Origin of the sequence: Micromonospora sp. CPCC 205558 (assembly GCF_036902955.1) — a bacterium.
Taxonomy (GTDB): domain Bacteria; phylum Actinomycetota; class Actinomycetes; order Mycobacteriales; family Micromonosporaceae; genus Micromonospora.
On sequence record NZ_JBAKHR010000018.1, the window covers coordinates 1 to 55524 of the forward strand.

The 55524-nt window shown below is 71.3% G+C and carries 56 protein-coding genes (1 of these 56 only partly in view); 24 read left to right on the forward strand and 32 right to left on the reverse strand.

Translation table 11 applies throughout. The features are described from left to right. The first annotated feature begins 285 nt into the window (after positions 1 to 285). The gene (locus tag V6U86_RS20505) at positions 286 to 495 is read left to right on the forward strand and encodes a PspC domain-containing protein (RefSeq protein ID WP_334505470.1); all 210 of its coding nucleotides are present in this window, start codon (positions 286 to 288) and stop codon (positions 493 to 495) included. Between the two features lie 637 nt (positions 496 to 1132). Here V6U86_RS20505 and V6U86_RS20510 read toward each other — a convergent pair. From V6U86_RS20510 to pdxH, 7 genes are all read right to left on the reverse strand, one after another. After that, positions 1133 to 1966 (reverse strand): DUF4230 domain-containing protein, encoded by an 834-nt coding sequence (locus V6U86_RS20510; protein ID WP_334505471.1) that lies wholly within the window; start codon positions 1964 to 1966, stop codon positions 1133 to 1135. 99 nt (positions 1967 to 2065) lie between these two features. After that, positions 2066 to 3229: an acyl-CoA dehydrogenase family protein gene (locus V6U86_RS20515; protein ID WP_334505472.1), complete on the reverse strand. Its 1164-nt coding sequence runs from the start codon at positions 3227 to 3229 to the stop codon at positions 2066 to 2068. A 44-nt stretch (positions 3230 to 3273) separates the two neighbouring features. After that, positions 3274 to 3579 carry a type II toxin-antitoxin system VapB family antitoxin gene (locus V6U86_RS20520; RefSeq protein ID WP_030329612.1) on the reverse strand — a complete coding sequence of 102 codons (306 nt, stop codon included), beginning with the start codon at positions 3577 to 3579 and terminating at the stop codon, positions 3274 to 3276. Between the two features lie 187 nt (positions 3580 to 3766). After that, positions 3767 to 4369, reverse strand: a complete 603-nt coding sequence (locus V6U86_RS20525) for a nitroreductase family protein (RefSeq protein ID WP_334505473.1) — start codon at positions 4367 to 4369, stop codon at positions 3767 to 3769. Further along, positions 4369 to 5298, reverse strand: coding sequence for an aldose 1-epimerase family protein (locus V6U86_RS20530; protein WP_334505474.1), 930 nt, complete (start codon positions 5296 to 5298; stop codon positions 4369 to 4371). The genes V6U86_RS20525 and V6U86_RS20530 overlap by 1 nt, the downstream gene beginning before the upstream one ends. Before the next feature lie 18 nt (positions 5299 to 5316). Beyond that, positions 5317 to 6615, reverse strand: coding sequence for an MFS transporter (locus V6U86_RS20535; protein ID WP_334505475.1), 1299 nt, complete (start codon positions 6613 to 6615; stop codon positions 5317 to 5319). Beyond that, positions 6612 to 7241, reverse strand: coding sequence for a pyridoxamine 5'-phosphate oxidase (gene pdxH / locus V6U86_RS20540; protein ID WP_334505615.1), 630 nt, complete (start codon positions 7239 to 7241; stop codon positions 6612 to 6614). Before pdxH ends, V6U86_RS20535 begins: the two co-directional genes overlap by 4 nt. Before the next feature lie 278 nt (positions 7242 to 7519). On the opposite strand from pdxH, the gene V6U86_RS20545 reads away from it, so the two are divergent. The 3 genes from V6U86_RS20545 (at position 7520) to sepH (ending at position 11214) form a co-directional block, all read left to right on the forward strand. Next, positions 7520 to 8626: a citrate synthase 2 gene (locus tag V6U86_RS20545; protein WP_210792504.1), complete on the forward strand. Its 1107-nt coding sequence runs from the start codon at positions 7520 to 7522 to the stop codon at positions 8624 to 8626. A 195-nt stretch (positions 8627 to 8821) separates the two neighbouring features. After that, positions 8822 to 9949: a phosphoserine transaminase gene (gene serC, locus V6U86_RS20550; RefSeq protein ID WP_334505476.1), complete on the forward strand. Its 1128-nt coding sequence runs from the start codon at positions 8822 to 8824 to the stop codon at positions 9947 to 9949. Between the two features lie 185 nt (positions 9950 to 10134). Next, positions 10135 to 11214, forward strand: coding sequence for a septation protein SepH (gene sepH, locus V6U86_RS20555; protein WP_334505477.1), 1080 nt, complete (start codon positions 10135 to 10137; stop codon positions 11212 to 11214). Between the two features lie 55 nt (positions 11215 to 11269). Here sepH and V6U86_RS20560 read toward each other — a convergent pair whose 3' ends face one another. Together V6U86_RS20560 and V6U86_RS20565 are read right to left on the reverse strand one after the other, a co-directional pair. Further along, positions 11270 to 12100 (reverse strand): alpha/beta fold hydrolase, encoded by an 831-nt coding sequence (locus tag V6U86_RS20560; protein ID WP_334505478.1) that lies wholly within the window; start codon positions 12098 to 12100, stop codon positions 11270 to 11272. 15 nt (positions 12101 to 12115) lie between these two features. Next, positions 12116 to 12781 (reverse strand): DUF4097 family beta strand repeat-containing protein, encoded by a 666-nt coding sequence (locus V6U86_RS20565; RefSeq protein ID WP_334505479.1) that lies wholly within the window; start codon positions 12779 to 12781, stop codon positions 12116 to 12118. A gap of 241 nt (positions 12782 to 13022) precedes the next feature. Between V6U86_RS20565 and V6U86_RS20570 the strand changes: the two genes are divergently transcribed. Continuing rightward, positions 13023 to 13790, forward strand: a complete 768-nt coding sequence (locus V6U86_RS20570; RefSeq protein ID WP_334505480.1) for a GbsR/MarR family transcriptional regulator — start codon at positions 13023 to 13025, stop codon at positions 13788 to 13790. On the opposite strand, the gene V6U86_RS20575 is transcribed toward V6U86_RS20570, so the two are convergent. The 5 genes from V6U86_RS20575 to V6U86_RS20595 all read right to left on the reverse strand — a co-directional run bounded on the left by V6U86_RS20575 (position 13760) and on the right by V6U86_RS20595 (position 17973). After that, a complete protein-coding gene (locus tag V6U86_RS20575; RefSeq protein WP_442934981.1) occupies positions 13760 to 13954 on the reverse strand; it encodes a 2'-5' RNA ligase family protein in 195 nt (64 codons plus the stop codon). The genes V6U86_RS20570 and V6U86_RS20575 overlap by 31 nt on opposite strands. Positions 13955 to 13967: 13 nt before the next feature. Continuing rightward, the gene (locus V6U86_RS20580; protein ID WP_334505481.1) at positions 13968 to 14477 is read right to left on the reverse strand and encodes a hypothetical protein; all 510 of its coding nucleotides are present in this window, start codon (positions 14475 to 14477) and stop codon (positions 13968 to 13970) included. Between the two features lie 96 nt (positions 14478 to 14573). Then, the gene (locus tag V6U86_RS20585; RefSeq protein WP_334505482.1) at positions 14574 to 15857 is read right to left on the reverse strand and encodes an MFS transporter; all 1284 of its coding nucleotides are present in this window, start codon (positions 15855 to 15857) and stop codon (positions 14574 to 14576) included. A 73-nt stretch (positions 15858 to 15930) separates the two neighbouring features. Beyond that, a complete protein-coding gene (locus tag V6U86_RS20590; protein ID WP_334505483.1) occupies positions 15931 to 16380 on the reverse strand; it encodes a MarR family winged helix-turn-helix transcriptional regulator in 450 nt (149 codons plus the stop codon). A 114-nt stretch (positions 16381 to 16494) separates the two neighbouring features. Further along, positions 16495 to 17973 carry an NCS2 family permease gene (locus tag V6U86_RS20595; protein WP_334505617.1) on the reverse strand — a complete coding sequence of 493 codons (1479 nt, stop codon included), beginning with the start codon at positions 17971 to 17973 and terminating at the stop codon, positions 16495 to 16497. 88 nt (positions 17974 to 18061) lie between these two features. On the opposite strand from V6U86_RS20595, the gene V6U86_RS20600 reads away from it, so the two are divergent. Continuing rightward, positions 18062 to 18307, forward strand: a complete 246-nt coding sequence (locus V6U86_RS20600) for a DUF2530 domain-containing protein (RefSeq protein WP_091395273.1) — start codon at positions 18062 to 18064, stop codon at positions 18305 to 18307. 36 nt (positions 18308 to 18343) lie between these two features. On the opposite strand, the gene V6U86_RS20605 is transcribed toward V6U86_RS20600, so the two are convergent. Beyond that, positions 18344 to 19183 (reverse strand): DUF3027 domain-containing protein, encoded by an 840-nt coding sequence (locus tag V6U86_RS20605; RefSeq protein WP_334505484.1) that lies wholly within the window; start codon positions 19181 to 19183, stop codon positions 18344 to 18346. A gap of 88 nt (positions 19184 to 19271) precedes the next feature. On the opposite strand from V6U86_RS20605, the gene V6U86_RS20610 reads away from it, so the two are divergent. Together V6U86_RS20610 and V6U86_RS20615 are read left to right on the forward strand one after the other, a co-directional pair. Beyond that, positions 19272 to 20873 (forward strand): MFS transporter, encoded by a 1602-nt coding sequence (locus tag V6U86_RS20610; RefSeq protein ID WP_334505485.1) that lies wholly within the window; start codon positions 19272 to 19274, stop codon positions 20871 to 20873. Continuing rightward, the gene (locus tag V6U86_RS20615) at positions 20870 to 21520 is read left to right on the forward strand and encodes a futalosine hydrolase (RefSeq protein ID WP_334505486.1); all 651 of its coding nucleotides are present in this window, start codon (positions 20870 to 20872) and stop codon (positions 21518 to 21520) included. The genes V6U86_RS20610 and V6U86_RS20615 overlap by 4 nt, the downstream gene beginning before the upstream one ends. Before the next feature lie 12 nt (positions 21521 to 21532). Here the strand turns inward: V6U86_RS20615 and V6U86_RS20620 are convergent, their stop codons facing one another. After that, positions 21533 to 22501 carry a helix-turn-helix domain-containing protein gene (locus V6U86_RS20620; protein ID WP_334505487.1) on the reverse strand — a complete coding sequence of 323 codons (969 nt, stop codon included), beginning with the start codon at positions 22499 to 22501 and terminating at the stop codon, positions 21533 to 21535. 522 nt (positions 22502 to 23023) lie between these two features. Between V6U86_RS20620 and V6U86_RS20625 the strand changes: the two genes are divergently transcribed. Then, positions 23024 to 23872, forward strand: a complete 849-nt coding sequence (locus V6U86_RS20625) for a 1,4-dihydroxy-6-naphthoate synthase (protein ID WP_334505488.1) — start codon at positions 23024 to 23026, stop codon at positions 23870 to 23872. Here V6U86_RS20625 and V6U86_RS20630 read toward each other — a convergent pair. Together V6U86_RS20630 and V6U86_RS20635 are read right to left on the reverse strand one after the other, a co-directional pair. Further along, positions 23833 to 24219, reverse strand: coding sequence for a cold-shock protein (locus V6U86_RS20630; protein ID WP_030329652.1), 387 nt, complete (start codon positions 24217 to 24219; stop codon positions 23833 to 23835). The genes V6U86_RS20625 and V6U86_RS20630 overlap by 40 nt on opposite strands. A 27-nt stretch (positions 24220 to 24246) precedes the next feature. Next, positions 24247 to 24870 (reverse strand): HAD family hydrolase, encoded by a 624-nt coding sequence (locus V6U86_RS20635; protein WP_334505489.1) that lies wholly within the window; start codon positions 24868 to 24870, stop codon positions 24247 to 24249. An 84-nt stretch (positions 24871 to 24954) separates the two neighbouring features. Here V6U86_RS20635 and V6U86_RS20640 point away from each other — a divergent pair, with 84 nt between their 5' ends. Beyond that, positions 24955 to 27438 (forward strand): helicase-associated domain-containing protein, encoded by a 2484-nt coding sequence (locus tag V6U86_RS20640; RefSeq protein WP_334505490.1) that lies wholly within the window; start codon positions 24955 to 24957, stop codon positions 27436 to 27438. Positions 27439 to 27468: 30 nt separating this feature from the next. Here V6U86_RS20640 and V6U86_RS20645 read toward each other — a convergent pair whose 3' ends face one another. After that, positions 27469 to 27705: a hypothetical protein gene (locus V6U86_RS20645; RefSeq protein WP_334505491.1), complete on the reverse strand. Its 237-nt coding sequence runs from the start codon at positions 27703 to 27705 to the stop codon at positions 27469 to 27471. A gap of 97 nt (positions 27706 to 27802) precedes the next feature. Continuing rightward, positions 27803 to 28681 (reverse strand): L,D-transpeptidase family protein, encoded by an 879-nt coding sequence (locus tag V6U86_RS20650; RefSeq protein WP_334505492.1) that lies wholly within the window; start codon positions 28679 to 28681, stop codon positions 27803 to 27805. 173 nt (positions 28682 to 28854) lie between these two features. Here V6U86_RS20650 and V6U86_RS20655 point away from each other — a divergent pair, with 173 nt between their 5' ends. After that, positions 28855 to 30534 (forward strand): DNA repair helicase XPB, encoded by a 1680-nt coding sequence (locus V6U86_RS20655; RefSeq protein ID WP_334505493.1) that lies wholly within the window; start codon positions 28855 to 28857, stop codon positions 30532 to 30534. Between the two features lie 513 nt (positions 30535 to 31047). Here the strand turns inward: V6U86_RS20655 and V6U86_RS20660 are convergent. After that, on the reverse strand, positions 31048 to 31620 hold the full coding sequence (locus V6U86_RS20660) for a TetR/AcrR family transcriptional regulator (protein WP_334505494.1): 573 nt from the start codon (positions 31618 to 31620) through the stop codon (positions 31048 to 31050). An 89-nt stretch (positions 31621 to 31709) separates the two neighbouring features. Between V6U86_RS20660 and V6U86_RS20665 the strand changes: the two genes are divergently transcribed. Beyond that, the gene (locus V6U86_RS20665; protein WP_334505495.1) at positions 31710 to 32081 is read left to right on the forward strand and encodes a DUF4267 domain-containing protein; all 372 of its coding nucleotides are present in this window, start codon (positions 31710 to 31712) and stop codon (positions 32079 to 32081) included. 129 nt (positions 32082 to 32210) lie between these two features. On the opposite strand, the gene V6U86_RS20670 is transcribed toward V6U86_RS20665, so the two are convergent. From V6U86_RS20670 to V6U86_RS20680, 3 genes are all read right to left on the reverse strand, one after another. Further along, entirely contained in the window at positions 32211 to 32933 is a 723-nt protein-coding gene (locus V6U86_RS20670; RefSeq protein ID WP_334505496.1) for a hypothetical protein, read from the reverse strand. 156 nt (positions 32934 to 33089) lie between these two features. Continuing rightward, positions 33090 to 34052, reverse strand: coding sequence for a zinc metalloprotease (locus V6U86_RS20675; RefSeq protein ID WP_334505497.1), 963 nt, complete (start codon positions 34050 to 34052; stop codon positions 33090 to 33092). 158 nt (positions 34053 to 34210) lie between these two features. Then, complete coding sequence (locus V6U86_RS20680) at positions 34211 to 34963, reverse strand: TIGR03089 family protein (RefSeq protein WP_334505498.1); 753 nt, start codon at positions 34961 to 34963, stop codon at positions 34211 to 34213. A 144-nt stretch (positions 34964 to 35107) separates the two neighbouring features. On the opposite strand from V6U86_RS20680, the gene V6U86_RS20685 reads away from it, so the two are divergent. Both V6U86_RS20685 and V6U86_RS20690 read left to right on the forward strand, forming a co-directional pair. Further along, entirely contained in the window at positions 35108 to 36172 is a 1065-nt protein-coding gene (locus V6U86_RS20685; RefSeq protein WP_334505499.1) for a hypothetical protein, read from the forward strand. Between the two features lie 54 nt (positions 36173 to 36226). Continuing rightward, positions 36227 to 38533 carry an esterase-like activity of phytase family protein gene (locus V6U86_RS20690; RefSeq protein WP_334505500.1) on the forward strand — a complete coding sequence of 769 codons (2307 nt, stop codon included), beginning with the start codon at positions 36227 to 36229 and terminating at the stop codon, positions 38531 to 38533. Between the two features lie 114 nt (positions 38534 to 38647). Here the strand turns inward: V6U86_RS20690 and V6U86_RS20695 are convergent, their stop codons facing one another. The 4 genes from V6U86_RS20695 to ligD (V6U86_RS20710) form a co-directional block, all read right to left on the reverse strand. Continuing rightward, complete coding sequence (locus V6U86_RS20695; protein WP_334505501.1) at positions 38648 to 39532, reverse strand: hypothetical protein; 885 nt, start codon at positions 39530 to 39532, stop codon at positions 38648 to 38650. Positions 39533 to 39537: 5 nt separating this feature from the next. Then, positions 39538 to 40056: a SigE family RNA polymerase sigma factor gene (locus tag V6U86_RS20700; protein WP_334505502.1), complete on the reverse strand. Its 519-nt coding sequence runs from the start codon at positions 40054 to 40056 to the stop codon at positions 39538 to 39540. Positions 40057 to 40118: 62 nt separating this feature from the next. Further along, complete coding sequence (gene ligD, locus V6U86_RS20705) at positions 40119 to 41033, reverse strand: non-homologous end-joining DNA ligase (protein WP_334505503.1); 915 nt, start codon at positions 41031 to 41033, stop codon at positions 40119 to 40121. After that, on the reverse strand, positions 41023 to 41964 hold the full coding sequence (gene ligD, locus V6U86_RS20710; RefSeq protein ID WP_334505504.1) for a non-homologous end-joining DNA ligase: 942 nt from the start codon (positions 41962 to 41964) through the stop codon (positions 41023 to 41025). The genes ligD (V6U86_RS20705) and ligD (V6U86_RS20710) overlap by 11 nt, the downstream gene beginning before the upstream one ends. Before the next feature lie 85 nt (positions 41965 to 42049). On the opposite strand from ligD (V6U86_RS20710), the gene ku reads away from it, so the two are divergent. The 6 genes from ku to V6U86_RS20740 all read left to right on the forward strand — a co-directional run bounded on the left by ku (position 42050) and on the right by V6U86_RS20740 (position 47358). After that, positions 42050 to 43078: a non-homologous end joining protein Ku gene (gene ku, locus V6U86_RS20715; RefSeq protein ID WP_334505505.1), complete on the forward strand. Its 1029-nt coding sequence runs from the start codon at positions 42050 to 42052 to the stop codon at positions 43076 to 43078. Between the two features lie 74 nt (positions 43079 to 43152). Continuing rightward, a complete protein-coding gene (locus V6U86_RS20720) occupies positions 43153 to 43791 on the forward strand; it encodes a DUF4241 domain-containing protein (protein WP_334505506.1) in 639 nt (212 codons plus the stop codon). 112 nt (positions 43792 to 43903) lie between these two features. Further along, positions 43904 to 44617, forward strand: coding sequence for an FKBP-type peptidyl-prolyl cis-trans isomerase (locus tag V6U86_RS20725; protein ID WP_334505507.1), 714 nt, complete (start codon positions 43904 to 43906; stop codon positions 44615 to 44617). Between the two features lie 188 nt (positions 44618 to 44805). Next, on the forward strand, positions 44806 to 45633 hold the full coding sequence (locus V6U86_RS20730) for an SCO6745 family protein (RefSeq protein WP_334505619.1): 828 nt from the start codon (positions 44806 to 44808) through the stop codon (positions 45631 to 45633). Between the two features lie 32 nt (positions 45634 to 45665). After that, on the forward strand, positions 45666 to 46319 hold the full coding sequence (locus V6U86_RS20735; RefSeq protein ID WP_442934982.1) for an HAD family hydrolase: 654 nt from the start codon (positions 45666 to 45668) through the stop codon (positions 46317 to 46319). Positions 46320 to 46347: 28 nt separating this feature from the next. Further along, a complete protein-coding gene (locus V6U86_RS20740; protein ID WP_334505508.1) occupies positions 46348 to 47358 on the forward strand; it encodes an NADPH:quinone reductase in 1011 nt (336 codons plus the stop codon). Positions 47359 to 47544: 186 nt separating this feature from the next. On the opposite strand, the gene V6U86_RS20745 is transcribed toward V6U86_RS20740, so the two are convergent. Beyond that, complete coding sequence (locus V6U86_RS20745; protein WP_334505622.1) at positions 47545 to 49179, reverse strand: fatty acid--CoA ligase; 1635 nt, start codon at positions 49177 to 49179, stop codon at positions 47545 to 47547. A gap of 71 nt (positions 49180 to 49250) precedes the next feature. Here V6U86_RS20745 and V6U86_RS20750 point away from each other — a divergent pair, with 71 nt between their 5' ends. Next, the gene (locus tag V6U86_RS20750) at positions 49251 to 49742 is read left to right on the forward strand and encodes an NUDIX domain-containing protein (RefSeq protein WP_334505509.1); all 492 of its coding nucleotides are present in this window, start codon (positions 49251 to 49253) and stop codon (positions 49740 to 49742) included. A 37-nt stretch (positions 49743 to 49779) separates the two neighbouring features. On the opposite strand, the gene V6U86_RS20755 is transcribed toward V6U86_RS20750, so the two are convergent. Continuing rightward, on the reverse strand, positions 49780 to 50814 hold the full coding sequence (locus V6U86_RS20755) for an aldo/keto reductase (protein ID WP_334505510.1): 1035 nt from the start codon (positions 50812 to 50814) through the stop codon (positions 49780 to 49782). Between the two features lie 124 nt (positions 50815 to 50938). On the opposite strand from V6U86_RS20755, the gene V6U86_RS20760 reads away from it, so the two are divergent. Continuing rightward, entirely contained in the window at positions 50939 to 51571 is a 633-nt protein-coding gene (locus V6U86_RS20760) for a TetR/AcrR family transcriptional regulator (RefSeq protein ID WP_334505511.1), read from the forward strand. Between the two features lie 4 nt (positions 51572 to 51575). Next, positions 51576 to 51725 (forward strand): hypothetical protein, encoded by a 150-nt coding sequence (locus V6U86_RS20765; RefSeq protein WP_334505512.1) that lies wholly within the window; start codon positions 51576 to 51578, stop codon positions 51723 to 51725. A gap of 45 nt (positions 51726 to 51770) precedes the next feature. On the opposite strand, the gene V6U86_RS20770 is transcribed toward V6U86_RS20765, so the two are convergent. Beyond that, the gene (locus V6U86_RS20770) at positions 51771 to 53447 is read right to left on the reverse strand and encodes an MDR family MFS transporter (protein WP_334505513.1); all 1677 of its coding nucleotides are present in this window, start codon (positions 53445 to 53447) and stop codon (positions 51771 to 51773) included. Positions 53448 to 53654: 207 nt separating this feature from the next. Then, positions 53655 to 54197, reverse strand: coding sequence for a type 1 glutamine amidotransferase domain-containing protein (locus V6U86_RS20775; RefSeq protein ID WP_334505514.1), 543 nt, complete (start codon positions 54195 to 54197; stop codon positions 53655 to 53657). Between the two features lie 179 nt (positions 54198 to 54376). Between V6U86_RS20775 and rfaE2 the strand changes: the two genes are divergently transcribed. Beyond that, a protein-coding gene (gene rfaE2, locus V6U86_RS20780) for a D-glycero-beta-D-manno-heptose 1-phosphate adenylyltransferase (protein ID WP_334505515.1) crosses the window boundary here: on the forward strand, positions 54377 to 55524 show its 5' portion. It continues 697 nt past the right edge of the window; only the first 1148 of its 1845 coding nucleotides appear in the window; its start codon is at positions 54377 to 54379; its stop codon lies beyond the right edge, outside the window.

Below are 55524 nucleotides of genomic sequence, written 5' to 3' on the forward strand. Positions count from 1 at the left end.
GGCAGCGGCGGGGCGGGCAGCGGCGGGGCGGGCAGCGGCGGGGCGGGCAGCGGCGGGGCGGGCAGCGGCGGGGCGGGCAGCGGCGGGGCGGGCAGCGGCGGGGCGGGCAGCGGCGGGGCGGGCAGCGGCGGGGCGGGCGCGGGAGGCGTCAGCGGGGGCTTGCCCGGGTAAAGCACCTACGGGTCCACAGGTTGCCGCTCCTCCTCGGGACCGAGGGCGAGGCGGTCATCCGTTTCTACCGTGGATTGCAGACGCGGCGCACCGCCGCAGAGTGGGAGTACGACGATGAGTCGCAAACTGGTCCGACCCCGCGAGGGGCGCATGATCGCCGGTGTCTGCGCCGGCCTCGGGCGGCGGTTCGGCATGTCGACCGGAATGGTCCGACTGCTGTTCCTGCTGTCGTTGCTGCTGCCCGGCACACAGGTGATCGTCTACCTGATCCTGTGGGTGCTGATGCCGAACGAGGACCGCTACCTCGCCTCCACCGGACACTAATCTCGCCCCGCACGCCCCCGTAAGCAGAGATCTTGGACAGTTTCCGTTAGGCGCTAACGGAAACTGTCCAAGATTGCTTGTATCGCGGCAGCGCCGGCACCTCAAATGCGGCAAATCGGCGGTCGATCTCCGTCGGGGGGCGCTGGGGCCACGGGATCAGCCGCCACGGGACCGGCCGGATGGGACCCAGTCGCGCGGAACCAGCCACGCAGGACCAGCAGCGCGGAACCAGCCACGCAGGACCAGCAGCGCGGGACCAGCCGCCACCGGGACCAGCCGCGCGGACCCAACCCCACGGGAGCAGCCGCGCGGACCCAACCTCACGGGAGCAGCCGCCACCGGGCCCCGCCACGCAGGACCAGCCGCGCGAGATCGGCCGCGCGGGACAGCCGCAGGACCGACTGCCGCCGGGACCGGCCGCGCGGGACAGCCGCAGGACGGGCCGCGCGGGACCAGTCGCACGGAACCAGCCACGCAGGACCAGCCGCAGGACCAGCCGCAGGACGGGCCGCGCGGGACAGCCGCAGGACGGGCCGCGCAGGACCAGCAACGCGGGGCCGGCTGCGGGGGCAGCATGCGGGAGCGCCCGCCCCGATGGGGGCGGGGCGGGCGCTTCGGCGTACGGGGGTGGGGGAGGTCAGGGGGCGGTGTAGGTGATCGGGACCTGGTGGAAGCCGGGGGAGCGGAGCAGCCCCTCCAGCATCTTGCGGGTGTTCTCCTCGGCTCGGGCGGAGAGCCCGCTGTCCCGGGCGGCGGCGGTGATCCGGTCCTCGGCGAGCTGGTAGACCTGCTGCTGCCGGTTGGGGTCGTTGCCGACCAGGTCACCGAGTCGGTTGAGCAGGCCGCGCTGCTCGGCGAAGACGTAGCTCTTCTCCATGTCGAGGTTGGTCTCGCCGAACTGCGGCGCGGGCAGCTTGATCTCGACGGACTTGCCGTCGGCGGACTGGACGACAGCACCCTCACCGATCTTGGTGAAGTCGACGTAGGCCTCGACGCTGCCGGCACCGACGAACAGGGTGCGCTCGTTGAGTAGGAAGTCCGGAACGTTGCGCCGGTCGTTCTGCGTGTCGACCACGACCTGGAAGTTGCCTTCGGCGGCCACGTAGCGGCTGAGGTCCTGGATCGACTTCAGCAGCGGTGGCTGACTGCGGTCGGTCTGCTCCTTGGCGAACGGGTTGCGGAACTCCGGCAGGATGCCGGTCGCCTGGATACCGAGTAGCACGACCACGGCCAGCGCGGCGGCGCCGAGCAGCATGAGCAGACCTCGGGCCGCTCCACCGCCACCGCCGCCGGTGCCGTCGCCACCGGTCGTCGGACCACCGGGACCAGCCGGTCCGGCGGGGTCGTCGGGGCCCTCCGGGGTGTCCGCGGTCCACTCGGGTGTCGCTGTCGACCGCACCTTGAGGTCGTCACCGGTCGGGTAACCGGGGAACTCCCTCGTGGGCTCGTTGCTGCCAGCGTCGCGGGCCATCACGCTCACCGTCCTCGTCAGACACGTCGTCTGTCAATGACGGTACGGCCCCGATACGACAGTCGCGCGGCGAGCGCCAGGAAGTGACGAACGAGCAGGTCAGGCGAACGCGGAGAGCCCGGTGAGCCGCTGCCCGATGACCAGTTGGTGGATCTCCGAGGTGCCCTCGTAGGTCAGCACGCTCTCCAGGTTGTTGGCGTGCCGCATCACCGGATATTCGCCGGAGACGCCGTTGGCGCCGAGGATCGTGCGGCACTGCCTGGCGATGGCCAGTGCCTCCCGCACGTTGTTCAGTTTGCCCACGCTGACCTGCTCGGGCCGCAGCCGCTGAGCGTCGGCGAGCCGACCCAGGTGCAGCGCGAGCAGCTGCCCCTTCACCAGCTCGACGGCCATGTCGGCGAGCTTCGCCTGGGTGAGCTGGAAGCCGGCCAGTGGGCGACCGAACTGGGTGCGGGTGGTCGCGTACGCCAGTGTGGTTTCCAGGCAGTCGCGGGCCGCGCCGACCGCGCCCCAGACGATGCCGTAGCGGGCCTCGGTGAGGCAGCTCAGCGGCGCCTTGAGCCCGACCGCCTCGGGCAGTTGGGCGTCGGCCGGGAGCCGGACGTCGTCGAGCACGATCTCACCGGTCACCGACGCGCGCAGCGACATCTTGCGGCGGATCTCCCGGGCCGTGACGCCGGGCGTGTCCATGGGTACGGCGAAACCCCGTACGCCCTGGTCGGTGCGCGCCCAGATCACCGCGACGTCCGCGATCGGCGCGTTGGTGATCCACATCTTCCCGCCGGTGAGCACCCAGTCGTCGCCGTCGCGGCGGGCCCGGGTGGCCATCGAGGCGGGGTCGGAGCCGTGGTCCGGTTCGGTCAGGCCGAAGCAGCCGATCGCCTCACCGGTGGCCATCGACGGCAGCCAGCGTTGCTTCTGCTCCTCGCTGCCGTAGCGCCAGATGGCGTACATGGCGAGCGATCCCTGCACGGAGACCAGGGAGCGGACGCCGGAGTCGCCGGATTCCAGCTCCTGGCAGGCGAGCCCGTAGGCGACCGCGGAGGTGCCGGCGCAGCCGTAGCCGGTCAGGTGCATGCCGAGCAGGCCGAGTTTGCCGAACTCGCGGGCGAGCTCCCGGGCGGGCACCCGGCCGTCCTCGTACCAGTCGGCGACGTGGGGCCGCACCCGGTCGTCGACGAGTTGGCGGACGACGTCACGGACCTGCCGCTCCTCTTCGCTGAGCGACGGGTCCAGGTCGAGCAGGTCCAGCGGAGCGGTCATGGACGCCACCCTAACGAAGGTTCAGCGCGCGGAAGAAGGGCTCGTCACTCGATGGGCTCGGAGAGCACCAGCACCCGCGCGTGGATCTGGTTGCGCTGCTGGAGGGCGGCGCGCAGCGCCCGGTGCAGCCCGTCCTCCAGGTAGAGCCCGCCGTTCCACTGCACGACGTGCGGGAAGAGGTCACCGTAGAAGGTGGAATCCTCAGCGAGGAGCTTGTCCAGCGCCAGCTCACGCTTGGTGGTGATCATCTGATCCAGGCGCAGTGGCCGCGGCGGGATCTCCGCCCACTGCTTGAGCGTCAGATTGTGCTCCGGATAGGGACGCCCGTCCCGGACCGCTCTGAAGATCACGACGGCACGCTCCCCTCCCCGTGGCCGGGCCGACCGACGGCGCCGAGCCGGGCCGCGGCGGGCACCGCGCGGCGCGGCACCGATGACCGTGCCAGCCTAGCCGCCCAGCGCACGCTGCGTTCTGCTCCCTGATGTCAGTTTCGCTATCGCTCGTCCGATCCTCAACCGGACGAACGGGACGTCCGCCTCAGTTCCACCGGCCGCGCCGTACGACCTCGTCCATCGGGCGACGGCCACGGCGCAACGACGGTGACCGATGGTCAGCCGCCCGGTAACCGATTGTGACGGCACCGATGGGTTGATACTCCGCCGGCACGCCGAACGCGTCCCGGTAGGCGGTGAGCCGCTGCGGCGGAATGCCGAAGAAGCATGCCCCCAGTCCCTCGTCCACGGCGGTGAGCAGCATCAGCAACGCCGCGAAGCCGGCGTCCACGTGCCAGTACGGCACCGGCCACCGGTCCGTGGACTGATCCGTCCAGCCCTTGTCCGGTTCCGCGTACCGCCGCAGGTAGGCCGACTCGTTGGCGTGCGGCACCACGATCAGGGGTGCTCGGCGCATGCCCGCGAGCCAACGCTCCCGCCCACCCCCGTCGGGGGTGGTGGCAGTCCAGAACCGGTCCCGATCGGCCAGCTCCTCCAACACCAGGAAGCCCCAACCCTGGGCGAAGCCGGCCGACGGCGCGCGGACCGCGTGGTCGAGCAACCGGTCCACCACGTCGGGCGGGACCGGACGGTCCGGGTCGTAGTTGCGCACCATCCGCCGACGGCGGACGACCTCGGCGAACTCCATCAGGCGCCGGGGCGGATGCCCCAGGCACCTCGCCAGGTCGTGCCGGGCTTGAGCGTGAGCAGATCCTTGCCCGACCGGAACGCGTCCGGTGGGCAGGTCATCGGCTCGATCGCCACCGAGCGGCGGTGCCGCTCGCCGGTGAGGGCATCCCCGGTGAACACCTGCCACCAACCGAACTCGGCATCCGCCCAGATGCTCACCCCGGTCGAACCGTCCGGCGCGGAGAGGCTCACCGACGAACCGCCGTCGGCGTCCCGGATCACCTCACCGAAGCAGGAGTCCAGCACGGCCGCGCCGATCCGGCGAGGGCTGGTCCAGTCGTACTCGGTGCCGGTTACCGGGGTGACCCCCACCGGCAGCAGCCGACCGTCCACCAGCACCCGACTGCGGGTGGGCAGCCGCAGCACCAGGTCGTCCACCGCCACGCCCGGCAGTTGCAGGTACGGGTGCACGGAGAAGCCGAACGGGGCCAGCTCCGCGCCGATGTTGGTCACCTCGTGCTCGACGCGTAGCCCGTCCGCGTCGACGCTCCACCGGCTGCGCAGCCGCAGCGGCCACGGGTAGCCGAGCTGCGGCGGCAGGTCGTAGCCGACCGTCACCGCGTCCGCCGACTGCTCCAACAACTGCCACGGCACCCAGTTGACCAGCCCGTGGATGGCCACGTGCCGCTCCGGCTCGGTCAGTGCGAGCTGGTGCGCCCGCCCGCCGAACGAGTAGCGACCATCGCGGATCCGGTTCGGCCAGGGCGCCAGCACCTGCCCGGTGCAACCGGGGCAGACCTCGTCGGTCTGGTACCCGTCGACCAGGTCGACACCGTCGTGCCGGTACGTCCGGAGCCCACCGCCGACCTCCACGATGACAGCCTCGTGGCCGGCGGCGGCGATGGTCCACTGGGCGCCGGAGAACGGGCGCTGATCGGGGCTTTCCATGCCGGCGACCCTAACCGGTCAGGCCCTGTCGTCGCTCGACGCCGTCGCCGCCCGGTAGCGCAGCAGCGCCGGGAACGCGACAGCGAGCACCACCACGAGCACCGCGGAGGCGAGCCCACCGGCCACCCAGGCCACCCCGCCACCGAACCCGGCGGCCATGGTGCCGGCGCGCAGGTCGCCCAGGCGTGGGCCACCGGCCACCACGACCGTGTTGACGCCCTGGAGTCGGCCGCGCATCCGGTCCGGTGCGTAGACCAACAACATCGACTGGCGCAGCACCGCGCTGATCAGGTCGGCGGCGCCGGCCACGGCGAGCAGCACGACAATCAGCCAGAGCTGGTGGGCCAACCCCGCCGCCGCGATCGCCAGGCCCCAGCCGACCACCGCGAGCACCAGGCCGAGCCCCTGCCGGCGGATCCGACCGATCCAGCCGGAGGTCAGCCCACCGATCATCGAGCCGATCGCGATGGCGCTGTAGAGCAGGCCGACCGCGCCACCGCCGCCGAACCGCTCGTGGGCGATCTCCGGGAAGAGCGCCCGTGGCATGGCCAGGATCATCGCGATCAGGTCCACCCCGAAGGACAGCAGCAGGACCGGGGTGGTGGCCAGGTAGCGAAATCCGTCGATGACGCTGGCCAGACCGGCCCGCCGGGCCTGGCCGTCGGCGGTGGGCTCGGGCGGGAGCGAGGGCAGCCGTAGCGCGGCCCAGAGCATCGCGGTGAACAGCACCGCGTCCAGCCCGTACGCGATCGGGAGGACCACCGTGGTGTCCGGCGAGGCGGCGAGGATCAGGCCGGCGGCGAGCGGGCCGGCGACCGAGGCGGCGGTGAAGGTCGTGTAGTTCAGTGTGGACGCGGACACCACCAGGTCTTCCGGCACCAGCCGGGGCAGCATGGCGCTGCGGGCCGGCGAGCTGATCGCGAAGGCCACCGACTGCACCGCCATCAACGCCAGCAGCAGCACCGGGCTGCCCACGTTCAACAGCGCCTGGACCAGCAGGCCGAGGGTGGATGCCCAAAGCAACAATGAGCCACCGAGCAGCACCGCACGTCGGTCGCGGGCGTCGGCGACCGCGCCGCCCCAGAGCCCGAAGACCAGCAACGGTACGAAGGCAGCAACCCCCAGCAGGCCCACCCAGAACGAGTCCCGGGTCAGGGCGTACATCTCCACCGGCACCGCGACGGCGGTGAACTGGAAGCCGAACATCGCCACCGTGTTGCCGAGCCAGAGCCGCCGGTACGCCGGAACCCGCAGCGGACGCACGTCGATCGCCCAGCGGCGCGCTGCGCGCGGCCGGGTCTCCTGCACCCCCGTCACGGCGCCAACCGCTCGACGATCCAGCCACCCTCGTCGAGGCGACGGAAGCGGAGCCGGTCGTGCAGCCGGCCGGCCCGACCCTGCCAGAACTCCACCGACTCGGGTTGGACCCGCAGCCCACCCCAGTGCGACGGGGTGGGGATGTCGGCCCGACCGGCGAACCGCTCGGCCGCCTCCCGGTACCGATCCTCCAGCACCGCCCGGCCCGACACGACCTGCGACTGCGGGCTGGCCCAGGCACCCAGTTGGGAGCCACGCGGTCGACTGGCGAAGTACGCCTCGCTCGTCGCGCGGTCGATGTGCGCGACCCGCCCGGCGACCACCACCTGACGCTGCATGGGAAACCACGGAAAGACCAGGCTGGCGTACGGGTTGGCGGTCGCCTCGACGCCCTTGCGCGACAGGTGGTTGGTGTAGAAGACGAAGCCCTCCGGGTCGTACCCCTTCAGCAGCACCGTCCGCCCGCTCGGCCGGCCGGCCGAGTCGGCGGTGCCCACCACCATGGCGTTCGGTTCGGGCAGCCCGAAGGCCACCGCGTCGGCGAACCAGCTGTCGAACTGGGTGTGCCAGTCGACGGCCAGGTCAGCTTCGGTCAGGCCCAGGTCCGCGGCGTACTCGTTACGCATCGCGGCCGGGGCGGGTGTGTCACCCGTCACGTCCCCACTCCTTCTCGGGGGCCCCGCCAGCACCCTCCCGCGCTGGCCAGCGCACCCTGCCCAGTCTCACTGAGCGGAGCGGAGAATGCGCGTCCGGGGATGTCGCGTGCAGCACAGTCGCAGCGGGTCGCGTATCCCTTACTCAGCAGGCAGTATGTTCCGAACACATCCCTGAGGGTTGCCTAAGGCGCTCGGCCGATCGGGCCGGATGAGCGATCGGGCGCACCGACCAGATCCAGGAGAGCGACATGGCCGATTTCAAACCCGGGCTGGAGGGCGTCGTCGCCTTCGAGACCGAGATCGCCGAACCTGACCGTGAGGGCGGCGCGCTGCGCTATCGCGGAGTCGACATCGAGGATCTGATCGGCCAGGTGTCGTTCGGTAACGTCTGGGCGCTGCTGGTCGACGGCCGGTTCGGGCCGGGCCTGCCGCCGGCGGAGCCGTTCCCGGTGCCGGTGCACTCCGGTGACATCCGCGTCGACGTGCAGTCCGCGGTCGCCATGCTGGCCCCGTACTGGGGCCTCGACCAACTGCTGGACATCTCCGACGAGCAGGCCCGTGAGGATCTCGCCCGGGTCTCGGTGACCGCGCTCTCGTTCGTCGCCCAGTCCGCTCGCGGCCTCGGCCTGCCGGCGGTGCCGCAGAAGGAGATCGACAAGGCGCAGACCATCGTCGAGCGGTTCATGAAGCGCTGGCGCGGCGAGCCCGACCCGCGGCACGTCAAGGCCGTCGACGCGTACTTCATCTCGGCCGCCGAGCACGGCCTGAACGCGTCCACCTTCACCGCTCGCATCGTCGCCTCCACCGGGGCGGACGCGGCTGCCTGCATCTCCTCCGGCATCGGCGCCCTCTCCGGCCCGCTGCACGGCGGCGCCCCGTCCCGGGTGCTCAGCATGCTGGAGGCGGTGGAGCGCAGCGGCGACGCGGAGGGCTACGTCAAGGGCGTCCTGGACCGCGGCGAGCGGTTGATGGGCTTCGGCCACCGTGTCTACCGTGCCGAGGACCCGCGCGCCCGGGTGCTCCGGCGCACGGCCAAGGAGCTGGGCGCGCCACGCTTCGAGATCGCCGAGGCGCTGGAGAAGGCCGCCCTCGCCGAGCTTCAGGCCCGCCGCCCGGACCGGGTGCTGGCCACCAACGTCGAGTTCTGGTCGGCCGTGGTGCTGGACTTCGCCGAGGTGCCGGCGCACATGTTCACCTCGATGTTCACCTGTGCCCGGATGGGCGGCTGGAGCGCGCACATCCTGGAGCAGAAGCGCCTCCAGCGGCTGGTCCGCCCGTCCGCCCGCTACGTCGGCCCGGAGACCCGCAAGCCGTCCGACGTCGAGGGCTGGGCGGCCATTCCGCACGGCGTCTGAGCGGTAGGTAAGGGCCCTTCTCCGACGCCGGGCGTCGGGGAGGGGCCCTTTTCTGCGGCTGCCCGTGCCGACTGTGGCGAAGGACTCAGGCCGACCGCCGGGACCCCGCCCATCGGCGTCCGGTCCGGGTGCGAGGATGAGGGCCGGCAGTGTCGCCGGGCCCGCCCTCGCCCTTGCGGAAGGATCTTCAAGACCGTGGCTGACGCACCGATCATCCGGATTCCCGATGAGATCAAGCCCGCCGACGGACGCTTCGGCTGCGGCCCGTCCAAGGTCCGCCCGGCGGCGGTGTCCGCTCTCGCCGAGGTCGCGACCACCTACCTTGGCACTTCGCACCGGCAGAAGACGGTCCGTGACCAGGTGGCCCGGCTGCGCTCCGGCATCGCCGAGTTCTTCTCGCTGCCCGAGGGCTACGAGGTGGTGATCGGCAACGGTGGCACCACCGCGTTCTGGGAGGTCGCCACCTTCGGCCTGATCCGCGACCGGGCCCAGTTCGCCAGCTTCGGCGAGTTCGGCGCCAAGTTCGCCAAGTCGGTCAAGGACGCCCCGTTCCTGGGTGAGCCGACCGTCCGCAAGGCCGACGCGGGCAGCGCCCCGACCCTGGTCGCCGAGTCCGGCGTGGACGCGTACGCGACGCCGCAGAACGAGACCTCGACAGGTGTGGCCGTTCCGATCAGCCGGGTGGCCGGGGCCGACGAGGGCGCCCTGCTGCTGGTCGACGCGACCTCCGGCGCGGGTGGCCTGGAGGTCAACGTCGGCGAGACCGACGTCTACTACTTCGCTCCGCAGAAGTGCTTCGGCTCCGACGGTGGTCTCTGGCTGGCCCTGATGTCCCCGGCCGCACTGGACCGGGCCGCCGAGATCAAGGCGTCCGGGCGCTACATCCCCGCCTTCCTCGACCTGGTCACCGCGATCGACAACTCGCGGCTGGAGCAGACCTACAACACCCCGGCGCTGGCCACCATCTTCCTGGCCGCCGAGCAGACCGACTGGATGAACGTGCAGGGCGGTCTGGCCTGGGCGGCGAAGCGCACCGCCGAGAGCGCGGCCGCGGTCTACGGCTGGGCCGAGCGGTCCAGCGTGGCCACCCCGTTCGTCACCGACCCGGCGCTGCGCTCCAACGTGGTCGCCACCATCGACTTCGCCGACGGGGTGGACGCCACGGCGATCGCCAAGGCGCTGCGCGCCAACGGCATCGTCGACACCGAGCCCTACCGCAAGCTCGGTCGCAACCAGTTGCGGGTGGCGCTGTTCCCGGCCGTCGAGCCGGCCGATGTCGAGGCGCTGACCGCGTCCATCGACTACGTGGTCGAGCGACTCTGAGGTTCGTCACGGTCGGTGTCCGTGGGGGCCTCCACGGACACCGACCGTGATCATCGCCGCAGCTCAGTCACGACATGCGGGGTGTCGCTTCCCCCACCCCGAGACAGATGCGCGTACGGTGGTCCGAGACGCCTGGGTGGCCGACTCGTGGTGTGCGGCCAGCGAAGCGGGACGGAGGCAACGTTATGCGCCCAGTACGCTTCGTCGCCCTCTCCGAGGACGGCCAGGCGCTGGTGCTCGCCGACGAGGTTGGGCGCCTCCTCGCCCTGCCGATCGACGAACGCATCGCCGGTGTGATGCACCCGGAGCCGGGTGCCCCACCGCTCGCGGTAGCACCGAGCACCGTCGACCCGGTTCCCTCACTGTCCCCTCGGGACATCCAGGCCCGCATCCGCTCCGGTGAGTCCGCGGAAGACGTCGCCCGGATCGCCGGGGTGCCGGTCGACCGGGTGCTGCGCTATGCCGGCCCGGTGTTGCAGGAGCGGGCGATGCTCGCCCAGCACGCCCGGCGCACCCGACTCAAGGGCGCGGAGAAGCCCACCCCGCTCGCCGAGGTGGTCAACGGCCGGTTGAGCCAGCACGGCATCGACACCGAAAAGATCTCCTGGGACGCGTACCGGCGTGACGACGGCACCTGGCGGATCATCGCCACCTGGCCGTCGGGCAAGGCCACCGCGCAGGCCATCTGGGACATGGACAAGGCCCGGCAGGTGGTCACGCCGCACGACGACATGGCGCAGTACCTGTGCGCCGAGCGGCCCACGCCGATCCTCGGCCAGGAGCCGGCACCGGAGCGGGGCGGGCATGCCCTGCCGGGTCCGTCGCGTGGTGAGCCGAGCCGTGGTGGGCACGGGTTGCCGGCGGCGTCCGAGCACCCGCGCCCTGGCCGTGATCCGATCCGGGCCGGTCGCGACGCGCTGCTCGCCTCCCTGGACCGTCCGCTCGGCGGTTCGTCGGGTCGCGGGCTGGAGCCGCGTACCCCGGCTGCCCTTGCCGGGTCGGACGCGCCCCGGCAGCGGCCGGTCGGTGGAGGTGCGGCCGCGCTACTCGGCGGTGGTCAGGGCTCGGCCTTCGACGACGATTCGGACGCGCCCAAGGAGGTGCCGGCCGTGCCGTCGCTGGCGGTGCTGCGGCCCCGCCGGACGGGCGCTGCGGCGGCCGCCGGCGGCGAGTCCACCGACGCCAACGGCAAGCCACGCAAGCGGCTGCCGAGCTGGGACGACGTGCTCTTCGGCAGCGGCCCGGCCGCCCGCGAGTCCTCCTGACGCTTCCGCGTTGACGGGTGACAGTGCGTCACCCGTCAGCGCGGGCGTTCGGACCTCACCGAATGTCTCCGACGCCTTCGCGATGAGGGGTGGCGACCCCGCGCACGGCCTCGGCGACAGCGCGGAAGTCCTTCTTGAGGATCGCCCCGTGGTTACTGGCGACCTTTGCCCCGATGGTGATGTGCGGGTTGCGGACGGTCACCGCGTCGAGGCTGGTGCGGATCTGCTCCTGTTCGTTCCCACGACTGCCGAGGGACGTTCCCGAGGCGACCACGTACCGCACCGGGACGCTGATGGCGTCCAGCACCGGGCCCAGTTCGCGCTCGCGGGAGAGTTCGCCGAGTTCGATGTTGCTGTCCGCCATCTGGTCGGCGTTCATCCGCGGGGTCAGGCCGGTCGGGCGCAGCAGCGGCATGAACAGGTTCATCCGTCGGAACATCTTGCGGATCCGCTGCGCCATGGCCTCGTCGAGCCAGTCGTGTGGGAAGGCGCCGTCGACCAGGACCGCGCCCAGGGCCCGCTCCGGGTTCCGGTTGGCCCAGTGCGCCCCGACCACCGCCCCGTAGGACCAGCCCACCGGCACCGCCCGGGCCACCCCCCGGGCGGCGAGAACGGCGTCGACGTCGCGGACGGCCGCCTCGAACGAGTAGTCGGCTGAACGCTTCGACTTCCTGCCGCGGGCCCGCTCGTCGTAGGTGATGTGCCGGAATTCGGTACCCAGCTCGGCGATGACCCGCCGCCAGTAGCCCTGGGTGGCGAACTGGCCGTTGAGGTAGACCACCGGGATGCCGGGGCCGCCGGTGTCGGTGACGGCCAGGGCCGTGTCGTCGACCGGCACCATGCCGGTCCATGCCGAACTGGTCGAGGACGTGTTGTTGTTCGTCATCGCGATCCGTCCTTTTCAGAGGCTGCGGGCGTTGATATCGCCCTGCAGGGTGCTGGCGTGGATGTCGAGCTCGACGGTGCCGTCGTTCTTGAGGGCGTTGCTGACGCGGCCGTGGCCGGTGCCGGCGTCCAGGGCGGCCGAGACGCCAGCCGCCGCCGCGACCGAGATGTCGCCGGACTGGGTACGGAGGACGACCCGGCCGCGCATGGCCTCGGCGACCCTGATGTCACCCCGCGCGGTGCTGATCTCGGCGGGGCCGTTGAGCCGGCCGATCTCGACGTCGCCGTCGATCGCGGTGAGGCGGACACTCGCTGCTTCGTCAATCTTGATTTGCCGGTACGCCCCGTCGAAGGCGACGTCGCCGAGGCGGCCGACGCCCCGAAGTTCGGCGCTGGCGGCCCTGGCCTCGACGTGGGAGCCTGCGGGCACCCGGACGGTGACCTCCAGAGAGCCGGAGGGGCCGAAGAGCTTGTTGATGGGACGTGCGGTCGTGATGCGCAGGACGCCGTCGGCGTAGGCAACGGTGGTCTGCTCGGCGGCCCTCGTGTCGCTGCTCTTGGCGGGGTCGGCCGGGAGAACCTCGACGGTGGTGTCGGCGCGGTCCGCGGCGATGAGCTGGATGCGTCCGGCGGGGATGTCCAGGACGGCGGAGACGGGGGCGGGTGTGTCGAACGTCTGCATCGCGCTCTCCCAGGTTGGTGCTTGTTTCTGATATGGGAAACGCTACGTTGCTTTCCACTTTTTGCAACAGCCTTGTTGCAGCCCAAGGGTATTTGGGCAGCTCAGGTTGGTGAGATTGTTGCAACCGCCTTGAATCTAATGCAACGCTATTTCACGTCGCCGTTGCATTGACGTGCGGGTTAACGCTATGGTGGCGCACGTCGAGGGGCGCCGCCCTACGGGGACCATGAGGGAGATCGCGATGCCGGGAGGCAGGCTCACCCAGCAGGAACGCCAACAGATCGCGCTGGGGCTGGCCGACAGCCTCCCCTACGCCGAGATCGCCCGACGCCTCGACCGTCCCACCTCGACGGTCACGCGCGAGGTGATGCGCAACGGCGGCCCCACCGGCTACCGCGCCGATCTGGCCCATCACGCGACCGAGCGCCGCGCCCACCGGCGCAGGCCCGCCCCTTCCCGTGGTGCCGAGGCGGCCCCGCGACAGGACGGACGCGACACCCAGGCCGTGGCCGACTACGAGGAGGCGTTCACCACCGTCCTCATGGCCTCCGGTCTGAACAAGATGGGGGCCCGAGTGTTGACCAACCTGTTCCTCACCGACTCAGGCAGCCTCACCGCGTCTGAACTCGCCCGGCGCCTCCAGGTCAGCCCGGCGTCGATCTCCAAGGCGATCACCTTCCTGGAGAGCCAGAGCCTCGTCCGCCGCGAACGCGACGAACGCCGTCGCGACCGCTACGTCGTCGACGACGACCTCTTCTACCAGGCGACGATCGCCAGTGCCCGGGCCAACGACCATCTCGTCGCGACCGCACGCCAGGGTGTCGTTCTCCTCGGCGCGCACACCCCCGCCGCCGCCCGACTGGAGAACATCGCCCGCTTCCTCGATTTCATCAGCGAGAGCATCACCCGCGCCGCCGAACAGGCCCGCGAGGTTCTCCGCAGCGGGCATTCCACAGCGACCAGCCACATGCCGCCGGGTCACAGCGACCAAGCGGCGATCCGCTCGTAGCGCGGTCGGCCGTCGCCGAGGTGGCTGCGCACCAGCAGCAGCTTCGACGCCGGCCACGATGGCCCTTCGTACCCGTCCAGGCTGGCCCGGTCGGCCTCGACGTCGGCCGGGTCCATCCGGTCACCGGGCCGGGCGACGGTCAGGTGCGGCCGAAACGGTCGCACAGCATGCGGCCGTTCAGCGGTGCCGCTGCCAGAGCCCGGCCCGGGCCGCCGGAAGAGCCAGCCCGGCGGCGTGCAGCACGCCCTCCACCCGGACCCGCTCGATCTCCTGGTCGACGCCCTCCAACTCGGCGAGGTGCTCGGTGACGCCGAGCGCACGGCAGGCGAGGCGAAGCCGGTCGTCGTACGCCTGGAGCAGCGCGCTGTGCCAGACCATCGATCGGCCGGTGCCGCCGATCCGCTGACCGCCGAGCCGGCGCAGGTCGGCGGCGAGCTGCTCCAGCGGCCGACGGTCAGCGCTGTCGAACTCGCTGAGGTCGATGTCCCGGGTCAACGCGTCGGCCTCGACGGCCCGGTCGAGACGGGCGATCGTGCGCTTCTCCCGCCGGCGGTCACGCCACTCGGACCAGCCGCAGACCACCCGGTCGACGATCTCGTCATAGCAGAAGAGCAGGGCGAAGGCCGCCGGCAGAATGGCCACGGCAAGGAACGCCAGGGCCAGCATCAGCGCGCGTCCAACCTCCACGTATCGACGCTAAGCCCCACCGTGCCACCCCGCCAGCGGTTTGGCCGCATCCGCGCGATCCGCGCATCCGGACGCGGCCGGACCACGCCCTAAACCTCAGCAGTCGGTCGAGGTGACGTAGAAACGGGGCATCGGCAGCACCCGGAAGCGCAGCCGGGCACCGGAGTGACGCAGCTGCCAGGTGAGGGCGAGCAGCGCGGCGGCGAGCGAGATGAGCCCGCCCATCCAGATGCTGGCACCGGCACCGAAGTGCTCCGCGACCCAGCCGATCAGCGGCGCGCCGACCGGGTTGGTCCCCAGGAACACCAGCACCCACAGGGCCATCACCCGCCCCCGGAAGGCCGCGTCCACACCCAGCTGGACCCGCTGGTTGGCAGCCTGGGCGAAGAAGACCATGAAGAAGCCGGTCGGCACCAGCAGCGTCACGACCAACCAGTACGCCGAGGCGAGCCCGACCAGGGTGCCGAAGCTGGCGCAGGCGATCGCCGCGCCCAGCACCAGCCAGACCGACGGGCGACTACGCCGACCGGTGCCGCTGAGCGCGCCACCGAGTGCGCCGACGGCCAGGGCGGTGCTGAACAGGCCGAAGGACGCGGCCCCGGTGTGGAAGACCGTCTTGGCCAACGCGGCCAGCGTGAGCTGGAAGTTGAACAGCGACATGCCGATCACCGACATGACAGCCATCGGCAGCAGCAGGTCGGGGCGGCGCCACACGTACCGCAGACCGTCGACCACCTTCGCGGACGCCCGCTCGTCGCGCGGAAGCAGGGCGTCGCGGTGCAGCTCGGACGTACGCATCCGAACCACGTTGACCAGCGGCGCGATCGAACTGAGCGCGGTGAAGAGGAAGACCGGGCCCACGTTGAAGGCGGCGATGGCCAGACCGGCGACGGCCGGGCCCACGATCCGGGCGGAGTTGAACACGGCGGCGTTGAGCGACAGCGCGTTGGGCAGCAGGGGCGTGCCGACGAGTTCGGAGACGAACGCCTGACGCACCGGGGTCTCCACGGCGTTGGCGGTGCCGAGCAGCGCGGCGAAGGCGAACACGTGCCAGAGCTGAACAAGGTCGGTGAGGACCAGCAGGGACATGCCGAGCGCCAGCAGGCTCCAGAAGGCATTGGCGACGAAGAGCAGCACCCGCTTGTCGTACCGGTCGGCGAGTCGGCCGGAGAGCAGGGTGAGCAGGAGCACCGGGGTGAACTGGCAGGCGGTGACCACGCCGAGCGCGGTCGCCGAGTTGTTGGAGAGGTCGAGGACGAGCCAGTCCTGGGCGATGAACATCATCCAGACGCCGATCAGCTTGATCAGCTGCCCGGATGCGAAGAGGCGGTAGTTGCGGACCTGTAGGGACTGGAACATCGTGCTCAGCTTTGCCTGCACTCTTGGTGCGCCTCCTTCAGGACGTACACGTCATCGACAGGTGACGGCACGGACCCGGTGGCGCGGGTGCGTCTCAGGCGCGAGCGAGCTGCTGAAGAATCTCGGCGGCCCTCTGCAGGGTCTCCCGTTCGTCCTCGTCGAGTGCTGCCAGCCGGTGGGCCAGCCACTCGTCGCGGGCCCGCTCGAACTGGTCGAGCACGGCCTGCCCTCCTTCGGTCGCCGCGAGGATGACCTGCCGCCCGTCGGTCGGATGGGGTGTCCGCCGCACGAGGCCGCGGTCCTCCAACTTCCCGACGATCTTGGTCATCGTCGGTGGCTGCACCCGCTCCACGTCGGCCAGTTCCCGGGGGGTCATCGCGCCCGCCAGCCGCAGGCTGGTGAGCGCGGAGACCTGGGTGACCGTGAGGTCGCCGACCGGCCGGGCTTGTCGGACCCGTCGGTTGAGTCGGGTGATCGCATCACGCAGCTGGGGAGCCAGCTGCGCCGGTGGCACGCGTTTCGCCGTCACCGTCCGCTCCGTCACAGTAGTTAGCTTAACTAATGAGCATGGCTAACGACATCCGTTATGACCAGGCTCACGAGGGGATTCAGATGGTACGGGCGGGGAATCCTGACCGACTCCCCGCCCGGACGCGCCTCAGAGCACCAGGGACTCGATCGGCCCCCGCAGGAAGTACAGCACGAACAGCGCGGCCACCCCGTACAGCAACGGGTGAACCTCCCGTGCCTTGCCCCGCGCCAGCTTGACCACCACGAAGGTGATCAGACCAGCGCCGATCCCGTTGGAGATCGAGTAGGTGAACGGCATCAGCACGATGGTGAGGAACGCCGGAATGGCGATCTCATAGTCGGACCAGTCGATGGTCCGCACGGCGGTCATCATCAGGAAACCCACCACCACCAGGGCCGTCGACGCCGCCTCGAACGGCACGATCACGACCAGCGGCGCCAGGAACATCGCGAGCAGGAAGAGCACGCCGGTGACCAGGTTGGCCACGCCGGTCCGCGCACCCTCCGCGACACCGGCGGCACTCTCGATGTACGACGTGTTGCTGGAGGTGCTGGCCGCACCGCCGGCCGCCGCGGCGATCGAGTCGACCAGCAGGATCTCCTTGGCCTTCGGCGGGGTGCCCTGCTCGTCGAGCAGGCCACCCTCCTGGCCGACAGCGACCATCGTGCCCATGGTGTCGAAGAAGTCCGTGATCAACAGCGTGAAGATGAACATCAGCACGACCAGCCAACCGGCCCGGCCCCACGAGTCGAGCACGTTGAACTTGCCGAGCAACGACAGATCCGGCAGGTCGACCACCGTCTTCGGCAGCTCCGGCACGTTCAGCGACCAACCCTTCGGGTTGGGCTGACCGTTGACGAACGACGGACCGATGTTGCCGATCGCCTCCACGATCACCGCCAGCACCGTCGAGGCGAGGATGCCGATCAGGATCGCGCCCTTCACCCGACGGACCACCAGCACCAGCGTGATCAGCAGACCGACGACGAAGACCAGCATCGGCCAGCTCACCAACTTGCCGCCGATGCCCAGGCCGACCGGAACGGTGGTGTTGGCCGCGTCCGGGATGCGCCGGACGAAGCCGGCGTCCACCAGGCCGATGATGGTCAGGAACAGGCCGATGCCGACCCCGATCGCGGTCTTCATCTGGGTCGGCACCGAGCGGAACACCGCGGTCCGCAGACCGGTCAGCACCAGCACCGCGATGATCAGACCCTCGATCACCACCAGGCCCATCGCGTCGGCCCAGGTCATCTCGGGAGCGATCTCGTACGCCACCAGGGCGTTGACACCCAGCCCGGCGGCGAGCGCCAGCGGGAACCGGCCCACCACACCCATCAGGATGGTCATCAGGCCGGCGACCAGCGCGGTCGCGGCAGCCAGCGCGGGGATGGGGAGGCTCTTGCCGTCACCGTCGACGGCACCGCCCAGGATCAGCGGGTTGAGCACCACGATGTACGCCATCGTGAAGAAGGTCGCCAGGCCACCGCGTACCTCACGGCTCAGCGTCGAGCCACGGGCGGAAATCTCGAAGAACCGGTCGAAACCGTTACGCGGATGAGCGGGGTTGGGAGGTGTGCCGTTCTCGGGCGGCGCTACTGCCATCAAGACCTCGCAGGTGATCTTCCGGTTGTCGCGCGCATCGTCCCAGATCATCGGCGGGCAGGGGAAGCAGATCCCGTACGCTTGCCGAATGCCGAACGAGCAGCCACCGCGACCCGCACCACTGGACCCGCCGATGGTGCCGTTCGCTCTCGCCGGGTTGATCGCGTGGGCGGTGGCCGGGTTGGTCCTGCTGATCTTCTTCCGGGGCTGGCTCACCGACCACGGTCACCAGAACTGGCTCTGGACCTGCCTCGCCGGTTTCCTGTGGGGTTTTCCGGGCCTCGCCGTGATGATGCGCCACGACGCCAACCGACGCCGCCGCCGCGCGAGGTGAGCTGACCACCGCGCCGGAGCACTCCGGCGCGGACGATCAGGAGTGCCCGTACGGTTCCGCCGGCTCAGCCGCCTCCACCGAGCCCAGCGCCCGGCTGACCGACATGGCCTCCACCGCGCTGTCGTCGTACACCGTGGGCAGCTCGTCGACCGCGGTCTCGGCCGCCTCGATCAACGTCTCGGAGTGGGCGCCGCAACCGTGGTCGGCGCTCACCACCCGGCCGTCGTCCGGAGCGTAGAAGTTGCCGCACGCCCCGAAGGCCTGCCGCATCGCACCGGCCAGCGGCAGGTAGAAGCCGCAGGTGCCGCAGCGGGCGGCGGCCGGAGCGGCGGTCGAGATGGCCGCGGCGGGGCCGTGGTCACCGTCGTACCAGCGCTGCGCCGTGTCGATGCGGCCCTCCCGGGAGAGCACGCGGGCGCGGCCGAGGCCCAACTCCCACGCCGTCTCCTCGACCGCCGGGTCGTCGGACAGCAGGTAACCCGGGACCAGTCGATCGTCGTCGGGCGAGGTCGGGAGCAGGTCGCCCGGGCCCAGATCGCCCGGCTTGAGGCGCTCCTGCCAGGGCAGCCAGCCGGGCGCGAGCAGCGCGTCCGGGCCGGGCAGCAGGACCGTCTCGCAGATGGTCACCGTCTTGCTGCGCGGCACCCGGGTGACGGTGACCGCCCAGCGCCAGCCGCGGTAGCCGGCGAGGCGGCATTCGAAGTAGTGGGTGACCAACCGATCACCCTCGGCCACAACCTGCAGGTGGTCGCCGACATCGTCGGCGTCCACCTCGGTGATGCCAGCGCGAGCCACCTCGACGGCGGCGGCGCAGACCTGGTCGAGACGGGCGGCACGGGTGGAGGCGGGCCTGGTCACCTCACCATTGTTCCCCATGCGCCTCGCAGGGGTGACAGGGACTCCCGGGGAACCTTTCCCAGCGGTGGTGCGGCGTACCCGGATCAGATGGGCGAGGATGGTGCACATGCCGTCGTACTCCCGCTCCGGGCGATCCGTCCTCGGGCGGACCGTCGGCACCGCCATTCGCGCCGTCCGTCTGCTGCTGCGCGGTTCGGTGGGCAGCGGCCGCTGGGTGACCCGCCGGGCCGGTCGGGCCCGCGCCCGGGGTGCCGGCGGCGAGGTCGGCATGGTTCGCCTGTTCGACCTGCACGCGCTGTCCTGTGCCGGTGACACCCTGATCGCCATCGGTCTGGCCGGCACGATCTTCTTCAACGTGCCGCTCGGCGAGGCCCGCAGCAAGGTAGCGCTCTACCTGCTGGTGACCATGGTGCCGTTCGCGATGCTCGCCCCGATAGTGGGCCCGCTGCTGGATCACTTCCGACACGGCCGGCGGTACGCCCTGGCCGCGACGATGCTCGGCCGCGCCTTCCTGGCCTGGTTGATCTCCGACTACATCCACGGCTTCGGGCTCTATCCGGCCGCGTTCGGGGTGCTCGCGCTCTCCCGGGCGTACGGCGTGGCCCGCTCCGCGGCGGTGCCCCGGTTGTTGCCGGAGGGCCTCGGCCTGTCCCAGGTGGGTGCCCGGGCCAGCGTCTACGGCACGGTCGCCGGTGCGCTGGTGGCGCCGATCGGGCTGGCCGCGTTCTGGTTCGGGCCGCAGTGGCCGCTACGGGTCGCGTCGGTGATCTTCCTGGTCGGCATGGTGATCTCCCTGCGGCTGCCACCGAAGGCCGACTCGGAACCACCGGAACGGGTCCCCCGCCCACTGCGTGCGTTGGGCCGCCGCCGTGGCGACCGGCCACTGGGCCGGGGCCGACCGTCCGGTCGGCTGGTGATCGCCACCCTGATCGGCGCCGCGACGCTACGCGGGCTCTACGGTTTCCTGCTGCTCTTCCTCGCCTTCGCGATCAAGAAGGGCGACCTGACCACAGTGGTGTTCGGCCGGGATCTGGGGGCCGAGTGGGCGTTGGGCGTGGTCGGCGGCGCGCTCGCGGTCGGCACCTTCCTGGCCACCGCCATCGGCACCCGTCTGCGCATCCACCGGCCGACCGCCATCCAGTCCAGCAGCATGATCATCGTGGCCGGGGTGGCGGTGCTCGCCGTCATCCAGTTCTCGCTGCTGATGGTCGCCCTGCTCTGTCTGGTCGCCGCGCTGGTCAGCGGCATAGCGAAGCTGGCCGTGGACGCCTCGATCCAGGAGCGCATCCCGGAACGGTTGCGGGCCAGTTCCTTCGCCCACTCCGAGACGGTGCTGATGCTCGCCTTCGTCGCCGGCGGCGGGCTCGGGCTGGTGCCGTTCAACGGTCGGATGGGCATCGCCGTCGCCGCCGGGTTCGGCGTACTGGCCGCGATCCGGGGTGTGCTGGCCGCTGCCCGGCTGCGCGGCGAGAAGCTGGCCGGCCGGCCGCTCGGCGACGACGAGCTGACCGAGGACGAGCCGGCGGACGAGCCCGGGAGACTCGCACCCACCTCGCCGGCACCGGCCCAATCCAGTTCCCCGCAGCACGACGACCCGAGCCTCGCCCCGCCGGGCTACCACATCTACCGCCCGTCGTCGGCGGTTGGCGGGCCGGGTGGCGGGGCCGACGACGAAACCAGCCGGGAGTCCCCCGGCTCACTCTCGTGACCGGTCTGCTGGTGGTGACGGCGGTTCCCGCCGAGGCGGACGCGGTCCGCGCCGGGCTGACCGACGGCACCGTGACAGTCACCCCGATCGGTGTGGGCCCGGCCATCGCCGGCGCCGCCACCGCCCGCCTGCTGGCGCTGGCCGAGGCCGCCGGCCGCCCGTACCGTGCGGTGGTCAGCGCCGGCGTGGCCGGCGGCTTCACCGGGCGGGCCGAGGTCGGCGACACGGTGCTCGGCACCGCCAGCATCGCCGCCGACCTGGGCGCCGAGTCGGCCGACGGCTTCATCCCCGTCGACGAGTTGGGCATGCCGCCTGCGCTGCTCGGTGCCGGCAGCAGGGTGCCGGCGGACCCGGGCCTGCTGGCGACACTGCGGGCCGCCCTCCCGACGGCCACGACCGGGCCGGTGCTGACGGTCAGCACCGTCACCGGCACCACCGCCAGCACCGATGAGCTGCGCCGCAGGCATCCGGAAGCGGTCGCCGAAGCCATGGAGGGGTACGGCGTGGCGGTCGCCGCAGCGCAGGCTGGGCTGCCCTTCGCCGAGCTGCGCACCATCTCCAACCCGATCGGCCCCCGCGACCGGGACGCGTGGCGGCTGCGCGAAGCCCTCGCCGCCCTGACCGCAGCGGCCCCGGCCCTGCGCTGACCCAGCCGCCGCTCAGGAGAAACAGCGCTTGCCGAGATGGCCCAGGCGCAGTGCGGCTGGGCGGCGCCCCTCGATCTCGAAGCCGCACGCCAGCAGCAGCTCGGTGCCGAAGCCCTCGGCGATGGCCGTCGCATCGTCGATGCCCACCTCGCGCATCCCGGTTATCAGTGCGGTGACCAGCCGACGCCCCAGCCCCAACCGCCGATAACGGGCGTCGACGAGCACGCCGTCGAGCACCATCTCCCGCTCCGGCATGCCCGGATGCCATTCCCCGAACTCCAGGAACGGGCTGCGCTCATGGGCTCGCAGTTCACCAACCAGCTTCCCGTCGGGAAGCTCGGCAACGTACCGCCAGGAGGTGGCCGGCAGGTCGCTACCGAGCACCCGGCGCACCTGCGCGGTCCGTTGGACCTCGGCACCCCACCGTCGGTTGTCGCGATAGCGCCGGTTCAGCTCGTAGGCGGCCGGTGGCAGCGGAAGTGGGTACCGCTCGGGCGGCAACCGGTACCACTCCGCCCACCAGGCGCCGGGCCAGTCCCGGGGCTCGTGGACCGGCCAGACGTCCAGGTGAGCCGGGTATCGACGTCCTGCCTCGTCCCGCATGTCGTCGTGCGGAACCGGCACGGGGTCGGCAAGGCCGGAGATGGGTGCCGGGACGCCAATGGCCAACTGCCCACCCGCTGCCCGCACGAGGCGTTCCACCGTCCGGAATCGGGGATCGATCGCCCGCCCCGACTCGATCCGGGCCAGCGTCGGCTGCGGCACCCCGGACTTCTCGGCCAGCTGCCGCTGACTCAGATCGGCCCGCCGCCGCAGAGCGCGAAGCGCCCGGCCGAGATCGGCTCCGCCGGTCGGCCCGGCATTTCCGGCGTCGCCGGTGTCGCCGGTGTGGTTGGTGTGGTTGGTCTCGCCGGTGTCGTCGCTGTCGCTGGTCTCGCCGGTGTGGTTGGTCTCGCCGGTGTCGTCACTCACCTCGGTCACAGTCCGATGTTCCCGGCTGGTCGGTGGGTCATCAACACCCTGGCTTCAGGCTGTGGATAACGCTGTGGACAACCGCTCCCCGCGGTGGATGACCTGTTTCGCAATGCCTTTGGAGCTGAATCGTTTGCGGCATCACCACTCGCGCCAGCACCACCAGCCGCCCCAGCACCACCGGCCGCGCCAGCACCACCGGCGGCCGCGCCGAGGTGCCCACCCCTGCCCTTTCCGAACCACGGTCACCGCCGCTGGGCGATTCGTTTATGGCATCAGCTCCAAAGGACGGCTGGGGTTGATGCCCGACCCTGTTGGACCGGTCTTTCCGCAAGCGTCATCTGACCCGGCGGGGGTTCATGGCAGTTAGTGCCGCCGCCTCGCTCCGATCCAGGTCGCGGTCGCGGTCGGGATCGGGGTCGGGGTCGCGGTCGGGGTCGCGGTCGGCGTCGCGGTTGCGGTTGCGGTTGCGGATCACAGTCGCGGGGGTGGGCAGGAACCCCGGGCGGAGGGCGGGGCTACCGTGAGGGTGTGGCGCTCTCCCTTGCGATCTCGCCCTGCCCCAACGACACGTTCGTCTTCCACGCGCTGGTGCACGGGCGGGTGCCCGACGCGCCGCCGGTCGAGGTGACGTACGCCGACGTGGACGTCACCAACACGGCGGCCGAGCGGGGCGCGTTCGACCTGGTGAAGGTGAGCTTCGCGGCGCTGCCCTGGCTGCTCGACGACTACCACCTGCTGCCCTGCGGCGGCGCGCTCGGTCGTGGCTGCGGCCCGCTGGTGCTCACCCGGGGCGATCGTGACGGCGGGCCGGACCGCACCGACCTGAGCGGCGCCACGGTGGCGGTACCGGGCGACCGGACCACCGCGTACCTGCTGTTCCGGCTCTGGTCGGCCGGGCGACCGCCGGCCCGGATCGAGGTGGTCCCGTTTCACGAGATCATGCCGGGCGTGGCGGCTGGGCGCTACGACGCAGGGCTGGTCATCCACGAGGCCCGGTTCACCTACCACCGGCACGGCCTGAGCGCCCTGGTCGACCTCGGCGAATGGTGGGAGGCCGACACCGGCCTGCCCATCCCCCTCGGCGCGATCCTGGCCAAGCGTGGCGCGGTCGACCCGGAGGCCGCGGCCGGCTGGGTCCGCGAGTCGGTCCGGCAGGCCTGGGCGGACCCGGCGGCCAGCCGGGAGTACGTGCTGGCGCACGCCCAGGAGATGGAACTCGACGTGGTGGACCGGCACATCGGCCTCTACGTCAACGAGTTCACCGCGGACTTGGGCGAAGCCGGTTTCGCCGCGGTGGCGGCACTGCTCGATCGGGCCGCCACCGCCGGCCTGGTGCCTCAGACCTCCAGCTCGCGCGCCACCGCGTGGACCAGCTGAGCGATCTTCTGCGCGGCCTTCCTGTCCGGGTACCGACCCCGACGCAGGTCCGGCTGGACCTTCGCCTCCAGCACCTTGATCATGTCTTCGACCAGGCCGTGCAGCTCCTCGGCCGGTCGACGGCGCAGCTCCGCCATCGACGGCGGCGCGTCCAGCAGCTTGACTCCCATGGCCTGCGCGCCCCGGCGGCTGTCCACCACGCTGAAGTCCACCCGCTGGCCACCCTTGAGGTCGGTGACACCCGCCGGCAGCGCCCCCTTGGGCAGGAACACGTCGCCGCCTTCGTCACTCGTGACGAAGCCGTATCCCTTGGCCGTGTCGTACCACTTCACTCGACCCGTAGGCACCTGAAAACCCCTGCTTCACTTGAGCCGCTACTGCTCCAAGGCTAGCTGGATCATCCCGTCGAGCGCCGCTGGGAATTCGCCGAGCTCGTTCAGCACCACTTCCGCCCCGGCCCCGCGCAGCTCAGCCCGGGAACACGGGCCGGTCGCGACACCGATGCCGGGCACCCCGGCCGCTGCCGCCGCCACCATGTCCGCAACGTGGTCACCGACGTAGTGAGTCGCGCCGTGCTCCCGCAGAGCGGTCGCCTTCTGCTCGGCGAACAGGTCGCCGGCCAACTCGTCGACCGCGAGGCCCAGATGGTCCAGGTGCAACCGGGCCAACCGGCCCATCTTGGCGGTGACGACCAGCACACGTCCGCCTCGCGCACGGATCGCGTCGATGGCCTCCCGGGCACCGGGCATCGGGACCGTCGGGGTGATCGCGTACGCCGGGTACAGCTCGCGGTACTCGTGTACGGCCGACTCGAGCTGCCCCGGCGGAAACCAGTGCGCCAGCTCGGTACGCAGCGGCGGCCCAAGCCGGGACACCGCCAGGGCGGCGTCGACCGGCACGCCCGTCCGGGCGGTCAACGCCTGGAAGGTCGCGGCGATGCCGGGGCGGGAGTCGACCAGGGTCATGTCGAGATCGAATCCGACGGTCAGTGCGGGCATGCCGAAAAACGTACCCGGAGACGTCCGTCCGGCCGAACGTCCGAGGGGCGCGGAAGCCCGGTGCCGGGCTAGCGTGGAAACACGATGACCACCTCACTCGCCGACCACCTGCGGTCGCTGCCCGACGAGTCACTGGCCGCGCTCCTTGCGCTGCGGCCCGACCTCGTCGTGCCCGTACCGGCCGATGTCTCCGCCCTGGCCATCCGGGCCCAGTCCCGGGTCTCCGTGGCCCGCGCGCTGGACGGTCTGGACCAGTTCACCCTCCAGATCCTCGACGCCGCCCGCCTCACCCGGAATCCGGACGACGCCACCACGGCCACCGACGCCGTGCTCTCGATGGCGACCGCCGGGCCGCAACCACCGGCTCCGACGGCCGTCCGAGCCGCCGTGGGCCGACTGCGTGCGCTCTTTCTGCTGTACGGCCCGGAGCACGCGCTCGAGGTGGTGCCCGCCGTCGACGAAGTAGCCCCGTACCCCGCCGGGCTCGGCCGACCGGCCGCGGAGCTGGACCCGCGCACGGCCGCGCTCTGCGCGGACCCGGCGAAGCTCCGGCGGACGGTGCTCGCCGCCCCGCCCTCGGCCCGGGCGATCCTGGACCGGTTGGCGGCCGGCCCGCCGGTGGGCAGCGTGCCGCCGGGGGCGTTGCAGGCGCCGCCGCTCGGTGCGGAGGATCCGGTCCTCTCCGACCCGACCAACGGGGGCGCGCCGGCCGGCTCCCCGGTGCGGTGGCTCGTCGACAATCGGCTCTTGGTGCCCGTGACGACCGGCTCGTCCACGGCCGGCGGAACGGTGGAGCTGCCCCGCGAGGTCGGCCTGCTGCTGCGCCGCGACAGCGGCCCGCTCGGGCCCCTGCGCACCAGCCCACCGCCGGTGGCCGCCGCGCCGCGCGAGCCGAAGGCTGTCGACTCCGCCGGGGCCGGGCAGACCATGGAGGTGGTCCGGCACACCGAAGGGCTGCTGGAGCAGCTCGCCGACGAGCCCGCGCCGGTGCTGCGTTCGGGCGGCGTCGGTGTGCGGGATCTGCGCCGGTTGGCGCGTACCGCCGGGCTGGACGAACCGACCACCGCGCTGCTGCTGGAGGTCGCGTACGCGGCGGGGCTCGCCGGTGAGCTGGAGATGCCCGGCTCGGCCACCGGCCGGTACGGGGCGGATCAGCAGGTGCTGCCGACGGGCGGGTACGAGGTGTGGCGAGCCGCCTCGTTGGCCCAACGGTGGGAGCAGCTCGCCCGAGCCTGGCTGACCATGACCCGGCAGGTGGGGCTGGTCGGCCGCCGGGACGACCGGGACCGACCGATCACCGCGCTCTCCGCCGAAGCCGAGCGGGCCAGCGTGCCGGCCACCCGGCGGGCGGTGCTCGGCGTACTCGCCGATCTGGAGCCGGCGACGGCACCCACCCCGGAGGAGGTGCAGGACCTGCTGGACTGGCGGGCCCCGCGCCGCAGCCGGGGCCGGGACGCCATCCACCGGGAGGTGCTGGCCGAGGCCGCGCAGCTGGGCGTGACGGGGCTGGGGGCGCTCACCACGTACGGTCGGCTGCTGCTGGGTGACCTGACGTCGACCGACGGGCGGAGCGACGACCCGCTGGGCGTGCACGCGGACGTCGAGAGCGGCGAACCGTCCAGCGCCGCGCGGGCGCTGGACGCGTTGCTTCCCGCCCCGGTCGACCACTTCCTGGTGCAGGCCGACCTGACCGTGGTGGTGCCCGGCCCACCCGAGCCGGCGCTCGCCGTCGAACTGGAGGCGATGACCGAGCTCGAGTCGGCCGGTGGGGCCAGCGTGCACCGGGTCACCACCGCGAGCGTGCGACGGGCACTGGATTCCGGCTACACCGCCGACGACCTGCATGACGTGTTCCGGCGTCGGTCGCGTACGCCGGTGCCGCAGGGGCTCGCCTATCTGATCGACGACGTGGCCCGTAAGCACGGCGGGCTGCGAGTCGGCCTGGCCGGGGCGTACCTGCGCAGCGACGACGAGACGCTGATCAGCGAGGTGCTGGCCGACCGGCGGTTGGAGTCGTTGGCGCTGCGCCGGCTCGCGCCGACCGTGCTGTGTACGCAGTACCAGGTTGGTCGGTTGCTGGGCGCGCTTCGTGACGCGGGGTACGCGCCGGTGCAGGAGGACGGCACCGGCAGCACCGTGCTGGCCCGGCCGCGAATCCGACGGGCCCCGCCCCGGACGTCGGTGACCAGCCGGACCACCGATCCGTTGGCCGCCCCGCAGCTGCCCATGCCCCGGCTGCTCGGCGTGGTGGAGCACATCCGGCGGGGCGACGCGGCGGCACGGGCGGCCCGACGGGCACCGGCGGTGGTGCGCGGCGGTGCGCCGGGGCTGGGTGGCGGCCCGGTGCCGGCGCACACCCACAGCGAGGCCCTGGCGGTGCTCCAGCAGGCGGTCCGGGACAAGGCGCTGGTCTGGGTCGGTTACGTCGACGCGCACGGGGCGACCGCGTCGCGCCTGCTCAAACCGGTCTCGATCGGTGCCGGCTATTTGCGGGCCGAGGACGAACGGACCGAGATGCTGCACACGTTCGCGCTGCACCGGATCACGGCGGCGGTGGTGGCGGACTGACCGACGGCGCCATCGCGCGGGTGCTGTCGGTCAGCGGCGGCTGCGGCGTACGGTGCCGACCACCGAGATGACCAGCAGCAGGGCGAAGCCGGCACCGGCGGACTCCCCAACCGAGTCGATGAAGCCCTGCTGGAGCACCAGCCAGCCGAAGAGGAACCACCCGAGGAGGAGCGTCGCCGCGACGGCGTACGCGACAACTGTCGCTCGGGACACCTCGTCGGGTGGTGCCTGCTCGTGCTCCGCGATCACGTCATGGTCGACCGTCATGCCCAGCCTCCCCGCCCGGTCCGGCCCTGGACTCCAAGGGTGACACTCGAAAGTCTGCTCGGACAGGGGGTTACCCCCGCAATTCGTTGCGTGTCGCTCAGGTGCCGGGGCGCCGGCCGATCAGCACCACCCGGGTGCCGACCTTGCCAAGCTCCCACATCCGGACGGCGTCGGCGTGCAGGAGGTTGACGCACCCGTGTGAGCCGATCGACTTCTCGTGCAGGTAGGTGGTGGTCTCGTGGAAGCCCATTCCCTGGGTGAAGTGTTGCCAGTACGGCAGCCACACCTCGTACGGGTCGGACCATTCCTTGGGGTTGCGGTAGTTGACCGTGTAGGTGCCGGCGGGGGTGCGGTAGCCGGACATGCCGGTGCGGGTCACCGTCGGCGCCATGATCACCTTGCCGGCGCGGAGAGCCCAGACGGTCTGTCGGGTCAGGTCCACGCAGAACGTGGTGCCCGTGCCGGCCTTGCAGCGGGCCGGGTCGGTGGTGGCGAGGCGCTGGGCCACGTCGAGGGTGGTCGGTCCGGCGCGACCCTCGACGGGGCGAATGCCGTACCTCTTCTGGAACTTCTTGATCGCGGCGCAGTCGGCGGCGGATTGCCGACCATCCACGGTCACCGCCCCGAACCCGCCCAACCGGGCCAGGTAGGTCTCCACGGCGCGCTGGTGCTGACCCTGGGGGCAGCCGGCGACGGTCGTCGTACCGGTGCTGGGGGTCGGCTTGGTCGTCGTGCGGGTCGGCTTCGGCGTGGGTTTCCGGGACGGTTCCGGGGTGGGCGCGGCCGGTGTGGACCGGCCGTGCTGGTCGGGCCCGGGCGTGTCGCTCGCCCCCGTTGCCTGTTCCGCCGCACCGGCTGGGGCGGCTCCCCCGCCACCACTCCCGCCGGACTGCGGATCGAACGCGCACGCACCCGCGCCGACCAGCACGACCACCGCAAGGGCGACCAGCCGGGAAGTGATCCGGACATGTTCCATCGAGACCTCCCCAGACAGTCGTCCCTTTACTAGACGTTCGTGAGTGCCGTCACGGTTGCGGCCGGTGAGCAACTTTCTTCCGCCGTCCCACATCGTGCAACACTGGATGGTCGGCCAGCGGCGGGTATGTGACCCGTTGCGGCCGGACGGCCAACCGAGGAGAGGACGCTGGCGTGAGCGGTGGACCACTGATCGTGCAGTCGGACAAGACCCTGCTGCTGGAGATCGACCACCCCGACGCGCAGGCCTGCCGGATGGCGATCGCGCCGTTCGCGGAGCTGGAACGCTCGCCGGAGCACGTGCACACCTACCGCCTGACTCCGCTGGGTCTGTGGAACGCCCGCGCGGCGGGGCACGACGCCGAGGGTGTCGTGGACTCGCTGATCAAGTACTCCCGCTACCCGGTGCCGCACGCGCTGCTGGTGGACGTGGCCGAGACGATGGACCGGTACGGCCGCCTTCAGCTCGCCAACGACCCGGCGTACGGGCTGGTGCTGCGCGCACTGGACCGGCTGGTGCTGATCGAGGTGGCCAAGAGCAAGAAGCTCGCCGGGATGCTCGGCGACAAGATCGACGACGACACCATCCGGGTGCACCCGTCCGAGCGCGGCCGGCTCAAGCAGGCGCTGCTCAAGCTGGGCTGGCCTGCGGAGGACCTGGCCGGCTACGTCGACGGTGAGGCGCACCCGATCGAGCTGGCCGAGGCCGGCAAGGACGGGCGCAAGCCGTGGACGCTGCGCTCATACCAGCGGGAGGCCGTCGAGGCGTTCTGGGCCGGCGGGTCGGGGGTGGTGGTGTTGCCCTGCGGCGCCGGCAAGACCCTGGTCGGCGCGGCGGCGATGGCCGAGGCGAAGGCGACCACCCTGATCCTGGTCACCAACACGGTCGCCGGCCGGCAGTGGAAGCGGGAGCTGATCGCCCGTACGTCGCTGACCGAGGAGGAGATCGGCGAGTACTCCGGCGAACGCAAGGAGATCCGCCCGGTCACCATCGCCACGTACCAGGTGCTCACCTCTCGGCGTGGCGGCGCGTTCACCCACCTGGACCTCTTCGGGGCCCGCGACTGGGGTCTGGTCGTCTACGACGAGGTGCACCTGCTGCCCGCGCCGATCTTCCGGTTCACCGCGGACCTCCAGGCCCGCCGTCGGCTGGGCCTGACGGCCACTCTGGTACGCGAGGACGGCCGTGAGGGTGACGTGTTCAGCCTCATCGGGCCGAAGCGGTACGACGCGCCGTGGAAGGACATCGAGTCGCAGGGCTGGATCGCCCCGGCCGAGTGCACCGAGGTCCGGGTGACCCTGACCGACGCGGAGCGGATGTCGTACGCGACGGCGGAGGCCGAGGAGCGCTACCGGATGGCGGCGACGGCCCGCACCAAGCTGCCGGTGGTGAAGGCCCTGGTGGACCGGCACCCGGACGACCAGGTTCTGGTGATCGGCGCGTACATCGATCAGCTGCACCAACTCGGCGAGTACCTGGACGCGCCGATCATCCAGGGCTCGACCACCAACAAGGAGCGGGAGCGGCTCTTCGACGCCTTCCGGTCCGGTTCGCTGCGGACCCTGGTGATCTCGAAGGTCGGCAACTTCTCGATCGACCTGCCCGAGGCGGCGGTGGCGATCCAGGTGTCGGGGACGTTCGGCTCACGGCAGGAGGAGGCGCAGCGGCTGGGGCGGGTGCTTCGGCCGAAGGCCGACGGCCGGCAGGCGCACTTCTACACGGTGGTGTCCCGGGACACGATCGACACGGAGTACGCGGCACACCGGCAGCGCTTCCTCGCCGAGCAGGGGTACGCGTACACGATCGTCGACGCCGACGACGTCCTCGGCCCGAAGCTGCCCACGGTCGACTGACCCGCGCCGCCTTGATCGACTCGGTTTTCCGGAAGTCGCGGTGTCCGGGGCAGGTTGACGCCCCAATTTCCTGGAAACCGGGTCGATCAGCGCGGTAGGCGCGGGCGCGGGATGTCTCTCGCGCTCGCTATGGAGCTGATGTCGTAAACGAATCAGTCGCCCGCGTGGGGCCGCCAGCAGCACGCGGTAACTCTCGTCCGCGCCACCCTGATCCGTACCGCTGGTCCGTCACTCTAGATCTTGGACAGTTTCCGTCCCGTCCGAACGGAAACTGTCCAAGATCTCGACGACCTCGCGCTCCTGCGCGTTCCAGGCAGTCAACGAGCGTCAGCGCTTACGATCCGAACCGCCGAGACCCCACCCGCCGCGCTCCCCCGGGGCGGTCCCGCTGCCGTACCTCCCGGACGGGCGCGGGTGGGCGGTCTCCGCCGAGCGCCTGTCGCCCTGCGCCCTACGCACGCTCCTGCCCGGCGGTCGGTGACCTCAGCGCGCGCCCGGCCCTGACGGCACCCCTCAACGGGAGAAGCGGTCCACCAGGACCGCGAGCCGGCGGTCGTGGTCGGCGCGGCGGAGCCGGCCGCTGCGCATCAGTGTGACCAGCCCGTGCAGGCCGCTCCAGAACGTCTCGGTGACCGCCTCCAGGTCGTCGTTGTCAACGAATGGGCGCACCGTCTCGGCCAACTCGGCGAAGCCCCGGGCCAGGTCGGTTGGCACGTCCTGGCTGGCGAACGGCAGGTCAACGGCGAGGGTGAACATCGCGTCGTAGATCGCAGGCCGCTGCTGGGCGAACGCGACGTACGCGGTTGCCACGTCGGCGACCGCCTGCCGGGGGTCGGGGGCGGAGGCCCGGGCCGAGACCAGTGCGGTTGCCAGCTCGGCGAAGCCCTCGACGGCGACCGCCGCCATGATCGCGTCCTTGCCCTTGAAGTGGCTGTAGAGGACGGGCTGGCTGTACTCGATTTCGGCGGCGAGCCGTCGGGTGGTCACCGCGTCCCAGCCTTCGGCCAGGGCCAGGTCGCGTGCTGCGGCGACGATCGCCTGTTCGCGTTCCGCCCGTTCGCGCTGCCGGCGTGCCTGAGTCGACATGACAGCAATCCTAGCACCGCTAGCGTTCCTGTCGGTGGCATGCTAGCGTCGCTCCAACATCTAGCAGCGCTAGGAATTGGAGCAGACTCATGCTGGCACCCCTCGCCTACGGGCTCGCCGTCGTACTCAGCCTCTTTGTCGTCTTCATCGGGGCGCGGTTCCTGCTGGTGCCCCAGGCGGCGGCCGCCGGCTACGGCGTGCCGGCCCGGCCGGACGGCGACCCCGCCTACCTGACAGCCAAAGGGTTGAAGGACCTCACCTTCGGGCTACTCGGCCTCGCCCTGATCGCCTTCACCACGGCCGACGCGGTCGCGTGGTTCATGCTGGTCGTCGCGCTCGTCCCGCTCGGCGACACCCTCATCGTGCTCCGCAACGGCGGGACGAAGGCCGTCGCCTTCGGCATCCACTTCGCCACCGCCGTCGTCGTCCTCCTGGACGCCGCCCTCCTGTTCGCCCTGTAACCGGAAGACCTGACCCAGACCCTGACCCCTGCCCATGCTGATCAAGAGGTTTGCGTCATCATCAGGCCGATCGATGACGCAAACCTCTTGATCAACGCAGTCGCAACGCAGTCGAGACGCAGTTGGTGGTCACGACGTGGGGGGTGGGCAGCGGTCGGGGAGGGTGACCTGGCCGGGGCGGTGGTCAAAGGTGTCCATCGTGAACCACTCGTCCAGCTCCGGGTCGAAGAGATTTTGCAGACCGAACTGGAGCACCTGCCACCACCGGCTCGGGTCTCGCTGGTCGACGTAGATGTCGCCGAGAGCGAGCGGAAACCGGAAGAACTCCCCCGGCACTGTCGAACCGCCGACGACCCCCACCCGCCAGTGATCGACGTGCCGGTCCTGGTCACCCTGAAGGATCTCCGGGCCGACATAACGCGCCGTCTTCAGCTTGTCGTTGAAAATCTGGCGGTTGAAGAACCCCGGGACCTTGCTGCACGCGCGCGGCGGGAACAGCGGGATGTTCGGCCACTTGTAGGTGAGCGTGTAGAGCGTGTTCTCGTAGATCAGGTTGGTGAACCAGATCGGGTGGTCCGGACCACCGGCGGTCATCTGGCTGTTGCCGTCGCGGCCCTGCCAGCTGAACGGCACGTCGATGCCGAGGTCCCGCACGATGTACCGGCCGGTGCCCTGGAAGTCGGCGGGGAGCAGCGGTGGGCGCGGCTCGCGCGGCACGGGGGCCACGTCGCCGTCCGCCTGGGTCGCGCGAGGCAGTGGCGCCGCAGCCGGGCCGGGCGCGACGACGCCGAGGGCGAACAGTCCACCGGCGACAGCCGACACCAGTGTCCGACGTGTACGCCTCGACGCCATGTGCCCTCCGCCGACGAAAGTCCCAGATACCTTCGGCGAGCGTAGGAGCAGGCAGAACGTGAGGACCGGCGGAATCATCGGGCTCCACCGGAAGGGTGAGGCGAACAGGCCGGCGGGTCGCCGCAGAGCGACCCGCCGGCCCGGACTTCCAGTGGGCTATCCGGCCCCGCCGGCCCGGAACGCCACCCAGGCGTCGCTCATCCGGTCGGCCTGACCGGCGGTGAACATGTTCATGCAGGAGTCCTGCGTGTAGTCCATGAAGTTGTGGATCGGGTCGAGCCCGGGCGCGGTGCAGGAATCCGCCCCCACCGGGCAGTCGAACTGCGGCGCCGCCGCGCGCGGGGTGTCCGCGACGAAGTCGCCGGCCGCGGAGCAGCCGTGCGCGAAGGTGTGCTCCAGCATCAGCCAGTGGCCGACCTCGTGCGTCAGCGTGTCGCCGAGGGCGTACTTGCCGGCCGTGCCGCCCGGCATCGACTCGTCGAGCATCACCACGCCGTCGATGTAGTCACGCCCGTTGTTGTAATCCTTCGGGAAGTACGCCCACCCGAGCAGCCCGCCGCCGATGTTGGCCGCATACACGTTCAGGGTCTCCGAGTCGCCGGTGTACAGCGCCTTCTTCATGTCGCGCTCGTTCTTGCCCGGCACGACCGTGTACCAGGAGCTGTTCACCGTCCACGTCGTGTCGACGAGCGAGAACCGGAACGGAGTGTTGGAGGCGTCTCCGGCTGTGCGGCCCGCGAACGAGTCGTTGAGCACCGTCATCTGCGCGGCGATCAGGGTGTTCCACCTGGCCGTCTCGGCAGCGGTGAGCGGATGGCCGGAGATCATGTGGAAGACCGTCGGCACGGTGACGCTGCCGTTCGGCAGGCGCGGCGCGTCCTTGACCACGCCGTAGGCCTTGGCTTCGTTCTTGGAGTACAGCTCCGGCTCCTGGGCGGTGGCGCCCTCGGCTAGCCGGGCCGCGCCGTGCGCGTCGGCGCCCGGCTCACAGGCGGTGACGCCCGGGGAGGCGGTCGCGGGCGCGGCCGTGGCGAGAGCACCGGAGGCACCGCCGGACGCCAGGAACGTCGCGGCGGTGGCGGTGAGAACCGCCAGTCGGAAGGTCGATCTTCTGCGCATCAATGCACCTTTCGATGAGGGAGTCGGTGCGGGTCGATGACGTCGCTGTTCGGGTATGAGAACACGTCGACGACATCGACAAAAGACCCTCTGAGCAGGGCAGATGGCGATGTAACGGAACCGGATCGGCCAGCGCTGTTTGGGGCGCTGCTGCACATTCAGAGGACCCGGGTGATCCGTTCGGCGGCGACGACAGCGTCCCGTCGCGCCGGGTCGAGGTTGGCACTGATCACCACGGACACGCCGGCCGAGAGCGGCGCGAGCAACCACTTCAGCGGCTGCTCGGTCTCGGCGGCGTCGACCAGCAGCCGGTCGCCGGCCCGCAGGTCCATCATCCCGGCGACCTCCCGGGCGAGCGCCCCCCACTGGCCGTAGGTGGTGCCGTCCGCGCTGGCCGGGTCCGACGGGCGGATGGCGGTGTGGTCGGGTGTGACGTCCGAGTGGCGAAGCACCTCGGCGGACCAGTCCAACCAGCCCAACGGCACGTCGTTCAACCGCCCCGGGCCGGTGCCGACGAGGTAGCGGTGCGGGGCGTCCGGCACGTCCTCCAGCCAGTCGTCCTGCCGCTGCGGGGTCACGAAGACCGCGTCGAACGGCCGGTCACCGCCGGGTTCGAGCACCGGCAGGCCCGCCGTGGCGCGCGGCCGGAACGACACCGCCAGGCCGCTGGCCCACGCCCCCAACAACACCGCGGCGGTACGCCAGTGCGGCGGCAGCAGGACCGCTACGCGGCTGCCGGGGCAAAGTCCGCAGCCGTCCCGAAGCAGGCTGGCGCTGCGCGCCGCCCACGAGCCGACCTGCTGTGCGGTCAGGTCGACCCGCTGGCCGGTCGCCTCGTCGCGGTAGCTGAGCAGCGGACTCGCGGCCTCGACGGGTCGGGCCGCCAGGTCGGCGGTGACGGTTGGCTGCATCTCCACGCTCCCCGGTGACGACAACGGATTCACCCTACTCAACGACTTTGGTCGTACCCATCGTCGGCCGATGGCCGTAGCGGTTGACCGGGTGGCCCGCGCACGGTGCGGGGGACGACAGCGAAACACCCCCGAGGAGCATTCATGCCGACCGGATCCGACCCGGGCACCGCCACCGATCCCGCCGTCAGCCGCCCGGCCGCCGCTGACCGTCCGCGTCGGCGGCTCCTGCCGGTGATCGCGTTGCTGCTGCTCGCTCCGTGGGCGGCCGAGTGTTCGTGGGGTGGCTTCGCCATCGACGACTTCCTGCCGGTGCTGATCTTCCTCGGCCCGATGTATGGCGGGGCGGCGATCCTGATCCGGGAGACCGCCCGGCACCTCGGCGCGGGTTGGCCGACGATCGTGCTGCTCGCCGCCGCGTTCGGTGTCCTCCAGGCTGGCCTGGTCGACCAGTCGCTGTTCAACCCGCACTACCTCGACGACACCCAGTACGCCGACACCCGTGCCGCCGCCGAGGCGTCGCTGGTGCCGGGGCTCGAATTCAGCCTCCGGCAGGCCTTCGACTACGTGGGCAACCACATCGTGCTGACCATCTGCGCGCCGATCGTGCTCGTCGAGTCGTTCCTCGGACCGGGCCGCCGGCTCCGGCCGTGGCTCGGCCGACCCGGACTGGCCGTGGTCGCCGTGCTGTACCTGCTCGGCAGCCTGCTGATCTTCGCGTCCGACGGGGGCCGGAAGAACTTCCTGGCCAGCCCTCTCCAACTGACCTTCGCCGCAGTGGTCGTCCTCGCCCTGGTCGCGACGGCTCTGCTGCCCCGCTGGCGTCGCCCTGCTCCGCGCCGGACCCGCAGGCTGCCGCATCCGCTGTGGCTGGGCCTGCTGGTCGTCGTCGTCCGGCTCGGCGCCGACCTCGTGCCGGGCTGGGCGGGGGTGGCCATCGCGCTGGTGCTCGCCGCCATCGTGGGGGCCGCCATCGCGTACTGGTCGTCGAGCGTGCGCTGGGGGCAGCGGCACGTGCTCGCGGCCGGCTCGGCCAGCGTGGTCAGCGCCGCCGCGTTCGCCTACCTGGTGCCGCCGTACTCCCCGGGGAACCCGACGGCGGCCCTGGCCGGCGACATCGCGGTCACCGTCATCACCGTGACCCTGGTCGGCGGCGCCTGGTGGCGGCTGCGCCGTGCTTCGCCGACTGTTCACGTTGGCGCAAGCTGATGCTCCTCAACAGCTGTCAGCCTCCGTGCGGGTACGACCTAACGGAGGAAGTCCTTGACACTCAGAAGAGCATTCACCGCGTTCACCGCAGCCGGTGTCGCCGCCGCCAGCCTGACCGGGGCCACCCCCGCGTCGGCCGGCGGGCACCACCACCCAGCCAGGTCGCTCGCCTTCGACCGGGTCGCCACGTTCCCGGTCTTCCAGAACCGTCCGGCCGGCGAGGATCCGGCGACAGCGACGGTGGCCGAGATCTCGGCGGTCAGCGAGGACGGTCGCACTCTGATCCACACCGACGCGTTGGCCCGGCGCATCGGCTTCCTGGACATCTCCCGTGCCGACCGGCCGCGCGGCCTCGGCACGCTCTCCCTGGCCCAGCTCGGCGACGCCGAGGACGAGCCGACCTCGGTCGCCGTGGTGGGGAGGTACGTGCTGGTGGTGGTGAACACCAGCGGCAGCTACACCGCGCCGTCCGGCCGGCTCGACGTGATCGAGTTGGCCAGCCGCAAGCGGGTGGCCAGCTTCGACCTCGGTGGTCAGCCCGACTCGATCGCGATCAGCAAGGACAAGCGGTACGCCGCGATCGCGATCGAGAACGAGCGGGACGAGGAGGCCACCCCGCCCGGCGGCGAGGAAGGCGACCTGCCCCAGGCGCCCGCCGGCTTCGTGCAGATCGTCGATCTGACCGGTAAGTCCCCGGCCGGTTGGCGGCTGCGGCCGGTCGCGCTGACCGGCGCCGACGGCAGCGCGTTGCCCGCGTTGGTCAAGGCGGGCCTGGCCGCGCCCACCGACCCGGAGCCGGAGTACGTCTCGATCAACAGCCGCAACCAGCTGGCCGTGACGCTCCAGGAGAACAACGGTGTCGTCCTCGTCGACCTGCCCACCGGCCGGGTCACCAAGGTCTTCAGCGCCGGCACCGCCACGATCAGCGGGATCGACACCAGGAAGGACGGTGTCATCGACCTGACCGGCAGCATCACCGACGTGCCGCGCGAGCCGGACGCGGTGGCCTGGGTCGACGACCGCTACCTGGCAACGGCCAACGAGGGCGACTGGCACGGCGGCACCCGCGGCTGGTCGGTCTTCGACAGCCGCACTGGACGCGTCGCCTGGGACGCCGGCAACACCTTCGAGCGGCTCGCTGTCACGTACGGACTGCACAACGAGGACCGGGCCGGCAAGAAGGGCACCGAGCCGGAGGGCGTGGCGGTCGCCGAGTACGACGGCGTGCGGTACGCGTTCGTCGGCTCGGAGCGCAGCAACTTCGTCGCCGTGTACGACCTGGGCAACCCCACCAGGCCGGTGTTCAAGCAGGTCCTGCCGACCACCAACGGGCCGGAAGGGCTGCTGCCGATCCCGTCGCGCGGGCTGCTCGCGGTCTCCAGCGAGGAGGACGACGCGTCGGTGAACGTCCGGGCGTCGGTGTCGCTCTTCCAGCTCGGTAAGGGCACGCCGACGTTCCCGAGCATCGTGTCAGGCACCGATTTCACCGGCGCACCGATCGGTTGGGGCGCGCTCGGCGCGTTGAGCGCGGCACCGGGCAAGCGGGACCAGCTCTACAGCGTCACCGACGCGGCGTACAGCCAGACCCGCATCCTCACCATCGACGCGAAGCGGACGCCCGCCGTGATCACCGGCGCGCTGCCGGTGAAGGACGCGGCCGGAGCACCTGTCGGCTACGACGCGGAGGGCATCTTCGCCCGCCCGCAGGGTGGCTTCTGGCTCGCCGTCGAGGGCGCCAAGGGCGCGGAGAACAAGCTGGTCCGGCTCGACGCCGCTGGGGTCACCCGGCAGGTCGTCGCACTGCCGGCCGATGTCGCCGCGGGTCTCGGTAAGCAGGGCCTGGAGGGCGTCACCGCGACCACCGACCGGCAGGGTCGGGAGATCGTCTGGGTGGCCGTGCAGCGGGAGTTGAGCACCGACCCGGCCGGCATCGTCCGACTCGGCAGGTACGACGTCACCGCGGGCACCTGGAGCTGGTTCGGCTACCAGCTGGACACCACCACGGTGCCCGGCGACTGGATGGGCCTCTCCGAGATCACCGTGGTCGGCGACCGGTTGGCGGTCATCGAGCGGGACAAGCTGAACGGTCCGGCCGCCACGGTCAAGCGGATCTACACGGTGCCGCTGCCGGGTGCGGCGGCGACCGGCCCGCTGAAGGTGCTGCCGAAGACGCTCGCTGTCGACGTGCTGCCCGCCCTGCGCGCCACCAACGGGTGGACGCAGGAAAAGTTGGAGGGTCTGACCGTCGCCGGCAACGGTGAGGTCTACGCGATCACCGACAACGACGCGGTCCAGGACGCCACCGGCGAGACGGTGCTCCTGCGGTTGGGCACCAGTCGCAAGGTCTTCGGGCACCGCTGATCCGGTACCGCCGGTGGGGCTGTCCGCCCACTCCGGCACCGGTCGGATGAGCCTCGGCCCGGCGTCCACCTGCGTGGGCGCCGGGCCTCGCCGTCGCTGCGGCGGCCGGTGGGCCTACTCCTTGACCATCACGACGTCGGTCGGGCGCTTGACCGTCACCTCGATGCCGTAGTTGAACAGTTCGAGCGTCGAGTTGACCGTCCCCTGGTCGAGCCGACCCTTCGCCGTCGACTGCCAGGTGACGGTGAGCGCCACCGTCGCGATCCGGCCGTCGCGGTGTAGCGTGACGTCACCGGCCGTGCTGCTCGACCCGTCCTTTCCGGACGTGGCGTACGTGAAGTGCAGCGTGCCATCCGGGTTCTCGGTGACGGTCGCGTTCTGACGCTTCAGCGCTGCGAAGAGGGCAGCCGGGTCGGGCTCGGCGGCATCCAGCACGCCGTTTCCGTCGCCGTAGAGGGAGAGCCGGTCGTACGTCCCCGGGTACTGGCCGTAACGGCCGTACGTCTCGCCCGGGCCCTTGTCGGCCGGCAGCTTGCCCAGCGGTCGTTCCCCGCCCTCGTACCGGGTGCCGTTGATCAGCAGTTCGGTCATGACCGAGTCGTCCTGCGGCACACGCACATACCCGGTGGCGGTCCTCGGGTCGAACGCGCCCTCGTACGTCAGCCCACCCGGGCCCGAGTTGGTCAGCCGCATCCGGTAGCTGATGTTCTCGCTGGCGGCGGCGGCCGAGACGAGCCGCATCGCCGGTGAGACGGGCTCCGGTCGCGCGGCCTCGGTGGAGGCGCCGGTCCGACCCGACGGTGCGGTCGTCGGCACGGTGAGCGCGGTGCCGACGCCCAGCGCCAGCAGCACGCACGTCGAGCCGACCAGTGCGGTGGTCCGGCGTCGGCGGCCCCGCCGGCCGCGCTCGATCAACGCACCCACCGGGGGTTCGGAGCCCGTTTCGCCGTCGACGATGTCGTGCAGCCGTTGCGCGAGACGGTCATCGATGCTGTTCATGACTTTCACCTGCTTACCGAGTCGAAGGATTCCTCAAGGAGGTGGCGCAGTTTGCCCAGCGCTCGGGCGTTCTGGCTCTTGACGGTGCCCAGCGAGCAACCCAGCACCTGGGCGACCTCGCGCTCGCTCAGGTCCTCGTAGTGGCGGAGCACCACGACCGCCCGCTGCTTGGCCGGCAGCGACATCAGCGCCCGGCGCAGGACCACCGCGTCCGGGCCGACGCTGTCGGCCGTGGTGGCCCGGTCGGGGACGTCCGCGAAGAGGCTCTCGCGTCGACGCCGACGCCAAACCGAGGTGTGGTTGTTGACCAGGGCCCGGCGCAGGTAGGCGTGCGGGTCACCGAGCCGGGACAGTCGCCGCCACCGCTCGTAGACCTTGACCAGGCTGTCCTGGAGCAACTCCTCGGCCCGCCACCGGTCGCCGCTGAGCAGCATGGCCAGCCGGATGTGCCGCTGCCACGCCACCTCGACGAACGCGACGTAGGACCGGTCCGCCGCGGACAGTGGTTTCTGTTGGTCGGTCACGCGCCTTACACGCGGCAGCATCGCCGAAGGTTGTCGCCGCTCGCGGATGTTGTCGGCGCGCGTCAGCGGGTGGGCAGTTCCGGACCGCCGTCGAGCAGGGGCGCGAGCAGGTCGTCGTACTCCTCGACCCGCTCCAGGACCTCGGCGGCGGTGAACTGGCGGACGGCAGGCTTCCGCCCGCGCGCGCCGGCCTCCACCTCGTCCCAGGTCAGCGGCGTCGACACCGACGGCACCGACTGGGCCCGCAGCGAGTACGGGGCGACCGTGGTCTTCGCCGCGTTGTTCTGGCTCCAGTCGATGAAGACCTTGCCCGGTCGGAGGTTCTTCGCCATCCGCGACACGATCAGCTTCGGGTGGGCCTGCTCCAGCTCCTGGGCGATCCGCCGGGCGTAGTCGGAGACCAGGTCGGACGACTGGGTGCCGGCGATCGGGCAGCAGAGCTGCATGCCCTTCTTGCCGGAGGTCTTCGGGTACGACTCGATGCCGTCCTCGGCGAGCCGGTCACGCATCAGCACCGCCACCGGGCAACACTCGGCGATCCCGGCCGGCGGCCCCGGGTCCAGGTCGACGACCATCATGTCCGGGTGTTCGCCCACCTTCCACTGCGGCGTGTGCAGCTCCAACGCGGCCAGGTTGGCCAGCCAGACCAGGGTGGGCAGGTCGTCGGCGACCACGTAGTCGATGGTCTCCCGGCCCTTCGTCGACCCGGGCGCGGGCAGGTTCTCCACGCGCACCCAGTCCGGGGTCGCGGCCGGCGTGTTCTTCTCGAAGAACGACTTGTCGTCCACGCCGTTGGGGAAGCGGATCCGGGTGACAGGTCGGTCCCGCAGGTGAGGCAGCAGCACCGCGGAGATCCGGGTGTAGTAGTCGATCACCTCACCCTTGGTGAACCCGGCCGCCGGGTAGAGCACCTTGTCCAGGTTGGACAGCTCCAGCGCACGGCCCTCGACGTCCACCCGCAGCCGGTCAGCCGGCATCGTCGACCTCCTCCGGAGGCTTGTCCGGGCGCAACCGCAGCACCCGGGGGAAGCGCAGCCGGCCGTCGGGGGTGCGCTGGCCGTACTTCACCTCCACCACCACCCGGGGTGCTACCCAGATGGCGCCCCGGGCATCCTCCCGTGGCACACCCGGTGCGAACGGTGACACGCCGGAGCGCAGCGGTTCCAGCTCGGCGAGGAGCTGCCGCTCGATGGCCGCGCCGATCCCGCCGCCGACCCGACCCCGGTAGATCAGCCGATCGTCCGGGCCGGGCACCCCGACCAGCAGGCCGCCGATCCGGCGCGCGCCCGGTCGCCAACCGCCGATGACGAAGTCGCCGGTCACCTCCAGCTTGACCTTCACCCAGTCCGGTGAGCGCACCCCCGGGCGGTAGACGGCCCCGAACCGCTTGGCCATCACCCCCTCCAGGCCGTGCTCAGCGGCCGCCTCGTAGGTGGCCGGGCCGTCAAGGAACATCGGCGGCACCGCCCACCGGAGGCCACCGAGCGCGAGCGCTTCCAGCGCCTCCCGGCGGCGCTCGTACGGCCAGCCGGTCAGGTCGTCGCCGTTCAGCCGGAGCAGGTCGAAGATCATGTACGTCACCGGCATGGCCGCGGCCAACCGGGCCGCCTTGACCCGGTCCCGCACGTGCATCCGCTCGGCCAACGCGGTGAACGACGGCTGCCCACCCTGGCCGAGCAGCACCACCTCGCCGTCGAGCAGCGCGTCGTCGACCTGCTCGGGCAGGGTGGCCAGCTCCGGGTACGCGGCGGTGATCTCCACACCGGAGCGGGCATACAGGTGCTGGTCGCCGCCGGAGATGTCGGCGAGCGCGCGGACGCCGTCCCACTTGAACTCGTACGCCCAGCCGTCACCCGCCGGGAGCGGCCCGGTCATCGCGAGCATCGGCTTGAGCGGCGCGCCGGGCACGACCCGACTGTAGTAGCAGGCCGAACACCTCGCGTCCGGTTCTTTCGGATGCGAGCATGGTCGATACCGGGGAAGGGAGCGCAGGATGCGTGCCATCTGGAAGGGAGCCGTGTCGTTCGGGCTCGTCTCGATCGGGGTGAAGCTCTACTCCGCCACCGAGGAGAAGGACATTCGGTTCCACCAGGTGCACCGCGAGGACGGCGGCCGGATCCGCTACAAGCGCACCTGCTCGGTCTGCGGCGAGGAGGTCACCTACGACGACATCGCCAAGGGTTACGACATCGGCGGTGGCGAGATGGTGATCCTCACCGACGAGGACTTCGCCGACCTGCCGCTGACCAGCTCCCGTGCCATCGACGTGCTGGAGTTCGTCCCGGCCGAACAGGTCGACCCGATCCTCTACAACAAGGCGTACTTCCTGGAGCCGGAGGGCACGGCGACGAAGCCGTACGTGCTGCTGCGCGACGCGCTGATCGACTCGGAGCGGGTGGCCATCGTCAAGGTGGCGCTGCGCCAGCGGGAGCAGCTGGCCACGCTGCGGGTCCGCGAGGGTGTGCTGCTGCTCAACACCATGCTCTGGCCGGACGAGATCCGTACCCCGGACTTCGGTTTCCTCGACGAGGACCTCAAGGTGCGCCCGCCGGAGTTGGCCATGGCCAGCTCACTGATCGACTCGATGACCGGCGAGTTCGAGCCGGACGTCTTCACCGACGACTACCGGGCCGCGTTGCAGGAGGTCATCGACGCCAAGGTGGAGGGTCGCGAGGTCGTCCAGCCGGAGGAGGTCGAGGAGGCCCCGGCCGCGGCGGTGGACCTGATGGCGGCGTTGAAGGCCTCGGTGGAGCGCGCCAAGGCGGCTCGCGGCGAGCAGCCGGCGCGCGGTGGTGGCGGTGCTGGAGAGCCGACGCCCATCTCGTCGGCCCGGTCCGCCCAGAAGGCAGCCGAGAAGAAGGCGGCCAAGGCACCCGCTAAGAAGACCGCGGCGAAGAAGACGGCCGAGAAGAAGACGGCGGAGCCGGCGAAGAAGACCGCCGCGAAGAAGACCGCCGCGAAGAAGACGGAGCCGGCGAAGAAGACCGCCGCGCGCAAGACCGCACCCCGCAAGAGCGCCTGACCGTACGGCAGCGGCGGCGGTGTCCGCCGGGCCGGGTACGCTCCGCCGGCCGCTGGCGACCGGAGGAGCACCCCATGCCGTACACCCCTGATCTGGATCGGTTGCTGACGCCCGGCGCCCGCTTCACCGACGAGCACGGCGGGTATCTGATCGAGGTTCACCCGGTGGGCGAGATCGTGTTGCCGACCGGCCGGGTGGTCGGCTGTGACCCGCTGGTCTGCCCGGAGGCGGAGCCGTTCACGGTGACCGTGCCGCCGGGGCGGTATCCCGCCCGCGCCTGGGTGGCGGTGGTGCTCCGGGAGGACGCCGAGGTGGACCGACGGGTCGCCGCGCTGGAGTTGGTCGTCTCCCCCGAGCCGACGATCCGCTGGGAGCCGGCCGTCGCGGGTGACCAGGACGTCGCCACGCTCGGCGCGGACGACTACTTCGGGTACGGGGTGGACGCCGGCGTCGGCACGTTCGCCGACCCGACCGCGCTCGCCGTCCTGGAGGGCTGGGACTATGACCGGGTCGAGGAGGTCTTCATCCCCGCCGAGCTGCCCTCGTCCCCGGTCCCGGGGCTGATCACCGCCGTGTTGGACGAGGCGAGCGGTGCCAACGTGGTCACCGTGGCCACGGGTTGGGGCGACGGCTGTTACGGCACCTGGATCGGTCGGTCCGCCGACGGCCGGGTCACCTCGTTCGTGACTGACTTCATGGTCGTCCCGGAATAACCGCCCGGGATGGCCCTGGAACTGTCGTGCTGGGCGATCCGAGGCAAACGCGGCGGGCACGGTAGGCCGCGGTGCGGGTACCGTGTGCGTCGGCTTTCCCCCCGGCACCAGGTTGCCGGCCACACCTTCGCAGCAGGGAGTCGACGACGTGAGCGAGCGGACGCAGCAGAACCGGTCGGCAGGGCAGGACCCGAGCACGGCGACCAAGTCGGGGCGCCGGCTGGCCGCGCAGCTGGCGGCGAAGCAGGCGGCTGACCGGAGGCGGAAGATCAACGCCGCGCTCAGTGGCCTCGCCGCCGTCGCCGTGGCCGGGACGCTGATCGCCGTCTTCGTGGCGATTGGCGGAGGTAAGGACAAGCCGGCGAACCAGGCCGACGCGACCCCGTCCGCTTCCGCCGCGGCCCCCGACGAGGCCGGCGCACCGCCCGCTCCGCAGTTGCCGGCCGACGCCGACCCGGCGCTGGGCACCAAGCCGGAGGTGAAGGCGGGCACGGGTGAGCTCACGAAGCTCACGGTCACCCCGCTGATCAAGGGCACCGGCCCGGCCGTGCAGAAGGGCCAGGACATCACCACCAACTACGTGGGGGTGTTCTACAAGGACGGCAAGGAGTTCGACTCCTCCTGGAAGGGCGGGCAGCCGGCCACCTTCCCGATCGGCGTCGGTCGGGTCATTCCCGGCTGGGACCAGGGCCTGGTCGGGGTGACCGTGGGCAGCCGGGTGCAGCTCGACATCCCGGGCGAGCTGGCGTACGGCAAGGACGCCGCCGCCAACGGTGCCCCCGAGGGTCCGCTGCGCTTCGTGGTGGACGTGCTCGCCGCCCAGTGATCTGTCCGGGTCGTCCCGGTTGTCGCCGGGTCGCGATGGAGTTGTTCACATGGGGCTTCCGGCCCGTCACCCAGCGGCAGTAGGTTCGGCGTCACCCCGGGCGGTTCGCCGCCCGGGGTGAGCAGCCGGAACCGGACGCGGAGGTGCATGTGACGGCGCTGGACGAGCCTGGGCGGGTTGCCCGGTCGATGTGGGCGTACTTCGAGCCGGTGCACGCGGTCACCTACCTCCACCCCCGGGCCCGTGCCGCGTACGAGGCGGTTGGGCTGCGCGGTTACTGGCGCGGTTACTTCGCCGGCCGGGCCGCGCCGCTGGGCGCCACCGAGGCGGCCCCGGTGATCGCCGCCTTCTTCAACTTCGCGCCGCCGATGGTGGCCCGCGCGCTGCCGGCGGTGTGGCGGTTGGCCACCCCGCAGGAGGCGTTGCGGGCCCGGCTGACCGGTGCCGTGCAGGCGCTCGCCGAGCTGACCTACGAGCTACCGGAGTCGCACCTGGTGGAGGCGGCCGACCTGCTGGAGCGGGCCGCCTCGGCGGCGCAGACCGCCGGCCGGGTGCTCGGTGCGGCCAACGCGGCCCTCCCGGCCGGCGAGTACCCGCTGGCACGGCTGTGGCAGGCCGCCACCACGCTGCGCGAACATCGGGGCGACGGGCACGTGGCGGCGCTGGTGGCCGCCGGGCTGGACCCGGTGGAGACGCTGACCGGGCGGGTAGCGCTGGACGGCTCACCGCCGCAGTACCTGCTGGGCCGGGGCTGGTCCGAGGAGCAGTGGCAGGCCGCCCGCGAGCGGCTCACCGAGCGGGGCTGGCTGACCGGGGACGGCGCAACCACCGAAGACGCCCGAGCCGGGTTCCAGGCCATCGAGGACGCCACCGACCGGGCCGCCGCGCACCCGTGGCAGGCGCTGGGCCCCGACGGCACGGACCGGCTCCGGGAGCTGTTGGAGCCGATCTCCCGGGCCGGCCACACCCTGCTGCCCGAGGGCAGCCCGCTCGGTCTGCCAGCGCTGCCCGGCTGACCGGGCACTCGTCGGTCAGGCAGGATGGGCCCGTGACGGATGCGGTGGTCTTCGACCTGGACGGCGTGATCGTGGATTCCGAGCCGGTGTGGGAGGAGGTCCGCCGGGCGTACGTGGCGGCGCACGGCGGGACGTGGCAGCCGGACACCCAACGCCGGCTGATGGGGATGAGCACCGGCGAGTGGGCCCACTATCTCAGTGGAGAGCTGGGCGTCGGCCGCACCGCCGAGCAGGTCGCCGCCGAGGTGGTCGAGGAGATGACCCGACGCTACCGGGACCACGTACCCCTCATCGACGGCGCCGACCAGGTCGTCCGCCGGCTGGCCGCGCGGTGGCCGCTCGGGTTGGCCAGTTCGTCGCCGACCCGGCTGATCGAGGCGGCGCTGGCGGCGACCGGCCTGACCGACGCGTTCGGCGCGACGCTCTCCACCGAGCAGACCGAGCGGGGCAAGCCCGCGCCGGACGTTTACCTGAGTGTGGCGGGGCGCCTCGGCGTCGACCCGACCCGCTGTGTGGCCGTGGAGGACTCGTCCAACGGGGTGCGCTCCGCGGCGGCGGCGGGGATGCGGGTGGTGGCGCTGCCGCACGGCTCGTACCCGCTCGATCCGGACGCCGCAGGGCTGGCGGCGGTGACGGTGAGCGCGATCGGTGAGCTGACCCCCGAGCTGGTGGACGAGCTGGGTTGACCCGGGCCGAGCGGGGTAGAGACCACGGATGAAGGCCATCGTGTACGAGCGTGCCGGCGACCCGTCGGTGCTTGGTCTGGTCGACCGGCCGGTGCCGGAGCCGGGCGCGGGCGAGGTCCTGGTGCGGATCGCGGTCTCCGGGGTGAACCCGACCGACTGGAAGTCCCGCCGCAACTCCCCGCCGGACGGGTGGCAGATTCCCGGGCAGGACGGCGCGGGGGTGGTCGAGGCGGTCGGTGACGGGGTCGACCCCGACCTGATCGGCGAGCGGGTGTGGGTCTGGGAGGCCGCCTGGCAGCGACCGTGGGGCACGACGGCGGAGTACACGCTGGTGCCGGTCCGGCATGCGGTTCGTCTCGGCGCTGCCGCGTTTGAGTTGGGTGCCGCCCTGGGCATCCCGTTCCTCACCGCGCACCGCTGTCTGACCGCTGGCGAGTTCATGCCGGACACCCTGCGGGCCGGCGCGTTGGCGGATCACACAGTGCTGGTGCAGGGCGGTGCGGGCGCGGTCGGCAACGCCGCGATCCAGCTCGCCCGGTGGGCCGACGCCACGGTGATCGCCACGGTGAGCAGCGCGGAGAAGGCGCAGCTCGCGGCGTCGGCCGGCGCCTCCTTCGTGATCAACTATCGGGAGCAGGACGTGGTCGAGGAGGTCCACAAGATCGCCCCCGACGGGGTCCACACGATCGTGGAGGTCTCGCCCGCCCGCAACGCCTCGACCGACGTGCAGGTGCTGCGGCACGGCGGCGCGGTCTGCATGTACGCCGACGACGGCGGGGGCGAGGTGCGCATCCCGATTCGGGCGATGATGGCGCCGAACGCCCGCTGGCAGTTCGTGTTGGTCTACACCGAGCCGAAGGCGGCCAAGGCGCAGGGCGTGAAGGACGTGGCGGCGGCGGCCAGCCAGGGTGGCATCCGGGTCGGCGCGGACGCCGGCCTGCCGTTGCACTACTACCCGCTGGCGGAGGCGGCTGCTGCGCACCAGGCGGTGGAGGACTCGACGGTGGGCAAGGTGCTCATCACGACCAGCGACGCCTGATCGGGTCGCTGACCGCCCGATTTCCCTGTCAGCAGGACAAAGGCGAATAACTTTCGCAACAATGACGGTGCGGGTCATCCCGCGTGGAGCGGGCGGCCCCGGCGCGGTGCGAACGCCGGGGCCGCCCCTGGGGAGGGTTGTTCAGGAGTACTCCCGCCCTAAGAGGCGACAGTGCCTGGCAAAACGTTACGGGGCTGTCAGCTCCCGGACAGTCAGCTCACCCCCGGCGTACCGCGAACGGACGACCTTCTTGTCGAACTTGCCCACGCTCGTCTTCGGCACCGTGTCGATGAACGCCCAGCGCTCGGGCAACTGCCAGCGCGCCACCGACCCGGCCAGGAAGTCCCGCAACTCCTCGGCGGTCGCCGAAGCGCCCTCCCGGAGCACCACGGTGGCCAGCGGACGTTCGTCCCACCGCTCGTCCGGGACACCCACCACGCACGCCTCCAGCACCGCCGGGTGGGCCATCAGCGCGTTCTCCAGCTCCACCGACGAAATCCACTCACCACCGGACTTGATCACGTCCTTGGCGCGGTCGGTCAGCGTGATGTAGCCGTCCGGCGAGAGGGTGCCCACGTCGCCGGTGCGCAGCCAGCCGTCGCGGAACTTCTCCTCGTCCGGGGCGTCGTCACCGACGTACCGGGCGGTCACCCACGGCCCCCGGACCTCCAACTCGCCCACGGCCTTGCCATCGGCGGGCATCGGCTCACCCGACGGGCCGACGATCCGCGCCTGCACGCCCGCCGGCACCCGCCCCTGCGTGTAGCGGTAACGCCACGCCTGCTCACCGCTCGCACCGGCGGGCGGACGCGAGACCGACCCCAGCGGGGACATCTCGGTCATCCCCCAGGCGTGGATGACGTCGATCCCGTGCCGATCGTCGAAGGCGTGCATCAGCGCCGGCGGGCACGCCGAGCCGCCGACGATCACCTCACCGAGCGACGAGGTGTCCACGTCGTGGGTGTCCAGGTAGGCCAGCAGGTCGGTCCAGATGGTCGGCACCGCGCCGGCCAGGGTGGGCCGCTCGGCGGCGATCATCTCGGCGATCGGCGCGGCCTGGAGGAACCGGTCCGGCATGATCAGCGACGCGCCGGAGAGGAAGGCCGCGTACGGCAGACCCCAGGACATGGCGTGGAACATCGGCACGATGGCCAACTCGCGGTCGGTCGGCCCGAGACCGAAACCCTCCGGCATGCAGACCTGCAACGAGTGCAGATAGATCGACCGGTGCGAGTAGGCCACACCCTTCGGGTTGCCGGTGGTGCCCGAGGTGTAGCAGAGCGCGGCGGCGTCGCGCTCGTCGACCTCGGGCCAGTCGTACGTGTCGGGCCGGTCGGCGAGCAGCGCGTCCCAGTGGTGCACCGTGATCCGGTCACCGGCAGCCGCCACCAGCGGGGCCGGGTCGCCCCCGCCGACCACCACGACGTGCCGCACCGTGGTCAGCTCACCGATCACCCGGGCCAGCAGCGGGAGCAGCGTGCTGTCGACGAGCACCACCCGGTCCTCGGCGTGGTTGGCGATGTAGACGACCTGGTCGGGGAAGAGCCGGATGTTGAGCGTGTGCAGCACCGCGCCCATGCTCGGCACCGCGAAGTAGGCGACCAGGTGCTCGTTGTTGTTCCACATGAAGGTGGCGACCCGCTCATCGCCGGTCACCCCACACTCGTCGCGCAGCGCGTGTGCCAGCCGGGCGGCGGCACGGCCCACCTCGGCGTACGTCATCCGGCGGGGTTCGGCGCCCGTCCAGGTGACCACCTCGGCCGTGCCGTGCACCCCTGCGCCGTGGTCGAGGATCCGGGAGATCTGCAGGGGGGCGTCCATCATCGTGCTACGCATGGGTAACAAGCTAGTGTCGGCGGTCACACGTTGGGAACCCCCGTAAGTTGTCGCAGGTGAGCATCTCCTGGGCCGACTCATACGTAGGGCAGTTGCGCGCGCTCGCCGGGGACCGGACGCTGATGTTCGTCGGCGCCCGTGCCGTGGTCAACGACGACGCCGGACGCATCCTGCTGATCAAACGCTCGGACAACGGCCAGTGGGCCATGCCGGCCGGTGCGATGGAGTTGGGCGAGTCGATCGCCGACTGCGCGGTACGCGAGGTCCGTGAGGAGACCGGCCTGCGCGCGCTGCGGGTCTGCGCGTTCGCCCTCTACACCGGCCCGGACCGGACGAGCACCAACATGTACGGCCACACGTACCAGGTGTTCACGACGGCGTTCAAGGTGGAGGAGTGGGACGGGCAGTTGACCCGGGTCACCGACGAGACCACCGATGCCGGGTTCTTCGCCCGCGACCGGTTCCCCGCCCCACTCTCCTCCTCGGTCGTCGAGACCCTGGCCGACCTGGACGTCTTCGAGCAGACGAACCGGCTCATCCTCAAGTAGGGCGGGCCCCGGGGTCACCGACCCCGGGGGCCGTGCCTCACTGCGGGTAGCGTTGCCCGGCGAAGTACCCCTCCTGGATCCAGTTCGGGTACGCGACCGGCAGCTTGGTGGCCTCGTCCAGCTCGGTGAGATCCTCCGCGGTCAGTGTGAGGTCCGAGGCAGCGATGTTGTCGACCAACTGCTCCTGCTTGCGGGCACCGACGATCACGCTGGTCACGGCCGGCCGGGACAGCAGCCAGGCGACCGCCGCCCGTGCCGGGCTGACCCCGTGCCGCTCGGCGACACCCTTGAGCACGTCGACCACCCCGAAGGCGTGCTCCGGGTCCATCGGCGTGAAGCTTGCGTAACCGGGCTGGGCGCTGCGCGCGCCACTGTCGGCGACGGCGCCGTCCCGGCTGACCTTGCCGGAGAGGAAACCACCGGCGAGCGGGCTCCAGACGGTCAGGCCGACACCCTCGTTGAGCGCCATCGGCACCACGTCGCGCTCCACGTCCCGGCCCAGCAGCGAGTAGTACTCCTGCACCGAGACGAATCCGGCCAGCTTCTCCCGTGCGGAGATGCCCAGCGCCTTGGAGATCTGCCAGGCGGCGAAGTTGGCCGCGCCGATGTAGCGGACCTTGCCCTGCCGGACCGCGTCGTCGAGCGCGCGCAGCATCTCCTCCATCGGGGTGACCTGGTCGAAGTTGTGGATCTGGTACAGGTCGATGTGATCGGTGCCCAGCCGACGCAGGCTGTCCTCCAGGTTCTGCATGATGTGCAGCCGGGAGGTGCCGACGTCGTTCGGGCCGGGCCCGGTCCGGGAGTGCACCTTCGTCGCCAGCACGACGTCGCGACGCCGCTTGCCCAGCGCCTTGCCGAGCAGTTCCTCGCTCTCGCCGTCGCTGTAGCCGTCGGCGGTGTCGACGAAGTTGACGCCCGCGTCCAGCGCGGTGTCCACCATTCGCTGCACCTCGGGCAGCGCGAGCCCGCCGAGGGTGCCCCAGAGCGGGTGCCCGCTGCCGCCGAAGGTCATCGCGCCGAGCGAGATCTCCGAGACGTACACCCCGGTGTTGCCCAGCAGTCGGTACTTCACGTGTGTTGCTCCTCGTGGTGGGTCGGAGGCCGAGGTCAGGCACTCCGTGGTCACTATGTCGGACAGTGTGTCCGGCAACGAGCGTACGTCGCCAGCGCGCCCCCGGCCACCTAGGATTCCGGCTATGCCCTCGATCACCCGCCGCCGCCCGCGCAACCCCGACGGACGCGCAGCAGTCGAAGCGCGGGTGCTGGCGGCCACCGAGCGGCTCCTGAAAGAGGGCATCCGCTTCACCGACCTCGGCGTGCAGCGGATCGCCGCCGAGGCCGGCGTGGCGCGGTCGACCTTCTACACCCACTTCCGGGACAAGACCGAGTTGCTCATGCGTCTCGCCGGCACCATGCGGGAAAGTTCGTTCGACCGCACCGACGAGTGGCACCCGGGCGAGCCGGGCGACCCGCTCGCGCGGCTGACCGAGGTCTTCGCCGACGTGATCCGGATATACCGGACATACGCTCCGGTACTGGCTGCGGTCAACGAGGTAGCCACGTACGACGAATCGATCCGGGAGTACTGGGCGGCAGGGTTGGAGAGGTTCGTGGCCCGCACCGCGGACCTGCTCCGCGTCGAGCAGCAGGCCGGGCGCGTTCCCGCCGACGTGGAGGTCACAATGGCCAGCCGGCTGGTCGTGATCGGCGGCGACCGCTTCCTGGCCGACCACGTCAGCACGACCTCGGCCGACCCCGAAAACGACGCCGCAGCCGCCCGGGAGTTGGCCCAGACCTGGTGGTACGGCGTCTACCGCCGCCCCGCCTGACCGGTTGTCTCAGGCCGCGTACGAGACCCTCGAACTCCCGGCGGACGACGACCAGCGTCTGGTCGTGTGCCTGCCCGCCGACGCGGCGACCTCCGCCGCGCTCGACCGCCTCAACAGTCAACACCCGCAGCCGCTACGCCTCGTGGCCGGCTGACACCGACCGCCCCGGGAGCGGTCCGGGGCGGTCGGGTCGAGACACTCAGATCATCGTCTGGGACTTGGCCTCCATGTCGGCGGCCGCCTCCTCCTTGGACTCGCGGGTCAACGGCTTGCCGCCCGGGGCCGGGGCCTCGCCGCCAAGCGGATCGGCGCCACCGGTGGCACCCTTCGGACCGGCACCCCGCAGCTGTGTGTTGGGCAGCGTCAGGGTGACCACCACCGCCACGATCGCGATCACGCCGGCGGTCAGGAAGACCATGTCCAGCGCGTCGACGAAGGCATTCTGGATGGCCGCGCGTACCGGCCCCGGCAGGGCCATGATGGTGGCCGGGTCGTTGATCGAGATGTTGGTGCCGCCACTCGCCGCCACGGCGGCCTGCTCCTCCGGCGGGAGCTGCGCGATCGCGCCGGGCAACCGGTCGGCGAGCCCGCCGGTCAGCCGGGACGAGAGCACCGTGCCGAGGATCGCCACCCCGAACGAACCACCCAGTGACCGGAAGAAGGTCGCCGAGGAGGTGCCGGCTCCCAGGTCGCGTACGGAGACCGCGTTCTGCACCGCCAGGATCAGCGACTGCATGCACAGACCCAGCCCGATGCCGATCACCACCATGAAACCGAAGGCGACCCAGAGTGAGGTGGCCACCTCCAACTGGGTGAAGAGGAACATACCGACCAGGAGGGTCACCGAGCCGGCCACCGGGAACCACTTGTAGCGGCCGATCCGGGTCATCGCGCGGCCAGTCAGGATCGAGGTGATGATGATGCCGGCCATCATGGGCAGCATCAGCAGACCGCTGCGGGTCGGCGAGGCGCCCTTCACGATCTGCAGGTACAACGGGATGAAGATGATCGAACCGAACATCACCAGACCGATGATGAGCAGGGCCGAGTTGGCCAGCGCGAAGGTGGCGCTCCGGAACAACCGCAGCGGCAGGATCGGCTCGGCCACCCGGGCCTCCTGGAGGACGAAGAGCACCCCCAGCACCGCACCGACCACGAAGAGCGTGATGATCACGCCGGAGCCCCAGGCGTACTCGTTGCCACCCCAGCTCAGCGCGAGCAGCAGGGAACTCACCCCGGCGACCAGCAGGCCGGCGCCGAGCCAGTCGATCGAGTGGTCCCGACGTTCGAACGGGATCAGCCGCATCACGTGGTAGCAGACGACGATGGCCAGGATCGCCAGCGGCACGTTGATGTAGAAGATCCACCGCCAGTCGGTCTCCGCGAAGTAACCGCCCACCAGCGGCCCGGCGACCGACGAGATCCCGAAGACCGCGCCGAACAGGCCCTGGTAACGCCCACGTTCCCGGGGTGACACCACGTCCGAGATGATGGTGAAGGCGAGGGTCAGCAGACCACCGGCACCGAGACCCTGGATACCCCGGGTGACGATCAACTGGGTCATGTTCTGCGACAACCCGGCCAGCAACGACCCGACCAGGAACGTGCCGATCGAGAAGAGGAAGACCGGTCGACGCCCGTACAGGTCGGCCATCTTGCCGTAGAGGGGCGTCGACGCGGTCGAGGCGAGCAGGTACGCGGTGACCACCCACGAGTAGTGGTTGATTCCGCCCAACTCGCCCACGATGGTCGGCAGCGCCGTACCAACGATGGTCTGGTCGAGTGCGGCCAGCAGCATGCCGGTCATCAGGCCCAACATGAGCAGCCGGATCTGCTGACGGTTCAGCACCGGGGCTTCGGAGGCTTCGGTGGTCATGTGCCCTTCTATCCCGCCACCCGCAGAACATGCGCCCAACCGCAAAAAACCACCCCCACCCCGCCCCCGACCCTCCCTCCCTCCCTCCCTCCCTCCCTCCCTCCCTCCCTCCCTCCTCGACGATCATGAAGTTATTGCCAACTCGCACGGCGTGTCGTGGCAATAACTTCATGATCAACCGGGGTAGGGGGTGGGGGTGGGGTGGGTTTAGGGGGTGGGGAAGGTTTTCAGGATTTTTGCGCAGAAGGCGGGGAGGTCGTCGGGTTTGCGGCTGCTGGTCAGGTTGCCGTCGGTGACGCACTCCTCGTCCACCCAGGTGGCTCCGGCGTTGGTCAGGTCGGTGCGCAGCGTGGGCCAGGAGGTGATCCGCCGACCGCGCACCACGTCCGCCTCGATCAGCGTCCACGGGCCGTGACAGATCACGCCGACCGGCTTGCCCGCGTCGAAGAACGCCTTCACGAACCGCACCGCGTCCGGGTCGCCCCGCAGGAAGTCCGGGTTCGCCACCCCTCCGGGCAGCACCAGCGCGTCGTAACCGGCGGCGTCCGCCTTGTCGACTGTCACGTCCACGTCGTAGGTCTTGGAGTGGTCCAGGTGGTTGAAGGACTGGATCGAACCGGGCTTGAGCGAGACCAACTCGACAGTCGCGCCGGCGTTCTCGACCGCCTCCCGTGGCTGGACGTACTCGACCTCCTCGACGCCGTCGGCGGCCAGGAAGGCGATCCGCTTGCCCTGCAGTGTCGCTGCCATCTCGGTACATCTCCTTTCCGGGGGGATCTCAATCCCCTTCCCACCCTCGAACGCCCGAAACAGGTAAGGACAGGTCGGACAGGTTCGGAACGGTCAGGAGCCATCGAAGGCGGGGTGACCAGTAGCGGGACGGCCACCACCCAGGTTTGTCCGCCAGGCCGCTGGGGACCCGGGGAGGCATGGCAGGAGCAGCAGCGGAACAGCGCCGGCTCGCCACCGTCGTGGAGAGCTGGCTCGAACGCCCAGTCCTGATCGTCGGTGACGCCATGTTGGACGAATGGCGGTTCGCCGACTCCGACCGGCTCTGCCGGGAGGCGCCCGCGCCCGTCCTCACCCTGCGGCGGCGCATCTCCGCCGCCGGTGGGGCCGCGAACACCGCCGTCAACGTCGCCGCCCTCGGCGGCCGGGCGGTGCTGGTGGCGCCGGTCGGCGCCGACGTCGCCGGCGACGAACTGCACGACTGCCTGGACCGGGCGGGCGTCTGGGACCGCACGGTCAACCTGCCGGGGCGGCCCACCCCGGTGAAGCGCCGGATGTTGGCCGGCAACCAGATCCTGTTGCGCGAGGACTCCGGCGACCCGGAGGACGCCCTGGACCACGACGGCGTGGCCCGACTGCTCACCGCCCTGAGTTGCGCCACCGAGGAGTTGCGCGCCGCCGCCGGCGGGGAAGCGCCGACCCTGGTGGTCTGCGACTACGGCCTGGGCGCGCTGCCCGCACCGGTCCGCGCGTGGCTGGTCGAGAACCGCGAGCGGTACGCCACTGTCGCGCTGGACGCCCACGACCTCGCCGACTGGCGGGGTCTCGCGCCCACCGTGGTCACCCCCAGCTTCGCCGAGGCGACCCGGCTGTTGGCCCGTGCGGGCGGTACGACCCGACCGACCGGCGGGACGGAACTGCACCTGGAGCACCCGCACGGCGACCCGACCGACGGGCCCTCCGAAATGACGGTGGGCGCGGCCCCGGGGGCGGTACGCGCCGACGACGTCACCGACAGCACTGCCCCGGGGCCGGTCGGTGAGCCGACCCCGGGCGAGGGACGGGTCGCGCTCACCGGCGACGGGCTCAGCGTCACCGGCACGGGGGTCACCGTGAACACCCGGGCCGGCGAGGGCGTCGACCGGGCCGTCCTGGCCGAGTCACGCCTGGCGGAGTTGCGTGCGCACACCGGCGCCGACGTGGTCGCGGTGACCCTGGACACCGAGGGCGCGGTGGTCGGCGGCGCCGACGGGGAGCCACGACGCAGCCACAGCACACCGGTGCCGGCGAGCCACGCCGTGGGTGCCGGCGACGCGTACCTGGCGGCGATGACATTGGCCCTGGCCGC

Bases quoted from the DNA above. Each gene is read 5' to 3' on its own strand.
- V6U86_RS20505 (WP_334505470.1), top strand. From the start codon at position 286: ATGAGTCGCAAACTGGTCCGACCCCGCGAGGGGCGCATGATCGCCGGT.
- V6U86_RS20510 (WP_334505471.1), bottom strand. From the start codon at position 1,966: ATGGCCCGCGACGCTGGCAGCAACGAGCCCACGAGGGAGTTCCCCGGT.
- V6U86_RS20515 (WP_334505472.1), bottom strand. From the start codon at position 3,229: ATGACCGCTCCGCTGGACCTGCTCGACCTGGACCCGTCGCTCAGCGAA.
- V6U86_RS20525 (WP_334505473.1), bottom strand. From the start codon at position 4,369: ATGGAGTTCGCCGAGGTCGTCCGCCGTCGGCGGATGGTGCGCAACTAC.
- V6U86_RS20530 (WP_334505474.1), bottom strand. From the start codon at position 5,298: ATGGAAAGCCCCGATCAGCGCCCGTTCTCCGGCGCCCAGTGGACCATC.
- pdxH (WP_334505615.1), bottom strand. From the start codon at position 7,241: ATGCGTAACGAGTACGCCGCGGACCTGGGCCTGACCGAAGCTGACCTG.
- V6U86_RS20545 (WP_210792504.1), top strand. From the start codon at position 7,520: ATGGCCGATTTCAAACCCGGGCTGGAGGGCGTCGTCGCCTTCGAGACC.
- sepH (WP_334505477.1), top strand. From the start codon at position 10,135: ATGCGCCCAGTACGCTTCGTCGCCCTCTCCGAGGACGGCCAGGCGCTG.
- V6U86_RS20560 (WP_334505478.1), bottom strand. From the start codon at position 12,100: ATGACGAACAACAACACGTCCTCGACCAGTTCGGCATGGACCGGCATG.
- V6U86_RS20565 (WP_334505479.1), bottom strand. From the start codon at position 12,781: ATGCAGACGTTCGACACACCCGCCCCCGTCTCCGCCGTCCTGGACATC.
- V6U86_RS20570 (WP_334505480.1), top strand. From the start codon at position 13,023: ATGCCGGGAGGCAGGCTCACCCAGCAGGAACGCCAACAGATCGCGCTG.
- V6U86_RS20595 (WP_334505617.1), bottom strand. From the start codon at position 17,973: ATGGCAGTAGCGCCGCCCGAGAACGGCACACCTCCCAACCCCGCTCAT.
- V6U86_RS20600 (WP_091395273.1), top strand. From the start codon at position 18,062: ATGCCGAACGAGCAGCCACCGCGACCCGCACCACTGGACCCGCCGATG.
- V6U86_RS20605 (WP_334505484.1), bottom strand. From the start codon at position 19,183: ATGGGGAACAATGGTGAGGTGACCAGGCCCGCCTCCACCCGTGCCGCC.
- V6U86_RS20610 (WP_334505485.1), top strand. From the start codon at position 19,272: ATGCCGTCGTACTCCCGCTCCGGGCGATCCGTCCTCGGGCGGACCGTC.
- V6U86_RS20635 (WP_334505489.1), bottom strand. From the start codon at position 24,870: ATGCCCGCACTGACCGTCGGATTCGATCTCGACATGACCCTGGTCGAC.
- V6U86_RS20640 (WP_334505490.1), top strand. From the start codon at position 24,955: ATGACCACCTCACTCGCCGACCACCTGCGGTCGCTGCCCGACGAGTCA.
- V6U86_RS20645 (WP_334505491.1), bottom strand. From the start codon at position 27,705: ATGACGGTCGACCATGACGTGATCGCGGAGCACGAGCAGGCACCACCC.
- V6U86_RS20650 (WP_334505492.1), bottom strand. From the start codon at position 28,681: ATGGAACATGTCCGGATCACTTCCCGGCTGGTCGCCCTTGCGGTGGTC.
- V6U86_RS20660 (WP_334505494.1), bottom strand. From the start codon at position 31,620: ATGTCGACTCAGGCACGCCGGCAGCGCGAACGGGCGGAACGCGAACAG.
- V6U86_RS20665 (WP_334505495.1), top strand. From the start codon at position 31,710: ATGCTGGCACCCCTCGCCTACGGGCTCGCCGTCGTACTCAGCCTCTTT.
- V6U86_RS20670 (WP_334505496.1), bottom strand. From the start codon at position 32,933: ATGGCGTCGAGGCGTACACGTCGGACACTGGTGTCGGCTGTCGCCGGT.
- V6U86_RS20675 (WP_334505497.1), bottom strand. From the start codon at position 34,052: ATGCGCAGAAGATCGACCTTCCGACTGGCGGTTCTCACCGCCACCGCC.
- V6U86_RS20680 (WP_334505498.1), bottom strand. From the start codon at position 34,963: ATGCAGCCAACCGTCACCGCCGACCTGGCGGCCCGACCCGTCGAGGCC.
- V6U86_RS20685 (WP_334505499.1), top strand. From the start codon at position 35,108: ATGCCGACCGGATCCGACCCGGGCACCGCCACCGATCCCGCCGTCAGC.
- V6U86_RS20695 (WP_334505501.1), bottom strand. From the start codon at position 39,532: ATGAACAGCATCGATGACCGTCTCGCGCAACGGCTGCACGACATCGTC.
- ligD (WP_334505503.1), bottom strand. From the start codon at position 41,033: ATGCCGGCTGACCGGCTGCGGGTGGACGTCGAGGGCCGTGCGCTGGAG.
- ku (WP_334505505.1), top strand. From the start codon at position 42,050: ATGCGTGCCATCTGGAAGGGAGCCGTGTCGTTCGGGCTCGTCTCGATC.
- V6U86_RS20720 (WP_334505506.1), top strand. From the start codon at position 43,153: ATGCCGTACACCCCTGATCTGGATCGGTTGCTGACGCCCGGCGCCCGC.
- V6U86_RS20730 (WP_334505619.1), top strand. From the start codon at position 44,806: ATGTGGGCGTACTTCGAGCCGGTGCACGCGGTCACCTACCTCCACCCC.
- V6U86_RS20740 (WP_334505508.1), top strand. From the start codon at position 46,348: ATGAAGGCCATCGTGTACGAGCGTGCCGGCGACCCGTCGGTGCTTGGT.
- V6U86_RS20745 (WP_334505622.1), bottom strand. From the start codon at position 49,179: ATGGACGCCCCCCTGCAGATCTCCCGGATCCTCGACCACGGCGCAGGG.
- V6U86_RS20760 (WP_334505511.1), top strand. From the start codon at position 50,939: ATGCCCTCGATCACCCGCCGCCGCCCGCGCAACCCCGACGGACGCGCA.
- V6U86_RS20770 (WP_334505513.1), bottom strand. From the start codon at position 53,447: ATGACCACCGAAGCCTCCGAAGCCCCGGTGCTGAACCGTCAGCAGATC.
- V6U86_RS20775 (WP_334505514.1), bottom strand. From the start codon at position 54,197: ATGGCAGCGACACTGCAGGGCAAGCGGATCGCCTTCCTGGCCGCCGAC.